Origin of the sequence: Suipraeoptans intestinalis, assembly GCF_034091795.1 — a bacterium.
Taxonomy (GTDB): Bacteria; Bacillota; Clostridia; order Lachnospirales; family Lachnospiraceae; genus Suipraeoptans; species Suipraeoptans intestinalis.
On sequence record NZ_JAXFXH010000020.1, the window covers coordinates 1 to 57671 of the forward strand.

Genomic DNA, 57671 nt, shown 5'->3' on the forward strand with positions numbered 1-57671 from the left:
TGAATGGCAGAAAGTGAGAAAACAGACATCAAAGAAAAACCGACAGAAGAACAACCCCAACACCGAAAGCCCGACGGTATTCTAACAAAAAAGATAAAAGGCAAGACCTTTGTAACGGAGATATATTTTGATAAAAACAGCAAGGAAACATTTCAAGATAAACTATTAAAAATATTACAATCGGAACAGAAAGAATAAAAGAAAAAGATAATTTTTATATCCAACTTTTCTGTTCTTTTTCCGTATGTTCTGATGAATGCTTGAGGGTAAGTAGGAAATCTGACAGTGGAAAAAAGCCATTGAAAATGGTATAATATTAATCAATATAGATAAACAAAATTAAATTTACAGGTGTGAAAAATGGACTTGATGAGATATTTAAAAGAAAATATGGTCTTAATTCTGGAAGGTCAGGAGCTAATCAGAGATTTTGTAGATCCGGTCAAGTGGTTAAGTTCGGATTACAAAATGTCTATTCCCGGAATAAAAAAAGAAAAAATTGTTAAACAGGAATTAGTGATGATTCAATCATTTTTATTGTTAAAAACACCTGTAACTAATGAACTATATAATTATGTAATGGATACTGACTACAATATTCAAATAAAAGATTTTCCGGTGGTAAATATCAGTTGGATAGATGCAATTAAATTTTGCAATCTGCTTTCTGAAAAACTTTCATTGGAAAAGTGCTATACATTGAATTCTGCTTCGGAAAAAATTATATTTGATCATTCCAAAAATGGATTTAGATTACCAAAAGATGCAGAATGGCAATATGCTTGTAGAGGAAATGCAGAAGGATATCGATATGATAATATTGAAGATATTGCTTGGTTTGAAGAAAATTCGGATGGAAGATTACATGAAGTAAGAACAAAAAAAGAAAATAATTTTGGACTTTTTGATATGATTGGAAATGTTTGGGAATGGTGTTTTGATTTGTATGATGAAGAACGATATGGAAACTATCGCATTTTCAGAGGTGGGAGCTTTGCAAGCGAAAAGAGAGCTTGTGGCGTTACTTCAAGGAGAAAGAGTTTTCCGGATTTTAGAATCGATGATTTGGGATTTAGAATAGCAAAAAATAATTTGGAGGGAATTAAGTGAAACATAAAATATTGGAATCAAAAGATAAAACCAAAGTTGTACGAATTGAAGATAAGTCGATTGTAATATCAGATGAACAGTCATTTTTAGATTTGTTTATGACAATCGCTTATGAAACGGGAGAAAATAAATTTATCATTAGCAAAGATAATCTTACAGAAGAGTTCTTTCATCTCAGCAATAAAATCGCAGGAAATATTTTGCAAAAATTAATAAACTATAAAATGAAATTAGCAATTATAGGCGATTTTTCTAATCATGAGAGTAATGCTCTAAATGCCTTTATTTATGAATGTAATCAAGGGAATGATATATTTTTTGTTGAAAGTGAAATTGAAGCTTTAAATAGATTAAGTAATAGTTAGAATGATAAAATTTCAGCTCACATAACTAAGAATTTCATAAAATCTAACACAGGAACAGTAAATCAAAAAAGGTTTACTGTTTTTTCTTTGTCCAAAAACAGAAGAAAGGAAAACAGAAAATGAAAAACATAGAAGAAAAAATTTTAATGGCAGAAGAAGAGATTAAGCAGTTACAAAATAAAAGAAAAAAACTCATTAGTCAGCAGAAACAGGAAGAAAGAAAAAAGAGAGATAGACGCCTTTATGAAAAAGGAGCAGTCTTTGAAAGTATCTTTTCCGCAAGCAAAGACTTCACCAAAGACGAATTTTATCAACTAATTACATTCCCGAATATAAAAGAATCAGTCTATCAAAAAATACTAAAAATCATAGCAAAGCGAGAACAAAGTGAAAATCAAAATACAGAAACACAAGAGGAAGTAACGGAAACAGAGGAATAGTCCCTTGTTTACAAGGGCGCACTTATACACCCTAAAGGGTGTGTGCGTTCTCCGAAGGCTCTTGCAGAGAGCATATCAGCTAAACGCTGATACAGGGGAGCTACACTCCCCTACGGAAATAAATTTCCTACCCCTTGTGTACTTCCCAAAAGAAATCGGATAAAAAGCAATCCGATTTTTTTAGGAAGTCTTATCCATCGCCACATCAAAGTATCAGAAAAAGAGAGGAGGTGTTCTCTTATGGCAATATATCATCTCAGTATCAAAATTATCTCAAGAGGCAAAGGTAAAAGTGCAGTGGCAGCTTCCGCCTATCGAAGTGGCGAAAAGATAAAAAACGAGTATGACGGCATAGTCCATGACTTTACAAGAAAAGGAGGAATCGCCCATACCGAAATTCTATTACCACAAAATGCACCACAGGAGTTTTCGGACAGGGGAACATTATGGAATAGCGTGGAGAAAATCGAAAAAAGTAAAAACTCACAGCTTGCAAGAGAAATAGAAATTGCATTGCCTAAAGAATTAGACAGGGAAAAACAGATAGAACTTGTTAGGGAGTATGTAAAAGAAAATTTTGTAAATGTCGGTATGTGTGCCGATATTGCCTTACACGATAAAAATGACGGAAACCCACACGCTCATATTTTACTTACCATGCGACCGTTCAACGAAGATAAGACATGGGGAGCAAAATCAAAAAAGGAATATATTCTTGATGAAAACGGAGAAAAAGTAAAACTCAAAAATGGAAATTATAAAACAAGAAAAATCAATACAACAGATTGGAACGAACAAGACAAAGCGGAAGAGTGGCGAAAAGCATGGGCAAATATTATAAACAAATGTCTTGAAGAAAACAACATACAGGAAAAAGTCGATCACCGTTCTTATCAAAGACAAGGAATAGAACAAATACCTACCATTCATTTAGGTGTATCAGCAAGTCAAATGGAGAAAAAAGGCATAACCACAGACAGAGGAAACATCAACCGAGAAATCAGACACCAAAACAAGATATTAAAAGAAATCTCAAGAAGAATAAAAGCTTTGTTAAATTGGATAAGGGGAATTGGAAAAGAGGAAAAAGTAGAAACTGATAATCTCAAATCCACCCTCCCACCTAAAGAAAATCTGCTATCCGTCTTTGAAAATCTTATCCATAAAAACGCAGATAACTATAATACAGATTTAGAACAATACATTGAAAGCTATCAGTACCTAAAAGAGAAAAACATCACCTCCCTATCGGAACTGAAAGAAAGCATAGTTACTTTAAGAGATAAGAATTACAAGACCACAAGAGCTATTAAAGATACCGAAAAGAAAATAGATGACAGAGTACAACTTATCGACCAAGCCGAGAAATATTTGAAACATAAAGATACCTACAAAGCCTATGCTAAATTAAAGAAACGCAAACAGGAAGATTTTTATAACGAGCATACCACAGAGATTATTTTATTTGAAAGTGCCAAGAGATTTTTGAAAGAGCATTTAGGCGGAAGCAAGACCTTAAATATATCCAACTGGAAATCGGAAGTAACAGCCTTGAAGAAAGAAAAAGATAGTCTGTATTCTCAAATCATAGACCTACGGAAAGAAGTGGAACAAGCTGAAAGTGTAAGAAGCTGTATAGAGAAGTTACAACAAGAAAACAGAGAACTATCACAGGTAAAGAAGCAAGAATTAGACCTGTAAAAAATGACTAAAAAATGGTATAATATTACAAACATCGAGTAAAACAAATTAGAATTTGCCCACCCGAAAGGATACCTAAAATGATTGGTTTAATTGATAGCTTTATCTTCAATATTCTTTTACTGATAACCATACTTGGTGAGTTTGTCCTCCCTTGGATTTTGAAACATTTTTATATAGGGTACAACAGCAAAACAATGGTTATGAGTGTTTTAGGAAGTCCCGAAAGCCCTGTAAGATGGATTTACAATGCTTGGCTTGTGTGGTTAGGTGCTTTTTTGCTGCTTGCTTCAGTTGTAATTTTTAAGAACAATATCACCGTTTCAAGTGTGTTGGCAGTATTAACATTTATCTCGATTTCCGCTTTTGCAGTAGGAGCAGGAATACTGTCGGGAATATTTAGCGTAAATGAGTCAAAAGAAAAGGTTACAATAGCCTCTAAAATTCATGGTGCAGGCTCTGCTATTGGGTTTATGACTTTATTATTTTTCCCTTTGCTACAGTGCATTTTAGCTTTTAAGAGTAATGATATTATACAAGGCACAGTTTGCGCAATTTCATTTGTGTTGGCAATGTTATTCTTTGTATTTTTTATCATGGGAGACAAAGACAATTTTAAAGACACAGCATTTTCATATGAAGGTCTATGGGAAAGGTTGAGTCTGTTTTTTATGTATGTTCCCTTTCTGTATATAGCAATAGATAATCTTTTTATAGTTTAGTAAATTCCAATATGTCGAACAGTTAGGAAAATTAGAATTTGATGAAGGAGGTGACAAATATGATAATGCCAGAAAAAATTGATATAAGTATGTTTGCTCCATGTGGAATGAATTGTAAAGTTTGTTATAAGCACTGTTACCATAAAAAACCTTGTGCCGGGTGCTTGAATAGTGATAAAGGAAAACCTGAACATTGTCGTAAATGCAAAATAAAGGATTGTATCAAAGCAAAAGCATTATCATATTGTTTTGAGTGTACGGAATATCCATGTAAGTGGATTAAAAATCTTGAAAAAAGTTATAACAAACGGTATCAAACAAGCCTTACAGAAAATAGCCGTTTTGTTCAAGCACAAGATTTGGAGCAGTTTATGGAACAACAGAAAATAAAATATACTTGTCCTAAATGTGGCGGAATTATTTCTATTCACGATAGAGAGTGTAGCGAGTGTCAAGAAAAAATGAGATAGCAAAATCCCAGTTTGTCTAATTGAATATAACAATTTGAGAAACAGTAAATCAAAAAGGTTTGCTGTTTTTTGTTGCTTAATTTTCCAAAAACGTCCATAAACATAAAAAGGCACTTGACAAAACGCTCTCTGGGGAATCTCTCATTACCGGACGCTTTGCCAGGATAGGAGATTCTTCCGGGATTCTAAAAGGATTGTGAAAAAAGCATGAAGAATCGTACAGTGTCGAAGATTTGTGGTAAAATGAGTTATGTCACACCATAAAGTTAGTATCAAGTAACCAATGGCAAAAGGAGAGTTTTTTATGATTCGGGTAAATATCATTTCAGGATTTTTGGGAGCAGGCAAGACCACCTTTATCAAACGGCTGATTCAGGAAGCCTTTCAGGGGGAAAAGCTGGTTTTGATCGAGAATGAATTTGGAGAGATCGGGATAGACGGAGAATTTTTAAAAGATGCGGGAATTGAGATCACGGAGATGAATTCTGGGTGCATCTGCTGTACATTGGTGGGTGATTTTGGAAAGGCGCTGCGGCAGGTGATGGATACCTATGCGCCGGACAGGATCCTGATCGAACCGTCCGGCGTGGGAAAATTGTCAGATGTAATAAAAGCGGTAAGGAATCTGCAGGAGGACGAGATTGTGATAGAGGGCGCTGTGGCGGTCGTAGACGGGAAAAAGGCAGAGCTGTATCTGGAAAATTTCGGAGAATTTTATGAGAATCAAGTGAGGCATGCAACAACAGTGGTACTGAGCCGTACACAGATGATGGAAGAGGAAGCTGTCAAAAGATGTGTATCTGTTCTGCGCCGCATCAACAGGGAGGCGCCCTTTGTTACCACAGAATGGAGCAAATTAGGAAAGGATGCACTGCTGGGGGCGCTGGAAGGGAATCGGGAGCCGGAAGGATTTCTGAGAGCAGAGGAGGCACATGCGCACGGAGAGTGCTGCAGCTACGGACACGAAGGGCATTTTCATGCAGAAGCATGTGGCCATGGACAGGGAGAAACGGGTACCTGCAAGGGAGAGCATGACTTGGAAGAGCACGGGAAAGGATGCTGTGGGCATGGGCACCATCACTCGGAAGGAGCATGCGGTCACAAACATCCGGAAGAGCAGAAAGGATGCTGTGGTCATGGGCACCATCACTCGGAAGGAGCATGCGATCACAAACATCCGGAAGAGCAGAAGGGATGCTGTGGGAATGGTCGCCATCACTCGGAAGGAGCATGTGATCACAAACATTCGGAAGAGCAGCAGGGGTGTTGTGGCCATGGACACCACCATCACCACCGTCATGCGCACGATCATCACCATCACCACCATCATCATGCAGATGAAGTGTTCACAAGCTGGGGGAAAGAGACGGTGCACAGATATACAGAGGCGGAACTGGAGTTTCTTTTGAAAGCGCTTTCGGAGGCGGAAGGATATGGGACGATCCTGCGGGCCAAGGGAATCTTGCAGATGGAAGACGGAGGGTGGAAGCAGTTTGACCTGATTCCGGGAGAATATGAAGTAAGAGAAGGAAAAGCAGACTATACGGGCAGATTCTGCGTGATCGGAACAGGATTGGCAGAAGAAGAACTGGGACGGCTGTTCTGTGTGTAGCGTAGAAGGAAGAGGAAACGATGAAAAAACCGGTATTTGTGTGTACAGGGTTTTTGGACAGCGGGAAGACGACGCTGATCAGAGAAACTCTGATGGAGCAGGAATGGATGGAAAAAGGCAGGACGCTTTTGATTCTCTGTGAAGAAGGAGAAGTGTCTTACCCGGAAGCGTACAAGAAGGAAAAAGAGATCACGCTGGTAAGAGTCAGGGATTTTTCGGAATTGACACCGGAGATGCTGAAAAAATGGGACAGAAAGCAGGAGCCGGTACAGGTGATTCTGGAGTTTAATGGAATGTGGAGTCTGAAAAATCTGACGGCTGTGCCATTTCCAGAGAACTGGGAACTGCAGGGAGTCTATTCAACAGTCAACGGTCAGACGCTGCAGCTGTATCTGGATAATATGCGGAATCTTCTAATGGAGCAGTTATTGCTGTCCGATCTGGTGGTGGTAAACCGGTGCGGAAAAGAGGTCAACCGTTCGGGCTTCCGCCGGGCTGTGAGGATCCAGAATCCTGCGACCCAGGTGATCTTTGAGGATCTTGACGGAAAGATCATTCAGGAAACAAAAGAAGATCTTCCTTACAGGACGGACGGGTCCAGGATCGTTGTGGAGGATGATGACTTTGGCATCTGGTATGCAGACGCCTATGATCATCCGGAGCGGTATCAGGATAAGGAAATCGAGTTTACAGCACAGAGCTTCCGAACGGAAAGAATGGCAGAGGGAATCTTTGCTCCTGTGCGTAAGATCATGACCTGCTGCGCGGCAGACGTGAGGTTTTATGGATATCCCTGCAGATACGACAGAAAGGTTTCCATAAAAAACGGAAAGTGGGTGCGGGTACGGGTAAGGTACGATTTCCAGCCGACGGGAGAAGGGGGCCAGTACCAGCCGATCCTGCATCTTTTACAGATAAAACCGGCAAGAAAACCAGAGCAGGAAGTGGTATACCTGGGATAGGGATGGCAGAAAAAGCGTGTGCGGCAGACCGGATCATACATCTGTAAAAAGCACAGACTGATTTTTTCATGGAAAAAATCTCCGGATAATGGTATAATGGCGTTTCAACAAAAGAAATTATAAGAGGACGGCGTAAAAGCCGGAGGAACAAAGGAGAGAAAATAGAAATGGATCAAATGATAGAACAAGGGAAGTCTTTGCTGTTTGAGCTGGTTCCGTCCAGCCGCAGCATAGGAGGAGCTTTCACACAGGTCGTACTGGCATCTGCAATCATAAGCATTGTAGTGGGATTGTTGTTGTGCTTTTTTGGATATAAGCTTTTCCGTATCTTTGCTGCTTTGTCGGGCCTGATTGCAGGAATGGCAGCAGGGAGCGCAGTTGTTTTGCTGATGAATCTGGAAGGGACCACAGCTACGGCAGTGATCCTGGGCAGCAGCGTACTGCTGTGCATACTTTGTGCAGTGTTTCGGAGGATCGGAGCCTTTGTCCTTACGGGCGTTTATGGAATGGCGACGGTAGCCGCCATACAGATGTTCTTCGGAAGGAGCGCTGAGATCGTCGTTTTGATCGGAGCGGGGATCATCACGGTGCTGGCTGTGCTGGCGGCAATCTTTCTGACACCTATGATCATGACGGTGACAGGTATTGCCGGCGGACTCATGACAGGCACTTCACTGGTGTTTTTGGCAGAACAGGTTTTGGACATCACTCTGCAGCCCATCGTAGGATATGCGGTAGGAGGGATTCTGGCAATTCTCGGAATCTGGATTCAATTTATCCTGCACTCCAGGAAAGTAGGACGGCACGAAAAAGTTTACGCCAGAAAGATCAAAGAGGAAGAATCCAGAGAGTCGGAAATTGAACAGGCAAGAAGGATCCTGGAGGAAGACGGCACAGAGGAGGAAAGCCTTGAAGATTCCCAGGAGATTCTCCTTCTGGAAGGGGAGGAGCTGGAACAAAAGACAGTATGGTCAGAAGAGGAAGCAGAGGAAAAAGAAGGGGTAGAAGGAGAAAAGAAGACCCGCAAGAAAAAGGCGGGGAAAGAAGAAGCGGGAGAGAAGGAGAGCCAGGAAGAAGAATTTGTCATTTTTGATCTGGATGACTAGAATACGCATGTCAGAAGAGGAAAGGGGGAACCGTTCATGAAAATAGATATGCATTGTCATGTAAAAGAAGGTTCCGTTGACAGCAAAGTTGGTCTGGAAGAATATATTTCCACATTGAAAGACTGTGGATTTGACGGGATGCTGATCACAGACCATGACACCTATAAAGGTTACCGTTATTGGAAGGAACATATAAAGGGGAAACGCCACAAAGATTTTGTGGTGTTAAAAGGGATTGAATACGACACCTGCGATGCGGGGCATATCTTATGCATCATGCCACAGGAGGTGAAGATGCGGATCCTGGAGCTGAGGGGGCTTCCAGTGTCTATTTTGATCGATATCGTACACAGGCACGGCGGTATTTTAGGACCGGCGCATCCCTGTGGAGAGAAGTATCTTAGCTTTGCCACGACCAAGAGGTATTTCAGGGCGCCGGAGATTGCCAAGCGGTTTGATTTCTTTGAAGTATTTAATGCCTGCGAATCAAAAGAATCCAACGAAGGAGCCTCCAGGCTTGCCAGTCGATACAAAAAGGTGGGCATCGGAGGAAGTGATTCACATCGGCCGGACTGTATCGGTACAGGTTATACCATACTGCCCCGGAGGGTGACCTGTGAAACCGAGCTGATCTCTTTGATCAGGGAAAAGGCGCCTGTTGAGGCAGGAGGCAGGCTGTACGGAAAAACGACAAAAGACAAGATGGGAAGGGCCAATAAGATCTTGGTTTATTCTTTTTGGATCTACAATAAAATGGGGGAAATCATTAAAAGGAGAAAAAGAAGGCAAAAAGGTGAGATAGAAAATCCGCTGAACGCCATCGATCCCATAGAGATCCCTCTTCTTGAAAATGGAAAACACAAGAAAGCGGAGTAGTTGTTCATGAGGGTATATGAGTTTATTTGGTATTTTTTTGCTTACGGGATCCTGGGGTGGTGTGTGGAGGTCATGTATGCCACAGTCGTACAGAAGACATTTGTCAATCGCGGATTTTTAAACGGCCCTATCTGTCCCATCTATGGAGTGGGGGTTGCGGTGGTGCTGCTGTTTTTAGAACCACTGCGGACGAATCTTTTACTTTTATACATAGTGGGGACGGTTCTGGTGACTGTCATTGAAGGGATCACGGGCTATGTGCTGGACAAGCTGTTCCATCACAAGTGGTGGGATTATTCCAATCGTCCCTTCAATATCGGCGGATATGTCTGCCTTTTGTTTTCCCTGATCTGGGGAGTAGCACTGGTGGCGATCGTCCTGCTGATCCATCCGGTGATACAAAAAGGCGTTCAGTTAATCCCCACCACAGTAGGGCTGGTGTTGCTGGTACTGTTAACAGGTGCGCTGTTAGCCGACCTGTATGTGACGGTGGCGGGCATCCTGAAGCTGAATAAAAAGCTGGAAGCCATGGAAAAGATCGCGGCAGAATTGAAGGTGCTGTCCAATAAAGTAGGAGAAAGTCTTTCGGAAAATGTTCTGGATACGCTGGAAGTGCAAAAGGAAGGGAAGAAGAGACTGGAGGATGTGCAGGCTGAAGGAAGAAAGAAACTGGAAGAAATGCAGCTGGAGGGCAGAAAGAAGCTGGAGGATGCGCAGGCCGAGCTGCGGAAGCGCTACCAGGAGATGATGGATTACAGAAGCAAGGTGGGGAACCGTCTGCTGAAAGCTTTTCCGAAGATGCAGTCCAGAGAGCATCAGAGTATGTTGAACGAATTAAAAGAGTATGCCAGAAACAGGAAGTGGCATCGGTAGGAGCGGGATAGGCGAGATCTACAAAAACGGATTGAAATATGGGTTGTGGTGTGGCTTCTATGGCTGTATTTTGCTCGCATTTTTTTCCAAAGAAAAGATTTATAAGTATGCGGCTATCATTATGAATCTGACTGTCATTCTGCTTTGTACAGTCGGAGCTTTGATGGGTGGGATATACGGACTAGGGATCATTCTGCTTCATATGCTGATTCCGTTTTATTCAGCGATATTCTAACGCTGATCATACAAACAACCGCAAGTTTACCATGTCCGGAATAAATGAAACAGCAAATCATAATGGTTTGTTGTTTTTTTATTACTCGGAATGGAAATGAATAGAAGAGAAGAATAAGGGGGAAAAGCGTCAATCAATCAAAAAAGATATTTTACAAAACGTTTCCTGGGACACCTGTTGGGGCATTTCAAAAAAGAACAACCCCACATATAGAAAATACAAATAAATAAGCTGATATACAAAAAAAACCAATAAGCAAATGCATTGAAACGGTGGAGAGGGGTCAAAGAATCCAGTATAATGGAAGAAGTTCTCAGAGCGAGAAATTCAAGAAGACAAAACAGGAGGAGAGAGAATGAAAAAGAAGATCATCAGTCTGCTGCTGGCAGGAGCCCTTGTGTTTTCACAGGGAAGTCTGGTATTTGCAGCAGGAGGGGACGATACACCCCCGGAGAATGCAGGAGAGGTGCGTGCGATCGCCAGTCTTACGGATGTGCAGGAAAAGGAGCGAACGACGCTGTCTGATGAAAGAGTACAGGTGGTGTACACGGTTACCGGAACAAATCTTGGAGCCATCGGTGTAAAAGCAAGGATCAGTGCCAACGGCAGAGAGTTTACGCCGGAAGAATGCTCTATCCAGCAGACCGGAAGTGACACGGAGAAGACGGTGACGGTGGTGGTGCCTGAGAACACAGACATTTATGCGGCAAATTATGCCGTGCAGTTCTGGCCGACAGAGGACACCAGCGGGTACCGGGCGTTTCAGAAAACGATCAACTTGCCTGCGCCGTCGGTGGATGACAAGACCAAAGTAACGACCATTACCAGCGGCCTTCCGGTAGTTCCCAGTGCGGGAGGTAATGTGGATATTACCATCACGGGAGAAAAGCTAAAAGAAGGAACGGGAGTAGCTTTTGAGGCGCCGGACAAACTGGATATTACGGCGGATTCTCAGGAAGTTACCTTCTCTGCGTGGGAGGTGCGTCCCTCAAAAGTGGTGTTTACGGCGAAGCTTCCGGCCAATACAGAAGAGGCGGATAAAGTGTATACCATTACGGCAACGCCAAAGGATGGGGGAGAAGCAAAATCCGTTCAAATCACAGTAAAAGGTACAAATTCTGCCGTAGAAATCCCTAAATCCGTATTAACCGGTTTCGTGGATGTAGGTACCGGTAAAGAGACGGTGGAGATCACACATGAAGGCGGCCTTAGAAATCTGAGATTAAGAGGAGCAGATCTGGATAACAGTAACAACGGTCTGATGACCAGTGAGGCGCCCAACGGCGTTCAGATTTCTGCATCGGATGAGGCGGTGGAGCTGAGTGGATGGATGACGTCTGCAAAGTATGTAATGTTTGATGCTGTCTTTCCGGAAAACAAGACGGATCAGGACAAAACCTATATCATTACGGCAACGCCAAAGGCGGGGGGAGAGTCCAAGACGGTGACGGTGATAGTGAAAAAGGCGGAAAACGTGACACCGGAGCCGGTACTACTTCCGGTAATCACGAAGGTGGAGGTGGATCCGGCCAACGTAGAAGCAAAAGGAGGGCCGGTAGACTTTACGGTAACGGGAGAAAATCTGACGAAGGACAACTACACAGCGGCAGTGAAGGTATTTGAAGATGGAGCAGAAACTTCCGCAGTGGTAGTAAGCCCTATCAAGATCAACGTTGAAAATAACGGGACGAAGGGGAACGGAGTAATGGCGATTCCCGAAAATAAGACCAATAAGGAAAGGGAATATCGTCTGACCGTAACACCGACGATAGAAGGAGCGTCAGGGCAGACAGCAGTTGTCAAGCAGGCCAAAGGGGAAGGGACGGAGGAACCCATACCGGAACCGGCCAAGGCTGAGATTCAGAGAATGCAGGTAAAATCCGGCGCAGAGCTTCCGGCAGAGGGCGGATCGGCTGTTGTCAATATTTTGGGAACCGACCTGGACAGCCGGGAAGAAGAACATACCAATGAACCGGATGGAATTACAGTATCAGTGGATCCATCTGCAGAGATTGCCTATACGACAAAACAGACGAAGGTAGTGGCCACGTTGAGATTGCCTGCAAACGAGGCGAAAGAAGATAAGACCTATACCGTTACGGCAGTACCCAAAACAGGCGGAGAATCCAAACAGGTTACCATTGTAGTAAAAGGGAAGGAAGAGGTTACGCCTCAGCCGGTCGATGCTGTGATCACAAAAGTAACGGCAGACAAAACCCGTGTAAGTGCAAAGGGAGAGCGTGTAGACTTTACAGTGGAAGGAGAAAACCTGACAACGGAGAACTACACAAGGGAAGTGAAGGTCTTTGAGGACGGAGTAGAGAAAAAAGATCTGACAGCAAAGACAATCATGATTTCCGCTACAGAAGGCATGATAGCGATTCCTGAAAACAGGACAGAGAAAGAAAGAGAATATCGTCTGATCGTAACATCTGTGAAAGAAGGCGCAGAAGCAAAGACGGTATCTATCCTGCAGGATGGGTATGTAGAAGAAGTGACTACAGTAACGGGTGTAACGGTAAAATCCGGTGCAGAGCTTCCGGCAGAGGGCGGACAGGCAGTCCTGGAGATAGAAGGAACCGCTTTGGACAGCCTCGGGATCAGTCACTTCGATATGCCGGACAATATTACCATTAAGGCAGATCCCTCCGGAGAGCTGATACCTGACTTTATGACAACGGCCCAGAAGGTGACCATTACATTTGAATGCCCGAAAAATGATACGAAAGAAGATAAAACCTACACGATCACTGTGGCACCGAAAACAGGCGGGGAATCCAAACAGGCAACTATCGTGGTGAAGGCGAAAGAGGAAGCACAGGTTCCGGTGATCCGTGACGTAAAGACCTGCTGCAAAGAGGTAAAAGCAGAAGAAGACTTTATCATTGTGACGGCAGTGGGCGATCATCTGACAAAGGATAACTGGGACGCAGTGGTGGAAGTTTATGAGAAAGATACCGAAAATAAGGTGGACGGCGTTTCTGTAAAAGTAGAAAGACACGAGAAACCGGAGAAGGTGATCGTGCGTGTTCCGGCAAATACAACCGGAAAGGAACTGGAATATCGTATTACCGTAGCATTAAAGGCAGAGGGGGCGCAGACTTTCCTGCGTAAAGTGACACAGCCGAAAAAAGAAGAAGAAAAGGCCGGCTGGAGAGAAGACAGCGTTGGAAAATGGTACCGGTATGCGGATGGGACTTATCCAAAGGCGCAGATCGCGGAGATTGAAGGAGAAATGTACTACTTTAATGCCCAGGGATATCTGGAGTGCTGCCGCTGGGTACAGGCAGATGGCAACTGGTATTATCTGACTTCTGAAAGCAAGGCGCAGAAGGGCTGGGCAGGAATCGGAGGAAGCTGGTATTTCTTCGATAAAAAGACTGCTAAGATGCAGACCGGCTGGGTACAGGATGGAGATACCTGGTACTTCCTGGATGGAAGCGGAGCTATGAGGACCGGCTGGGTACAGACAGGAGGAAGCTGGTACTTCCTGGACGGAAGCGGAGCCATGAAGACCGGCTGGCTGCAGGACGGCGGAAAGTGGTATCTGCTGGCAGAAAACGGAGCGATGCGGATCGGCTGGGCCAAAGACGGAGATACCTGGTACTTCCTGGATGGAAGCGGAGCCATGCAGACCGGCTGGGTACAGGACAGTGGCAACTGGTATTTCCTAAACGGAAGCGGAGCCATGCAGACCGGTTGGGTACAGACGGGAGGAAGCTGGTATTTCCTGAATGAAAGCGGAGCCATGCAGACCGGCTGGCTGCAGCAGGGAAATACCTGGTACTATCTGAAAGCAGACGGCTCTATGGCAGCCGGCACCGTGATCAATGTAGGTGGGACCAACTATCGCTTTGCCGGAAGCGGAGCATGGATCGGATAAGGATTGAATAAGGATCCGATGATTCCCCGAAACTGACACGAAACTGATATAAAACATCAAAGAGACTTCTAAGGGCAGGTGGGAGCTTGCTTTTGGGAGTCTCTTTTGCATAATTTAATCAACCTTTGATGAGAAAAGGCTGTTTGGCATTCTTCCTTGCGTGAATTTGTGGATCTATGTTAGAATACTAGCCAAAGCTTTAGGACAGGAGGAAGTTGGAATGGGAATGACGATGACACAGAAAATCCTGGCAGCTCATGCGAGATTGGATCAGGTAGAAGCAGGTCAGTTGATAGAGGCAGAACTGGATGTGGTCATGGCCAATGATATCACGGGGCCAATGGCACTTCCGATTTTTAAGGAAATGGCACAGAAGGTATTTGACAAAGATAAGGTGGTAATGGTTCCGGATCATTTCACACCCAATAAAGATATTAAATCTGCAGAGAATTCCAAGGCTATCAGGGAGTTTGCAAGGCAGCAGGAACTGAAGTGGTTTTTTGAGCAGGGGAAATCAGGGGTAGAGCATGCGGTACTTCCGGAAGCAGGAGTGGTCACGGCGGGAGAGTGCATTATAGGAGCAGACTCACATACCTGTACCTATGGAGCGCTGGGGGCGTTTTCTACAGGCGTGGGAACGACAGATATCGCTACCGGTATGGCAACCGGAAGGCTTTGGTTCAAGGTGCCGTCGGCCATCCGGTGCGTTCTGACAGGGACGCTTCCCCCCTATGTCAGCGGGAAGGATGTGATCCTGCATCTCATTGGGAAAATAGGAGTGGACGGAGCGCTTTACAAGTCCATTGAGTTTGTGGGAGAGGGAGTCTCCCAGCTTTCCATGGCAGACCGGTTTACCATTGCTAACATGGCCATTGAGGCGGGGGCAAAAAACGGGATCTTTCCGGTAGACCGGGAGACGGAAGCGTATATGGCGGAGCATTCCAAGAAAGCGTACACCGTTTATGAGGCGGATGAGGACGCCGTTTATGACGAAGTGGTAGAAGTCTGTCTGGATCAGGTGCGTCCGACGGTGGCATTTCCACATCTGCCGGAAAATGCCAGAACGATTGACGAGGTAGAGGCGATGGATCCCATCTACATCCAGCAGGTGGTGATCGGCTCCTGTACCAATGGCAGGATCGAAGATATGAGGAAAGCAGCGGCGATCTTGAAGGGACGGACGGTACATCAGGATGTGAGAGTCATGGTCATTCCGGCTACCCAGAAGATCTACAAGCAGTGCATTCAGGAGGGACTGATGGATATTTTTGTAGATGCAGGCTGTGCAGTCAATACCCCCAGCTGCGGCCCCTGTATGGGCGGTCACATGGGGGTCATGGCGGCGGGAGAGCGCTGTGTTTCCACCACTAATCGGAACTTTGTGGGACGGATGGGACATGTGGAGTCCCTGATCTATCTGGCGTCGCCGGAAGTGGCGGCAGCCAGCGCAGTGTTTGGTTACATTGCAAATCCAGAGAAAGTAGGTGTATAACATGAAAGCGGCAGGACGTATTTTCAAATATGGAGACAACGTAGATACGGATGTGATCATTCCGGCAAGATATCTGAATTCCTTCGATGCGCAGGAGCTGGCAAGTCATGCCATGGCAGATATCGATCCGGAATTTGCGGGAAGCGTAAGGCCGGGAGATATGATCGTGGCCAACAAGAACTTTGGCTGCGGCTCTTCCAGGGAACACGCGCCTCTTTGCCTGAAAACAGCCGGAGTCAGCTGCATCATTGCGGAGACCTTTGCGCGGATTTTTTATAGAAACGCCATCAATATCGGACTCCCCATCATTGAGTGTCCGGAGGCGGCAAGAGGGATTGAAGCAGGAGATGAGGTAGAGGTAGACTTTGACAGTGGAAAGATCTATAATCGAACCAAGGGAACCAGCTTTCAGGGACAGCCGTTTCCTGCGTTTATGCAGAAGCTGATCCAGGCTGGCGGATTGGTGAACTACACCAACGGCAGGAAGCAGGAGATAAAGGAAGGACAGGATGGAAGAAAATAAGAAACAATTGTATTATAAAAGTACGAGAGGGGACAGAGAGAAGGTAACGGCGTCTCAGGCGATCCTGAGAGGACTGGCTCCGGACGGCGGCCTGTATGTTCCGGAAGAGATCCCGCCCCTCCCATACACCATGGAACAATTTGGAAAAATGGATTATCAGGAGACTGCCTATGCGGTCCTGAGAGCTTTTCTGACAGATTTTACGGAGGAAGAGCTAAGAGGCTGTGTGGAAAAAGCCTATGATGACAAATTTGATACTTCGCAGATCGCTCCTCTGGTCAAGATAGGAAAGGAGTATTACCTGGAACTGTTCCACGGAGCAACGATCGCATTCAAAGATATGGCTCTGTCGATCCTTCCGCATTTGATGACAGTGTCGGCGGAAAAACAGCAGGTGGAAGAAGAGATCCTGATCCTGGCGGCAACCTCAGGAGATACCGGAAAAGCTGCCATGGCTGGCTTTGCAGACGTGGAAGGGACGCGGATCATCGTGTTTTACCCCAAAAACGGAGTCAGCAAAGTGCAGGAGCTGCAGATGGTCACGCAGAAGGGTGCAAATGTGGATGTAGTGGCGCTTCACGGGAATTTTGACCATGCACAAAGCGGAGTCAAGGCACTGTTTGAGGATCGGAGAATGGCGGAAGAACTAAAGAAAAAGGGGTACCGTTTTTCTTCGGCCAACTCCATCAATATCGGAAGACTGCTTCCTCAGGTAGTATACTATGTGTACGCCTGTGCGAAGCTGTTGGAAAATCAGGAGATACAACCCGGGGAGACGTTGGATGTGGTAGTTCCCACAGGGAACTTCGGGAATATCCTGGCAGCCTACTATGCGAAGTGGATGGGAGCGCCGATTGGCAGACTGATCTGTGCTTCTAATGAAAATAAGGTGCTGTATGATTTCTTTGAAACCGGCTGCTATGATAAAAACAGGGAGTTTATCCTGACGACCTCGCCTTCTATGGACATCCTGATCTCCAGCAATCTGGAAAGGCTGCTGTATCATGCTTCTTTGGAAGATGCAGAGGCGGTGAGGGCGTGTATGGAGGAGCTGAAAGAAAAGGGTTCCTATAGGATCTCGGATACGATGCGCAAAAACCTGCGGGAGTTTCAGGGCGGGTATGCCACAGAAGAGGAAACCGCCGCGGAGATCCGCAGAGTGTATGAGGCGACAGGCTATGTTATGGATACCCATACGGCTGTTGCTTCCGCTGTATGTGGACGGTATCGGGAAGAGGAACAAAGCCCCTGCCTGATCGCATCGACTGCCAGCCCGTATAAATTTGTAAAAAGTGTCCTGGCGGCATTGGGAAAAGAGGAGAAGGGGGATGAACTGTCTCTGCTGCACCAGCTGGAGAAGGTTTCAAGGACGGCCATGCCGAAGGCGGTCAAGGAGATTCTGGAGGCAACGGTGCTGCATACGATGGAATGTGACCGGGATGAAATGAAAGAAACGGTAAGAAAGATCCTGGAAGCGTAGGGATCGGCTAAAATGAGAGGATGGAAAGCAGAAAGATGAAAGAATTGTACGGAATATTGGCGGTAGCCTGCAGCGCTTACTGGATGGTCAGCTTTTACAATATGAAATTTAAGGGAAGGATCAGCCACAGTATCCTGCTGCCCAAAGGCACAAATCCTGACAATTGCAGAAACAAAGAGCAGTACATCAAGGAAATGCTGCTGCCCATGGGAGGGATGGGAGTGCTTTTACTGGTGTATGGGGCAGTGGAACTGTTTCACGCATTTACAGGGCAGGGAGGCAGGCTTTTAGGAGTCATGCTGGTCCTTTGCATGGTGGGCCTTGGAGCGTTTACCATCTGCCTGGGAAAAACGAACCGAAAATATTTTTAGACGGATCCGGGGAGATGACGAAGCAAAGAAGTTTTACGGCGGGAAATGACAGGGTCGGACGAGCGTATAGAAAAGAATAAACATAAAAATGCAGGATTGGAATGAAAATCCTGCATTTTTTATGTTTTAGAGGAAAAACGAAACGCAGAAACTGAATAATAGAAGAGAAAAACCTTCAAAAATATTGTTAAATTTTTGATAAATCGTTGACTTTTCCGGAGAAAAGTGGCATAATGAAAAAAATTTTGAACTTTGAAGGAGGAAGGTCTATGGCTACAAAAGCGTATTATCCAATCAGCGAGATCGGTGCGGGGAAGACTGGGTTTTCCAAAACCCGTTCTATCATCGAGGCTGCGTTTTATGGAAACAATGTGGTGAAAGTGGAGACACTGAAGGAGGCATATGAGCTGGCGAAAAATTCGCCGGGTACGATCGTTACGGATATGCCGGTATATAGAGGAGAAGAGTTCGGTCTGGATCGGGACGCCAAGGTATTGTTGTTTAACGACGGCGCTATTACCGGCCGTTATGCTGCGGCAAGAAGGATCGCAGGAGAACCGGGAGTGGACTGCGAGGCGTTGGACAAAGTGGCAATGGATGCGATCTATACCTCCCGCTGGAAGACGATGTACCATGCAACGGTATACGCAGGCCTGGATCCCGAATTTATGGTAAGAGTTCATCTTCTGATCCCGGAGGGAGAAGAAAACATCATGTATTCCTGGATGCTGAACTTCCAGTATATGTCCGATGAGTACGTGAAGATGTACAAAGAATCCAAGCTGATCGGAGATGGAAAAGAGCCGGATATTTATATTTTCTCAGACCCGCAGTGGACGCCGGAGGAGAATCCGGGAGTGAGCTTTGACTGTTTGAGCGACCCCAAGACCCTGTGCTACTTTAACACGGATCAAAACTGTGCATGTATCCTGGGAATGCGTTACTTTGGAGAGCACAAGAAGGGAACCCTTACCATGGTATGGGCCATCGCCAACAGAAACGGATATGCTTCCTGTCACGGCGGACAGAAAGAGTATCTGCTGGCAGACGGATCCAAGTTTGTAGCTTCTGTTTACGGACTGTCCGGATCCGGAAAATCCACTCTGACCCATGCAAAGCACGGTGGAAAATATGAGATCAAGGTGCTGCATGACGATGCATTTATCATCAATACAGATACCTGTGCTTCCATCGCCATTGAGCCGACCTACTTTGACAAAACCTCCGACTATCCTACGGGATGCCCGGATAATCAATACCTTCTGACTGCGCAGAACTGTTCGGCAACGCTGGACGAGGACGGAAAGGTGCAGCTGGTTACAGAAGATATCCGTAACGGAAACGGACGTGCCATCAAGTCCAAGCTGTGGTCTCCGAACCGTGTGGACAAGATCGAAGCTCCGGTCAATGCGATCTTCTGGATCATGAAGGATCCTACGATCCCGCCGGTAGTGAAATTAAAAGGAGCAGCGCTGGCGTCTGTCATGGGAGCAACACTGGCAACCAAGCGTTCTTCCGCAGAGCGTCTGGCGCCGGGAGTAGATCCCAATAAGCTGGTGGTGGTGCCTTATGCGAATCCTTTCCGGACATATCCGCTGGTCAATGACTATGAGAAATTTAAAAAACTGGTAGAGGAAAAGCAGGTAGACTGCTACATTATCAATACAGGAGACTTCATGGGCAAAAAGGTAAAACCGGCAGACACGCTGGGAATCCTGGAGGCGATCGTGGAAAAGAAGGCAGAGTTCAAACAGTGGGGCCCCTTCTCCGACATTGAGATCATGGACTGGGAAGGATTTGTTCCGGATCTGAAAGATGCATCCTACAAGGAGCAGTTGAAAGCGCGGATGCAGGATCGTGTCAATGAAGTAGAGCGTTTTGCAGAAGCAAAAGGCGGCTATGACAAGCTCCCGCAGGAAGCAGTGGAGGCACTGAAAAAACTGGTGGAAGAACTGGCTTAATTTGACCTGCCGGTGGCCGACCTGTAAAAGGCTTGTCAAATTTGTAAAAATATTATATACTGAGAGTACGAACCTGGGGTGCGCGATACTCCTGTTATTTTGAACCTACATTACTTTAAACGGGACTCTTATATCTCTGTAATATGTCAGGCCTCCGATTTTGCAGTGGAAGACAGAAAATCAGATGCGGACACCCACCTGGCGCCAGCTAGGAGTCAAAATACAGGAACCGGCATTTCGGGATACAAACAAGAAAAAGACAGTCGTTTGGCTGTCTTTTCCTATGAGGAGAAGACGGGAGAGGAGAACAGACATGAAGGTATGGAACAGGCTGCTGGAAAAGTTGGATGGGATCGCCCGGGAAATTGCAGACAATCATGTGGGAGCTTATGCCGCGCAGTCTGCCTATTTTTTTATGCTGTGTCTGATCCCTATTTTACTGCTGATGATCACGATGGTGCAGTATACGCCGGTAACTAAAGCGGACGTGATGACGGCGGCCATGCAGGTGTTTCCCAGCTCCGTCCACACGATGATCACTTCTATCATCAATCAGGTATACAACCGTTCCAGAGCCATCATCCCTTTGACGGTGCTGGTAGCGTTGTGGTCGGCGGGCAAGGGAGTCATGGCCATGGCAACAGGGCTGAACGGGGTCTATCGGTGCCGGGAAACCAGGAATTATGTGGTGATCCGGATCCGCTCTACCATCTATACGATTTTTTTCCTGCTGGTCATTATCTCCCTTCTGGTACTGGGAGTATTTGGAAATCTTTTGCAGATGGTGGTACAGGAGCATGTACCGGTCATGGAACGGATGGCAACGAAGTGGATCCAACTGAGAGAAGTGATTACATTTCCGGTGCTGATCCTGTTTATTCTTATGATCTACAAATTTTTACCCAATAAAAAGCACAGGATCCGGGAACAGATCGTAGGAGCCTTTGCGGCAGCCACAGGCTGGATGGCAGTGTCCTGGGTGTTTTCCATGTATCTGGACATTTTTAAAGGGTTTTCAGATATGTACGGAAGCCTGGCAACGATCGTTCTGATCATGCTCTGGATGTATTTCTGTATGTATTGCGTGTTGCTGGGCGGAAATCTGAACCGGGTGCTGCAGGAGAGAAAGGGAAAAGAGAAGGACGCTTCCGCCCAGGGGGAATAAAACGCTCATGTAGCAGAGGAAACCTGTCCGGAGAGGGAATGACTTCTTCGAAAAAAAGGGAAAATGAGTACCCGAAAGAGAGTCCCGAAGGAGAGGAAAATCCGGCTTGACAGAAAAAGACTTTGTGGTACAATGAGTAGGAATCATAAAAGGCAAAGACGGTGTTAGTAGAGAATCATTTTCCGACAGAGAGAAGGAACCATTGGCTGGAAGTTCCTTTCGGTTCAGATGATGATCCAAGTTCCCACCTGAGCCGCATCTCCGAACCGATACAGTAAGAGATGACGCAGACTGCACGTTACGCAGATTGGAGTGTCCGCAGATAGTTGCGGGAATCAGGGTGGTATCGCGGGTGAGCCTCGTCCCTTTTCAGGGATGGGGATTTTTTGTTTTATAGAAAAGTACATCCTGTGAAATAAAGACTGATAGCAAGGAAAATGGGAGAAAACGGGGAGAACCCTAATTCATGGAAAGTGGAAGGAAGGAAACATTATGAAAGAAATGCTGGAACAGATCAGAGAGGATGCAATGAGGATGATCGAGGCGGCGGATGTGCCGGGTACCTTAAATGACGCCAAGGTAAGATTTTTGGGAAAAAAGGGAAAATTGACGACGGTGCTGAAAGGCATGAAGGACGTGCCGCCGGAGGAGAGACCGCAGGTGGGTCAGATGATCAACGAAGTGCGGGAGGAGATCGAGGCATTTCTGGAAGAAACAAAGAAAAAAATGGATAAGGTTATGCTGGAGGAGAAGCTGAGACAGGAAGTGATCGACGTTACCCTGCCGTCCAAAAAGCAGCAGATCGGCCACCGTCATCCCAACATGATCGCCTTGGAAGAGGTGGAGCGGATCTTTGTGGGAATGGGCTATGAAGTGGTAGAAGGCCCGGAAATAGAGTATGACCTGTACAATTTTGAAAAGCTGAATATTGAGGCAGATCATCCGGCAAAGGATGAGCAGGACACCTTTTATATCACAAAGGATATCGTTTTGCGAACCCAGACTTCTCCGGTACAGGCTCGCGTGATGGAAAAAGAGAAGCCGCCGATTCGTATTATCGCACCGGGAAGAGTGTTCCGCTCCGATGAGGTGGACGCTACCCATTCTCCTTCCTTCCATCAGATCGAAGGACTGGTGATCGACAAACAGATCTCCTTTTCCGATCTCAAGGGAACGCTGGAAGTCTTTGCAAAAGAGCTGTTTGGGGAGGACACAAAGACCAAATTCCGCCCCCACCATTTCCCGTTTACAGAGCCAAGCGCAGAGGTGGACGTGACCTGCTTCAAATGTAAGGGGAAGGGGTGCCGCTTCTGTAAAGGGACAGGCTGGATTGAAATTTTAGGGTGTGGAATGGTACACCCCAGAGTGCTGGAAATGTGCGGAATTGATCCGGAGGAATATACAGGATTTGCTTTTGGTGTGGGGCTGGAGCGGATCGCACTGTTGAAATATGAGATTGATGATATGCGTCTGCTCTATGAAAATGACGTAAGATTTTTGAAGCAGTTTTAAACAGGACAGCCGGCCGGGCAGGGAAACAGGGTTGCCGTCAGACAAAAGGCGGCTCCCGGCCGACCGGGCCAAAAAGTAAAGAAACAGACCAGAAAAGAGGAGGATCAAAATGAATACATCATTATCATGGATAAAAGCATATGTGCCGGACCTTGCTGTAACGGCACAGGAATATACGGATGCAATGACACTTTCAGGGACAAAGGTAGAAGGATACCGGCAGATGGATGCGCATCTGGAGAAGATCGTAGTAGGAGAGATTCTGTCTATTGAAAAACATCCCGACGCCGACAAGCTGATAGTATGTCAGGTCAATGTGGGAGAGCAGACCGTCCAGATCGTAACAGGGGCGGACAACGTGAGAGAAGGCCATAAGGTTCCGGTAGTTCTGGACGGAGGTTCAGTGGCGGCAGGACATCAAAAAGGGGCGGAATCAAATGGAATCCGGATCAAAAAAGGAAAACTGAGAGGCGTAGAAAGCTTCGGGATGATGTGCTCCATCGAGGAGCTGGGAGCAACCAGGGAAATGTATCCGGAAGCTCCGGAAAACGGGATCTATATTTTCCCGGAGGATGCCAAAGCGGGAGAGGACGCAGTGGAGCTGCTGGGCCTTCGGGACGTGGTGTTTGAGTATGAAGTGACTTCCAACCGTGTGGATTGCTTCAGTGTGACCGGGATCGCAAGAGAGGCGGCGGCTACTTTTGGATGCAGCTTTTGTCCGCCGCAGGTGACGCCCACCGGAAATGAAGAAGATGCAAACGAGTATATTACGGTGGAGGTCAGGGAAGAGGAGCTGTGTCCCAGATATTGCGCCAGAGTGGTAAAGAATGTAAAAATAGGGCCTTCTCCGGTTTGGATGCAAAGAAGGCTGGCGTCAGTGGGGATCCGCCCCATCAACAATCTGGTGGATGTTACCAATTACGTGATGGAAGAGTACGGACAGCCGATGCATTCCTATGATCTGGATACCATTGCAGGAAGAAGGATCGTGGTAAGAAGGGCAGAGGAAGGAGAAACGTTTGTGACCCTGGACGGGCAGGAAAGAAAGTTGGATCCTTCCGTTCTGATGATCTGTGACGGAGAAAAATCCATTGGGATCGCAGGGATCATGGGAGGGGAAAATTCCATGATCACGGAGAACGTACAGACTGTTCTGCTGGAGGCAGCCAATTTTAATGGAACCAATATCCGGAAATCCGGAAAAAAAGTAGGACTTCGGACAGATGCGTCCGGAAAATTTGAAAAGGGATTGGATCCCAATAACGCCATGGCAGCCATGGATCGTGCCTGCCAGCTTCTGGAAGAGATGGGAGCAGGAGAAGTGGTGGGAGGCGCCGTGGATGTTTATCCCCGGAAAAGAGAAGAAGTCCGGGTTCCTTTCCGGCCTGACAGCATTAACCGGCTGCTGGGAACTTCCCTGACCAGGGAAGAAATGCTGGCTTATCTGGAAAGAGTGGAACTGCGCCTGGATTCGGAAACGGAAGAGATCGTAGCGCCTACCTTCCGCCAGGATATCCTGCGCAGCGCCGATGTGGCAGAGGAGGTAGCAAGGTTCTTTGGGTATGACAATATTCCCATCACCCTCCCAAGAGGAGAGGCGACGACAGGCAAGCTTCCGTTTAAGCTGCGGATCGAGCAGATTGCACGGGATATGGCAGAGTACTGCGGCTTCCATCAGGGAATGTGCTATTCTTTTGAAAGTCCCAAGGTATTTGACCGGTTAAGGCTGGAAAAGGATGATGCGGGGAGAAGAGCAGTGGAGATCTTAAATCCGCTGGGAGAGGATTACAGCATTATGAGAACCCTTCCGCTAAATGGGATGCTGACCTCTCTGGCAACCAATTATAACCGCAGAAACAAGGATGTTCGCCTGTATGAACTGGGAAATATCTATCTGCCGAAAGAACTTCCCCTGACAGAACTGCCGGAGGAACGGATGCAGTTTACCCTGGGTATGTACGGGGAGGGAGATTTTTACACGATGAAAGGTGTGGTGGAAGAATTTTTGGAGAAGGTGGGATTGGATCAAAAGCTTTCCTTCCAGCCGGAGGCCGGAAAACCCTTCCTTCATCCGGGACGGCAGGCAAAGCTGCTATACCGGGAAAGAGAACTGGGATATCTGGGAGAGGTACATCCGGAGGTGGCAGAAACCTATGGCATCGGGACGAGAGCGTATGTGGCGGTCCTGGATATGCCAGAGGTGGTAAAAGAGGCAACCTTTGAGCGAAAATATACCGGTATTGCAAGATTTCCGGCGATGACCAGGGATATCAGTATCCTGGTACCCAAGAAGATACTGGCAGGAGAGATCGAAGAGATCATAGAAAAGCAGGGAGGAAGGTACCTGGAGAGCTACCACCTGTTTGACCTGTATGAGGGATCTCAGATCAAGCCGGGCTGCAAGTCTCTGGCCTACTCCATTACCTTCCGGGCAAAGGATAAGACACTGGAAGAGGCGGAAGTATCGGCAGCAATGGAGAAGATCCTGAGACGGCTGGAAGAAATTGGCGTGGAACTGCGAAAATAGCTGCTGCAAAGCGGCAGAAGAGACGGCCAAAAGCGACGTCAAAGCCGCCTGAGAAGGCTTGCAGCGCTTGCGACAAAGCGGCGCAGAGAATCGCTGTCAAGCTGCAGGAAACCGGTGAGAGAAGAGATGGCGTCGATGTAAAAAGAAGAAAGAAAAATAAGCAGGAGAAACAATACAGATCAAAGAGGAGGCTCTATGAAGCGTCAGGACTTTTATTATGAATTACCGGAACGGCTTATTGCACAGGATCCCCTGAAGAACCGCTCGGATTCCAGGCTTTTGGTGCTGGACAAAAAGACGGGGGAGACTTCTCACAAAAAATTTCCGGATCTTTTATCCTATCTGGAGGCAGGCGACTGTCTGGTGATCAACGATACGAAGGTGATTCCGGCAAGGCTGCTGGGACAGAAAAAAGGGACAGGAGGGCACGTAGAGGTTCTGCTGTTAAAAAGAAAATCCAAAGACGTCTGGGAGGTTCTGGTAAAACCGGGGAAAAAGGCCAGACCGGGAGCAGTGATCGAGTTTGGCGGAAATCTGTTGACGGGAGAGATCATCGACGTGGCAGAAGAGGGCAACCGGCTGATCCGATTTTCCTTTGAGGGGATTTTTGAGGAAGTGCTGGATCAGCTGGGAGAAATGCCCCTGCCGCCCTATATCACGCACAAGCTGGAGGACAAAAACCGCTATCAGACGGTATATGCCAGACATACCGGTTCGGCAGCCGCACCTACGGCGGGTCTGCATTTTACTCCTGAGCTTTTGGAAAAAATCAGGGAAAAGAACGTAACCATTGCCAGGGTAACGCTTCATGTGGGACTGGGAACCTTCCGGCCGGTAAAAGTAGACAATATTCTGGAACATCACATGCATGCGGAAACATATGAGATCAGCCGGGAGGCTGCACAGGCCATCAACGAAGCCAAGGAAAGAGGCGGCAGGGTGATCTGTGTGGGAACCACCAGCTGCAGGACCATAGAATCGGCGGCAGAAGGAGGAAAGGTCCGACCGGGAAAGGGAGAGACAGATATTTTCATTTATCCCGGATACACCTTTCAGGTATTGGATGGGCTGGTGACAAATTTTCATCTGCCGGAATCCACTTTGATCATGCTGATCTCGGCGCTGGCAGGAAAAGACCAGGTACTTCGGGCGTATCAGGAGGCTGTCAGGGAGGAATATCGGTTCTTTTCCTTTGGAGACGCCATGCTGATCGTTTAGGAAAAAAGTACAAGAGAAATGAAAAAGACGGCAGATTGACAAAAATCTGCTGTTTTTTTGTCAATTTCCTGTGAAATTTTCTTCTCAAAAAGCGGGAGTATGGTATAATGGACGAAGAAAATGTAAAAGCAGGGGACGATAAAGGAAAACCTCTGCAGGAAGTCAGGGAGGAGACAAAATGAGTGTGGAAACAAAAGACTTAATGTGGGCGCTGGTGAAAGAAAAATCAGAAAAGGGCCTTTGGATGAAACAGGTTCCGGTGCCGGAAGTCAAGGAAAACGACGTCAAGATCAAGATCAGAAAAACGGCTATCTGTGGGACGGACGTACATATTTATGAGTGGAATGAGTGGGCGCAGAATACCATCCCCATCGGAATGACAGTCGGTCATGAGTATGTGGGAGAAGTGGTGGAAGTAGGAAGCGCAGTCAGAGGATTTAAACCGGGAGATCTGGTATCGGGAGAAGGACATATCACCTGTGGCAAATGTCGGAACTGCCTGGAGGGGCACAAGGAAAACTGCCGCAGCGCAAAGGGAGTGGGAGTCAACCGGAACGGGGCTTTTGCGGAATATCTGGTGATTCCGTCCTGTAACGTCTGGCCGTGCAACCCCAACGTTCCGGAGGAAATGTATGCGATTTTCGATCCCTTCGGCAATGCCACCCATACGGCGCTGTCCTATGATATGCTGGGAGAAGACGTACTTGTGGCCGGAGCGGGTCCCATTGGCTGTATGGCGGCTGCTATTGCAAAGTTTTCCGGAGCAAGGCATGTCGTGGTAACAGATCTGAATCCTTACCGTCTGGATCTGGCTAAGAAGCTGGGCGCTACCAGAACGGTAAATCTGAAAGAAGAAAAGCTGCAGGACGTTATGAAAGAGATCGGTATGCAGGAAGGGTTTGATGTGGGATTGGAAATGTCCGGATCCCAGGCAGGATTAAACGACATGATCCACAACATGAAGCATGGCGGAAACATTGCACTTCTGGGATTGCAGCGGACAGATGCAGTGGTGGATCTGGAGACGGTGATCTTTAACGGACTGAATATCCGCGGAATCTATGGAAGAAAGGTGTGGGATACCTGGTACAAGATGTCTACGATGATCCAGGCAGGACTGGATATACACGAGATCATTACCCACAGATTTGACGTGCGGGACTATGAAAAAGGATTTGCAGCAATGATCTCCGGACAGTCCGGGAAGGTAGTGCTGGACTGGACACATCTGCATGACTAAGGAGAAAGAAAAGAGAGGAAGACAAATCATGGCAAATAAGGCAGAAATATTAAATCTTTATGCAAAGACGGTAGAAGAGATCAAAGAAGCAGGACTGTTTAAGGGAGAGGCGCCTTTTGTATCTCCGCAGGGCTCCCGCGTACGGATGGAGGACGGAAGGGAACTGCTTTGTATGTGCGCCAACAATTATCTGGGACTGGGGAACAATGCCAGACTGATCGAGGCGGCGAAGCGTACCTATGACGAGAAGGGGTACGGCGTAGCTTCCGTGCGCTTTATCTGTGGGACACAGGATATCCACAAGACACTGGAAAGACGGATGTCAGAGTTTTTGGGAACAGAAGATACCATCTTGTATTCTTCCTGTTTTGACGCAAACGGAGGTCTGTTTGAAACCCTTCTGACGGCGGAGGATGCGGTGATCAGCGACGAGCTGAACCATGCTTCCATCATTGACGGGGTCCGTCTGTGCAAGGCAAAGCGTTTTCGCTATAAGAACAACGACATGGCAGATCTGGAAGAGAAGCTGAAGGAAGCAGATGCGGCAGGGGCAAGGATCAAGCTGATCGCTACCGACGGAGTCTTCTCCATGGACGGGATCATCTGTAACCTGAAAGGAGTCTGCGACCTGGCGGATAAGTATGACGCGCTGGTGATGGTAGACGACAGCCACGCGGTAGGATTTGTAGGAAAGACGGGTAGAGGAACGCCGGAATACTGCGGCGTGCAGGACAGAGTGGATATTATTACCGGAACCCTTGGGAAAGCGCTGGGAGGAGCGTCAGGCGGATATACGTCAGGCAGGAAGGAGATCATTGATCTTCTCCGCCAGAGAAGCCGTCCATATCTATTCTCCAATTCTTTGGCTCCGGCCATTGCGGGAGCCAGCATTGAGCTTCTGGATATGCTGGAAGAAAGCACCTCTCTCAGGGATCATCTGGAAGAGGTTACAAAATATTACAGAGAGGAACTGGAAAAGAACGGGTTCGATATTATCAAGGGAACGCACCCCTGTGTGCCTGTCATGATTTATGATGAAAAGACGGCGGCAGAATTTGCTAAACGAATGATGGAAAAGGGAGTGTATGTAGTGGCATTCTCATATCCGGTCGTTCCGAAGGGGAAGGCAAGGATCCGTACCCAGGTGTGCGCAAGCCACACGAAGGAGGACATCGACTTTATCCTGAAGTGCTTTATGGAGGTTTGGGAAGAGATGAAGGCAGCTTCCCTGTAATGGCAGACGTTGCATCTGCCCTCTCATGCAGGACAGAGGGAGAGATCGGCGCTGCAGTCGGGAACGCAGAAATAAGAGGATAGAAACGGACTTAAAATCAGGGATTCCCAGTGAATAGACCAGAATTGGCAATTCGCAGGAGTCCCTTTTTTGCTCTGCCAAAGAAAAGTCAAAAGATTGACAAAAAATAATTATATATTTTAATCAATGAAGAACACAGCAAAGTTGAAGCTTGAAATGGAAGAGAAGTTAGCCGGAAAATGTATCCCTACTACTTATTACTGAGTAGAGAAAGGAAAAAAGGAGGAAGAAGCAAGTGGGAAAGAGATGTATGCATGCAGGGCTGATTTTGATGCTTGTGGTGTTTTTGGCAGGCAATAGCTCTGCATCGGAAGAAGAGATTTACGAAAGTAGAATATTGCCACAAGGTTTTGATGAGACGGTTACGTTTGGAGAAGTTGAGGCAGAGATATTACAGTTGATTCAGGAGAGACATTTAAATATTCCGCTACATTCCAAAGCGTATGTAGATTTTATGTATGCTATTTTGTATAACGAAGTGCCGGCCATTTCCGATGAAGTTTCTGAATATTTCGCGGCATATGCAGCGGTGTATGTGACAGAATACCAGCGGAGAGAAGTAGAAAGCCCGGGAGAGACAGGAGATACAGAAAGTATAGGAATGGATCTGGATGGTACCATACAGGAAGAAAGACTGAGAAACCAGGAGAAGTTTCGAAAATTAGAAGAAGGAGCAAATCAGAACAGCATATTACGGGCAGAGGGGTATAATGTGTCTGCAGCGCAGGATTATGCAAAAGATTTGCGTTAACGAGAAATCTGGCTTATTTTGCTTATGAGTACGATTGTACAAATTTTGCATCACAGATTGTTCATTGGGCAGGAATGACTCCGATTAGAACTCAATGGCAATGGAATGGAACGGAGCAGGCACGTAGATGTTGGAATGTAGCACATGATTTTATAGAGTATTGGACACTGGAAAGAGGATATAATGGGGGAGCTTACCTAACGAAAGCGGATGCGAAAAGACACGCATTGCCGGGAGATCTTATAGGCTACATGGATAAAAAGGACTATAAGATTTGGCATGTGACTTTTGCACAGAGTAAATCAAACGGAAAAATTTATGTTTCACAGCATACGGGGGATCGATACAACGAAGACTGGGATGGTATTGATATTAATAATAGTACCTGCATTATTGTTCGATTTTAAGAGGAGATATGGAGAAAAAATTAAAAAGAATGCTACTGCTTTTTTCTGTTTTGGCGATATTGGTATGGTTGGGAGTGAAGCTGTCAAAGCCAATCGCCTTTACCGAAAAAAGCGGGTTTGTGGACATCCAAAAAGTAAAGATATTTGATGGACACTATGATCTAAGCAACACCAAGCATCGGCATGGTGGAGAGGCGAAATACCTTTACCTTTTATACTTGGGAAACCAGGAAGTAAAAATCAGTCGTAATGGACAAAAGATCCTCTTGGAAAAGAAGCTGGGCCATCTTTACAAATGGAGAGCGAAAGAGAGGGATTATGAGCTGGAGATCGGGGAAGACAAATATTATATCCTCTATGTCTGCAATTAGAAAAATAAAAGGAAATTCCGGCTTGCCACTGCCGGAAAAAGTCCCTCGGATATCCTTTTGGGAGGCGGTCCGGGGGACTTTTATGTATTCTGCCGAAAAGCTTGACGAAAATAGGCAAAAACAGTAAAATGTTATGTGCAACTTAGAAAATTTTGTTTAGGAGGTCATGAAACATGGCAAAATGGGTGTATATGTTTACAGAAGGTGACGCAACAATGAGGAACCTTCTTGGCGGAAAGGGTGCGAACCTTGCGGAAATGACAAAGCTTGGTCTTCCGGTGCCTCAGGGATTTACTGTGACAACAGAAGCTTGTACACAGTACTATGAGGACGGTCGCATGATCAATCAGGAGATCATGGATCAGATCATGGAAGCGATCGTGAAGATGGAAGCTATCACAGAGAAGAAGTTCGGGGATAAAGAAAATCCGCTTCTTGTATCTGTTCGTTCCGGAGCAAGAGCTTCCATGCCTGGTATGATGGATACGATTTTGAACCTGGGACTCAACGAGGAAGTGGTAAAGGTACTGGCTGAGAAGTCCGGTAATCCGCGTTGGGCATGGGATTGCTACAGAAGATTTATTCAGATGTACTCCGACGTTGTTATGGAAGTCGGCAAAAAATACTTTGAAGAACTCATCGATGAGATGAAGGAGAAAAAAGGCGTAAAAGAGGACGTGGATCTGACCGCAGAAGATCTGCAGGTACTGGCAGAGCAGTTCAAGGCAGAATACAAGTCCAAGATCGGTTCTGATTTCCCGACAGATCCCAAGGAGCAGCTGATGGGAGCGATCCAGGCAGTATTCCGTTCCTGGGACAATCCGAGAGCAAACATCTACCGTCGTGACAATGATATCCCGTACTCCTGGGGAACGGCGGTAAACGTTCAGATGATGGCATTTGGTAACATGGGAGATACTTCCGGTACCGGTGTTGCATTCACACGTGATCCTGCTACCGGAGAGAAGGCGCTGATGGGCGAGTTCCTGATGAACGCACAGGGAGAAGACGTGGTTGCCGGTGTTCGTACTCCACAGAAGATCGCAGGTCTCAAGGAGATCATGCCGGAAGTATACGAGCAGTTTATCGGTATCTGCAACAAGCTGGAAGATCACTACAGAGATATGCAGGATATGGAGTTTACCATCGAAGATAAAAAGCTTTACATGCTACAGACACGTAATGGTAAGAGAACGGCTCAGGCTGCTTTGAAGATCGCGTGTGACCTGGTAGACGAAGGTATGATCACAGAGGAAAAAGCGGTAGCCATGATCGAGCCGAGAAACCTGGATACACTGCTGCATCCGCAGTTTGACGCAGCAGAGCTGAAAAAAGCAACTCCGATCGGAAAGGCGCTGGGAGCATCTCCGGGAGCTGCTTGCGGTAAGGTGGTATTTACAGCAGACGACGCCAAAGAGTGGGATCTGAAGGGCGAGAAGGTGATCCTGGTTCGTCTGGAGACATCTCCGGAAGACATCGAAGGAATGAAGGCAGCTCAGGGTATCCTGACAGTCCGCGGTGGTATGACTTCTCATGCAGCCGTAGTGGCACGTGGAATGGGAACCTGCTGTGTGTCCGGATGCGGAGATATCGTGATGGACGAGGCAAACAAGAAGTTCACACTGGGCGGCAAAGAATACAAAGAGGGAGACTTTATCTCTCTGGATGGTTCTACCGGAAATATCTATGAGGGCATCATTGCTACAGTAGACGCACAGATCGCAGGCGAGTTCGGACGTATCATGACATGGGCAGACAAGTACAGAACCATGAAAGTTCGTACAAATGCAGATACTCCGGAGGACGCAAGAAAGGCAAGAGAGTTGGGAGCAGAAGGAATCGGACTTTGCCGTACAGAGCATATGTTCTTTGAGGGCAACAGAATCGACGCATTCCGTGAGATGATCTGTTCTGAGACACTGGAAGAAAGAGAAGCAGCGCTGGAGAAGATCCTTCCGGAGCAGCAGGGAGACTTTGAAGCACTTTACGAGGCACTGGAAGGCAATCCGGTAACCATCCGTTTCCTGGATCCTCCGCTTCATGAGTTCGTACCGACTTCTGAGGAAGATATCAAGAAGCTGGCTGATGCACAGGGCAAGACTGTTGCACAGATCAAGGCGATCATTGACTCTCTCCATGAGTTCAACCCGATGATGGGACATCGTGGATGCCGTCTGGCAGTTACCTATCCGGAAATCGCAAAAATGCAGACAAAAGCAGTGATCCGTGCAGCGATCAATGTGAAAAAGGCTCATCCGGAATGGAATATCTGCCCGGAGATCATGATCCCGTTGGTAGGAGAAGTGAAAGAGCTGAAATATGTGAAGAAATTTGTGGTAGAGACAGCAGACGCTGAGATCGCAGCGGCAGGCGTAGAGCTGAAGTACGAAGTGGGAACCATGATCGAGATCCCAAGAGCTGCCCTGACAGCAGATGAGATCGCAAAAGAAGCAGACTTCTTCTGCTTCGGTACAAACGACCTGACACAGATGACGTTTGGATTCTCACGTGACGACGCAGGAAAGTTCCTGGATGCATACTATGATGCAAAGATCTTTGAAAATGATCCGTTTGCAAAATTAGATCAGACAGGCGTTGGAAAGCTGATGGAAATGTCCATTCAGCTGGGCAAGCCGGCAAACAGCAAGCTTCATGTAGGTATCTGCGGAGAGCACGGAGGAGATCCGACTTCCGTAGAGTTCTGCAACACGCTGGGACTGGATTATGTATCCTGCTCACCGTTCCGTGTTCCGATCGCAAGACTGGCAGCCGCACAGGCAGCTATCAAGGCAGGCAAATAGTCTTTGCCTGAAACAGAGTGAAATAAGGCATAGCCGTAGAGGCATCCGGAAAGTCAGAAACTGGCTGAAGGGTGCCTCTTTTTTCTTGCGCTCATTTTTCGGTTTGCTTCTGTTTTGGAAGGCACCGGAAAGGGTGCGGATTATGAAGAAGGATCTGCTGATTATATATTAAACGGTGATGCACCGGATAATCTTGATCCTATTGTGAATGAAGCAATAGAGATTCTCAATAATCTGAAAACTGATAAGGCAAAGAAGTCTGCACTTGCTATGCTGAAGCAGATTCAGATTCTTGAGGACTAAGGTTCAATGTTTAATAGTATCAAAACAACTGAGGTGAACGAAACTGCGGATTCCGCAAAAATGTCGATTAAAGTATTGATTAGGGCTTTATTGTGATGTATAATTCTATTGAACAAAAGTGCGGATTCCGCAATTTTGTTCAATAATCAATGAGGTGATACATTATGGAGATACGTAGAGACATATATCTGAATAAGCTTATTTCAAAAAGGCATAACGGATTAATTAAGGTTGTGACAGGTATGCGAAGATGTGGAAAATCATATCTTTTGTTTAATCTTTTTAAAGAGTATCTGACAAACGAAGGGGTTTCTGAAAATCATATTATTGAGATTGCATTCGACTCTTTTGAGAATAAAAAGCATCGAGATCCAGAGGTTTTATTTCCACATCTAATGGAAAAAATATCTGATGATGGAATGTATTATGTTCTATTAGATGAAGTTCAGATGCTTGATGATTTTGAATCAGTTCTTAATAGCCTTGGCAGAAAGAAAAATGTAGATGTATATGTAACGGGAAGTAATGCAAAATTTCTGTCAAAGGATATTGTTACGGAATTTCGTGGACGTGGGGATGAAGTTCATATGTATCCGCTAACATTTAGCGAGTTTATGAGCGTATATGAGGGTGATAGACAACAAGGATGGAGAGATTACGTACTGTTTGGTGGAATACCGCTTGTACTGAGCTTTGAAACTGCTGATCAGAAATCCGATTTTTTAAAATCTCTGTTTGAGGAAACCTATATTTCTGATATTACAGGAAGAAATAACATACGTAATAAGACTGAATTAGAAGAGCTTCTAAATATTTTATCTTCGGCTATTGGTTCCTTAACAAACCCAAGCAAACTATCAGCGACATTTAAAAGTGTTAAGAACAAGACCATTAGCAAAGATACAATAATCAAATATATAGATTATCTTAAAGACTCATTTCTTGTCGATAGTGCAATTCGATATGATATCAAAGGTAAAAAGTACATTAATACTCCATCAAAGTACTACTTTACCGATCTTGGACTTAGAAATGCGAGACTTAATTTTAGGCAGATGGAGGAGACTCACGCTATGGAAAACATTATATTCAACGAATTGAAAGTTCGTGGATATAATGTGGACGTAGGCGTTGTTGTTATGAATGAAGTAGATAAGAATGGTAAGAAAATCAGAAAACAGCTGGAAGTGGATTTTGTTTGCAATAAGGGATCAAAGAGATTTTATATTCAATCCGCCTATGCGCTACCTGATCAAGAAAAGATGGAACAGGAGCAACGCTCATTGGTAAGGACAGGAGATGGATTTAAAAAAATTATTATTACAAAGGATGCTGTGGCACCACTTTATAATGAAGACGGCATATTGGTAATGAGTATTTATGATTTTCTTCTTAATCCGGAAAGTATGGAGATTTAAATAAATATTGAGACTTAAAAAACACATTTTTACAATTTCTATTTCTAATAATGCCATATAAAAAGATGTTTCTTTATAGCAAACTGCCCACTTATTTGCTTCTGAGTGGGCAGTTTACTATTGACTTTCTATATGAAAATCGCACATAATATAGTAAAGTACCCAATCAATGAATGAATTTGAGGCAATGAAACAGAGGTGGAGAAATGCTTCGTGAAAACGATATTAAAAGTGTGAGAAAGCTGTTCAATCGGCATCACTATGTTATGACTACTGCCGAACTTCTTGAAGCCAAGCTATACTATGCAGACATTAAACAACTTTTAGAGGAAGGTTTTATTGAAAGAATACGACGAGGGTATTATCACTGGATTGAAAACTGCGAAGTCAAAGAAATCGTTATCATTAATAGCTTGTTTCCCGATGCGGTTCTTTGTATGGAAACTGCACTATTCTATTATGCATACAGCGATAGGAACCCCACTGAGTGGAATTTTGCCATAGACAGGAATGTTTCAAAATTACGAACCAACATAGAGTACCCATTCATTAAAGCATATCGCCTTGAGTCCGATTTGGTTACGCTTGGTGAAGCAACAGGGGAGATTGATTTCACAAAAGTGCGAATTTATGACCGTGACCGAACAATTTGTGATGTTCTGAAAAATATGAGCAAAATGGATAAAGAAATTTTCAATAAAGCAATACGAGGGTATGTGAATGACCCGAGAAAGAATATACCAAACCTTATGAGGTATGCAAAAAAACTGCGTGTGCAGAAAAAGGCGGAAGAATTGATTGGAGTGTGGTTGTAATGGCAGATATTGTGGCTTCCGTTTTGGCAAAGCTGAGAAATAAAGCAAAAGCTTCCGGTATCAATTACCAGCAATGTTTGCAGCTTTTTGTGCAAGAAGAATTTTTGAGAAAGCTATCAAAAGCTGGATGTGAGGATACGCTCATACACAAAGGGGGATTGTTCATTTATACTTTAACGAATTTTGAAAGCCGAGCAACAATTGATGTCGATTTCCTGCTCCGTGGATACTTAAACTTCCACTCGTCATGGAAGAAATCCAGACATTCCTTGAGTCTGTGTTTGATGCGATAGTGAATGAGAAAGAGTGGAAAAACAGATGGGATACGAAAGTAAAAGGATGGTGATATCGTGAAAATCATAGGAATTGACATAGGAACGACCAGTATCAGCATGGTACTGATAGACTGGGAAAAAAGGGAGTTACTTGCAAGCAGGACGATCCATCATCAGTCCTTTTTGGAGGGAAAAGAACCAGGAGAAAAAATACAGGATCCGGAAAAGATCTGGCGTCTGGTAAAAGAAACGCTGGATGAGCTGATCTGTCAACAGGGGCAGCCGGAGGCGATAGGGCTGACAGGACAAATGCATGGAATCCTCTATGTGGATGGCAGAGGAGAAGCGGTCACTCCCTTGTATACCTGGCAGGATGAGAGGGGACTTAGGCCCCTGGAAGAAGGAAAAAGCAGCGTGGATATCCTGCGGGAGGCAACAGGGTCGGCAGCGGCCGGCTATGGACTGGTCACCCACCTGTATCTGCAAAAGACGGGGCAGATCCCCGGACAGGCGAAAAGGATCGCCGGAATCAGCGACTATGTGGCCATGAAGCTTTGCGGTCTGACAGAACCTGCCATTGGGATGGATATGGCGGCAAGTTGGGGAGGCTTTCAGCTGGAAGCAGGAGAGTTTTGCAGGGAGAAACTGACACAGACAGGCATGGATCTGAGCTACCTTCCCCGGGTAGAAAAAGAGCAGTTCCTTGTGGGAAAAACCAGGGAAGGGATTCCTGTGATGGGAGCCATCGGGGATAATCAGGCAAGCTTTCTAGGAGCGGTAGAGGATGTTTACGATACTGTTTTGATCAACGTGGGAACAGGCAGTCAGATCTCCTTTGTTTCCAGGAACTATGTGGAGGGAGACGGGACAATAGAGCTTCGTCCCTGCATGAAAGATGGGTATCTCCTGGCAGGATCCTCCTTATGTGGGGGACGGGCTTACGCATTGCTGGAGCAGTTTTATCGGGAAGTGACAGGCAATCGGCAGGAAAGCTGCTATGAAACCATGTACCGGGATGCTGAAACGTTTCTTCAGGAACAGGGGATGGAACAGGCCTGGAAGGTGCGGACGACTTTTTCCGGAACCCGAAAGGATCCCGGACAGACGGGAGAAATCAGCGGGATCACCGTCAAAAACTTCCATCCGGGCGCTATGACGGTAGGAGTGATCCGGGGGATTTTAGAGGAACTTTATCAGCAGTATGAGAGTATGTGTCGGCTGACAGGAAGAAGGGCCGGCCGATTGGCAGGCTCCGGCAATGGTCTCCGGCAAAATCCGTTGATGCAGAAAATGGCGGAAGAACTGTTTCAGCTAAAGCTGGAGATCCCACGGTATCGGGAAGAAGCGGCCTGCGGGGCAGCCTTTTGTGCAGGAAAGCTGCTGTAGGCACAGAAAGGACGGGCAAAAGCCGCTGTCCTTATGCTCTGTGAGTGACAGGAACTACGGAGAAGTGAAGGAATCTGCCTAAAAATAAGAAAGGAAAGCCTCCATCGCCTTGGAAGAAGGCATCTGGCTGTTTTGGGCGATCACCAGGCTGCGCATGGGAAGCACCTCTTTTGTGGGAACGACAAACAGATCCTTCTGGTCTTTCGGAAGACTGTAATCCGGAAGAAAAGCGATCCCCAGTCCGATCCGAGCAAGGTCGATGAGAAGGTCGTTGCTGCTTAGCTCGATCTCCGGAACCAGATCCAGCTGATGCTGCTGAAACAGGGAATGAAGAAATTCACTGGTGGTGCTTTTTTTGTCCAGCATCAAAAGCGGATAGTCCAACAGCTGTTTCAGGGAAAGCGGTTTTTCTTTTAAATGAGAAAAAGAAGACCCGCCGACGAATACATCCCGGAAACTGTGGATCTTCTTGGTGGTCACAACATTTCCCAGGTGGGCGTTGGGTGTATTTACTACGATGAAATCCACCACTCCGCTTTCCAGCAGCTCTACGCAGTGGATGGAGGTGGCGTTGGTAACCTTGATATGTACCCTGGGAAATTCCCGGTGGAACTTTTCCAGATAAGGAACCAGAAAATAGCGGCAGATGGTATCGCTGGCTCCGATGCGGATCTGCCCACGGTTGGCTCCGGTATCCAGAAGCTGGGATTCTCCCCGCTGGATCAGATTCATGGCAGGCTCCACGTGGCGCAGCAGGATCTCCCCTTCCGAGGTCAGGCGTACTTTCTTGGTGCTTCGGATGAACAAAGTCTGATCCAGCTTTTTTTCCAGGGTTTTTATAGACTGGCTGACGGCAGACTGGGAGATGAACAGCTGCTTGGAAGCCTCGGAAAAGCTCAGGGTGGAAGCGACGTGATAAAAGACCTTATATAATTCGTAATTAATATCCATGATAAGTCCTCCTTATAAAACTAATATGCATTATAAGGGAAAAATCGGGGAATTACAACCGGGTTTGTGATAAAATGGTAGCCGAAAAAAGTGTGGAAAAGCATTCGGGAGTCTTAAAAGGACAAAAGGAAGCAGAAGAGAGAAAGGGGAAGCAATGAAACTACTATCAAAAAGCGTTGCAGCAGGAAGCATGGTCCTGGTGATTTTTGCCATGCTTCTTACCAGCTTTCAGATCGCCATGTACGGAGATGGGGGATATGGGTTTTTTAAAAAAGAATACAGGAAATATCAGGTGGCAGATCAATTGGATATGAGGGAAGAAGACCTGGAAAAAGTGACGGTCTACATGATGGACTATCTCATAGGCAAAGAGGAAAAGCTGTCCATTGAGACGACAGTAGACGGAAAGCGGCAGGATTTTTTTAATGACCAGGACCGGCTCCACATGGAAGACGTACAAAGACTGTTTCTGGGAGGGCTGAGGCTTCGGAACATCTGCCTGATCCTTGCGCTTCTGGGATGCCTGTGGATCAGGTTCCAAGAAAGGGAGTGGAAGAGGCGGATAGCAGTGGGGTATCGAAATGCAGCCTGGCTGCTGGGAGGCGCAGCGATAATTCTTGCCGTCTGGTGTGCCGTCGATTTCAGCCGGGTGTTTGTGATCTTTCACAAGCTGTTTTTCCGGAACGATCTGTGGCTGTTTGACCCGGAAACCGATTACATGATCCAAATGCTGCCGGAAGGTTTCTTTTTTGACATGGTAAAACGGATCGGAGGAATCTTTTTCCTGTTCTTTGGAGGCGGCTATCTGGCAGCCTGGCTGTACAGACAGAAAGAAGGAAAAATCTGGCAAAGGGCACAGAGGGGAGCTGCAGAAAAACCGCAAAAGGTGCAGGGAAATAAATAAGTATAAGTTATAAAAATATTAAGTTATATTAACTTTAATAATAAAATGCCTTATGCTACAATGAAGACAGATGCGGTGGTTTAGAAGTGGAGGAACAAAATGAGTCAGGTAAAGCGAATCTATGTGGAAAAGAAACCGGAGTTTGCCGTTCGGGCAAAGGAACTGAAACATGAAATCAGAAATTATCTGGGAATCAAACAGGTTACCTCTGTTCGGGTACTGATCCGATACGATGTGGAACATGTCACAGAAGAGGTGTTTGAAAAGGCCTGCTGCGGGGTGTTTGCGGAACCTCCGGTGGATACGGTCTATCGGGAGAAGTTTCCGATGGAGGAGAAAGAAAAGGCGTTTTCCGTAGAGTTTTTGCCGGGGCAGTTTGATCAGAGGGCAGATTCGGCAGTACAGTGTATACAGTTTATCAAGGAAGAGGAAACGCCGGTGATCCAGACGGCAGTGACCTACGTCATCGGCGGAGACGTGTCCGAGGCGGATATGGACGCCATCCGTGGACATTGTATCAATCCGGTGGATTCCAGGCAGACGGAGGAGACCAAACCGGAAACGCTGGTCACGGTGTTTGAAGAGCCGGAGGACGTGAGCATTCTGGAGGGCTTCTGCAAACGAGATCCGGAAGAGTTAAAGGAGTTGTATCAGTCCTTGGGACTGGCCATGACTTTGAAGGATTTTGCACATATTCAGACCTATTTTGCTGCCGAAGAAAAGAGAGATCCGTCTATGACGGAAATCCGTGTGCTGGATACTTACTGGTCCGACCATTGCCGTCACACCACCTTTTCCACGGAACTGACGGAGGTTTGTTTTGAAAAAGGGGACTACCGGGAAGTGATGGAGGGTACCTACCGGAAGTATCTGACGGACAGGGAAGAACTTTTTGGGGGACGAAAGGATAAATTTGTCTGCCTGATGGACCTGGCGCTGATGGCTATGCGGAAGCTGAAAAAAGAAGGGAAGCTTTCCGACCAGGAAGAATCAGAAGAGATCAACGCGTGCAGCATTGTAGTGCCGGTGGAGGTAGATGGGGAGAAAGAGGAGTGGCTAGTGAATTTCAAGAATGAGACCCACAACCATCCTACGGAGATCGAGCCGTTTGGCGGGGCCGCCACCTGTCTTGGAGGAGCCATCCGGGATCCCCTGTCCGGACGTACTTACGTGTATCAGGCAATGCGTGTGACGGGGGCGGCAGACCCCACCGTTTCCGTAAAAGAGACAAGAAAAGGCAAGCTGCCTCAAAAAAAGCTGGTGAGGGAGGCGGCTGCTGGATACAGCTCCTATGGCAATCAGATCGGTCTGGCCACCGGACTGGTAAAAGAGATCTACCATCCGGACTATGTGGCAAAGAGAATGGAGATCGGAGCAGTGCTGGGAGCAGCCCCAAGAAGGGCCGTGATCCGGGAAACATCGGATCCGGGGGATGTGATCATCCTGTTGGGCGGACGTACAGGAAGAGACGGGTGCGGCGGAGCAACCGGATCCTCCAAGGTTCATACGGAAGAGTCTACCCGGGTCTGCGGCGCAGAGGTGCAAAAGGGCAATCCACCTACGGAACGCAAGATCCAGCGCCTGTTCCGCCGGGAGGAAGTCAGCAGGCTGATCAAGAAGTGTAATGACTTCGGAGCAGGCGGAGTATCGGTGGCGATCGGAGAGCTGGCAGACGGCCTGCGGATCGATCTGGATCAGGTGCCGAAGAAATATGCGGGACTGGATGGAACAGAGATCGCCATTTCAGAATCCCAGGAGCGTATGGCGGTAGTAGTAGATCCGGCACAGGCAGAGGCGTTTATGCAGTATGCGGCACAAGAGAATCTGGAGGCTACCAAAGTGGCGGTGGTTACGGAGGAGCCGAGGCTGGTACTTCTCTGGAGAGGAAAGGAGATCGTCAACCTGTCCAGAAGATTCCTGGATACCAATGGAGCCCATCAGGAAACGAAGGTGATCGTGGAGGCGCCCAAAAGGCAGGACAGCCTTTTCCGGGAAAGACCGGAAGGAGCAGTGAAGGACAGGTGGCTGAAAACACTGGCAGATTTAAATGTCTGCTCCCAGAAGGGACTGGTGGAACGGTTCGACGGTTCTATCGGCGCAGGAACGGTACTGATGCCCCACGGAGGAAGATTTCAGAAGACGGAAGTGCAGGCGATGGCGGCAAAGCTTCCCGTGCAGAAGGGCGACTGCGATACGGTTACTTTGATGAGTTATGGATTTGATCCCTATCTGTCCAGCTGGAGCCCATACCATGGAGCTGTCTATGCCGTGACGGAGTCGGTAGCCAAGATCGTGGCGGCAGGGGGAGATCCGGAAAACATCCGGTTCACCTTCCAGGAATATTTCCGCAGGATGACGGAAGATCCCAGAAGGTGGAGCCAGCCGGTGGCGGCTCTTTTGGGAGCCTATGCGGCGCAGCTGGGATTCGGACTTCCCTCCATCGGAGGCAAAGACAGCATGTCGGGCACCTTTGAAGAGATCGACGTTCCCCCCACACTGGTTTCCTTTGCGGTAGATGTGGCGAGGGAAGGGGAGATCATTACGCCGGAATTGAAGGAGGCGGGAAATGAGCTGCTTTGGATCCGGATCGCAAGAGATGAGAACGACCTGCCCGTTTATGAAAAGGTAAAAGAGGCATATCGTAGGGTGACGGAAGACATTCGGGCAAACAGAGTCATATCTGCCTATGCCGTGGATCGTCACGGAATCGTGGCAGCTATCAGTAAAATGGCTTTTGGAAATGCGAAGGGCGTGCGCTTAGACGACGAGCTGGAAACGGGAGAACTGTTTGCACCCGCCTTTGGAGATCTGATCCTGGAAGTTTCACAGGGAGCCGGGGAAAAGCTGTGCTCCAGAGGAAGAAGGATCGGACAGGTTACGGAGGCGCCGGAGTTTCTCTATAGAAAAGAGAGGATTTCCCTGGAAGAGGCAGAGGCTTTTTGGACGGGGACTCTGGAACGGGTATTTCCTACTGCGTCAGAGGAAGCGCCGAAGCAGGAAGTGCCGGAGCTGGTTCCCTATCACACAAAAGATGTTTATGTATGCAGACACAGGGTGGCAGTGCCGGAAGTATTTATTCCGGTATTTCCGGGAACCAACTGTGAATACGACAGCGCGGCAGCCTTTGAGCGTGCCGGGGCAAAGACCAACGTCAAGGTCTTTAAGAATCTGAGCGCCCAGGACATCAAGGATTCCGTTGCCGTATTTGAAAAAAGCATCAGAGAGGCTCAGATCGTCATGTTTCCGGGAGGCTTCAGCGCGGGAGATGAGCCGGACGGATCCGCCAAATTTTTTGCAACGGCATTTCAGCATGCAAAACTGAAAGAGGCGCTGGAAGATCTTCTGGCGAAGAGAGACGGACTGATCCTTGGAATCTGTAACGGTTTTCAGGCACTGATCAAACTGGGGCTGGTTCCCGATGGAAAAGTGACGGGACAGACGGAGGAATCGCCTACGCTGACCTACAATTCCATAGGGCGACACGTTTCCAAGATGGTCTATACGAAGGTGATGAGTAACAAATCTCCCTGGCTGGCGGGGGCAGAGCTGGGAGGGGTCTATACCAATCCGGCTTCCCACGGAGAGGGGCGTTTTGTAGCGTCCGAAGCGTGTCTGAAGGAACTGATAGAGTGCGGACAGGTTGCTACGGCTTACTGCAATACAGAAGGCGTTCTGTCTATGGAGGAAGAGTGGAATGTAAACGGATCTTACTGCGGGATCGAAGGGATCACCAGTCCGGATGGAAGAGTGCTGGGCAAGATGGCGCATTCGGAAAGAAGAGGCCGGTCCGTGGCAAAAAATATTTACGGAGAACAGGATCTTAAGATATTTGAGTCGGGCGTTTTGTACTTTAAGTAGGTAGAGCGAAAAAGAAAACGAAACATAAAAATAAAAATGTTTCAATAATGACCTAAAAACTGTAAAAAACAACCAAAAAAACAGGTAAAATGAAAGAATGACAGGTGCGTGTTGCAGAAAAATGTGTTTTTTGAAGGAAATTCGTTGTGTTTTTCACAGGAATCCTTTACAATAAGGCACAGAAAAACAGCATGCACCTTGTTTTTTGCAAAATACATACTTTAGGAGGATACAGTTATGTCTTATGTGGATGAAGTCTTGGAAAGAGTGGTAGAGAAAAATCCTGCGGAGCCGGAATTTCATCAGGCGGTAAAAGAGGTATTGGAATCTCTTCGCGTGGTGGTAGAAGAACGGGAAGAAGAGTTCCGAAGAGAAGGCCTGCTGGAGAGACTGGTAGAGCCGGAGAGACAGTTCAAATTCAGGGTACCCTGGGTGGATGACAAGGGAAACGTACAGGTAAATACAGGATACCGGGTACAGTTTAACAGCGCTATCGGACCCTACAAGGGAGGGCTGCGTCTGCATCCTTCCGTGAATCTGGGGATCATCAAGTTCCTGGGATTTGAGCAGATCTTTAAAAATTCTCTGACAGGACTTCCCATCGGCGGAGGAAAGGGCGGATCGGATTTTGATCCAAAGGGAAAATCAGACAGAGAAGTGATGGCGTTTTGCCAGAGCTTTATGACAGAACTGTGTAAATACATCGGAGCGGATACAGACGTTCCGGCAGGAGATATTGGAACAGGTGCAAGAGAGATCGGATATATGTTCGGGCAGTACAAAAGGATCCGCGGAGTATACGAGGGAGTACTGACAGGAAAGGGACTGAGCTACGGAGGCTCCCTGGCAAGAAAGGAAGCGACCGGCTACGGACTGCTGTATCTGACGGAAGAAATGCTGAAGTTAAACGGACAGGAAATGGCGGGAAAGACGGTATCCATTTCCGGATCGGGAAATGTGGCTATCTATGCGGCAGAGAAAGCGACGCAGATGGGAGCAAAGGTTGTGACGGTCAGTGATTCCACCGGCTGGGTATATGACGCAGAAGGGATTGACGTGGAGGCGCTGAAGGAGATCAAAGAGGTGAAGCGGGCAAGACTGACAGAGTACCAGAATTACCGTCCCAATGCAGAATATCATCCGGGAAAGGGCGTATGGTCCGTGAAGGTGGATATTGCATTGCCTTGCGCAACTCAGAACGAATTGGATCTGGAGGATGCAAAGCAGCTGGTAGCAAACGGATGCCTGGCGGTAGCAGAAGGAGCCAACATGCCTACCACACTGGAGGCTACCGAGTATCTGCAGGCCAATCAGGTGCTGTTTGCCCCGGGAAAGGCTGCCAATGCCGGCGGAGTCGCAACATCTGCTTTGGAAATGTCGCAAAACAGTGAGAGACTGAGTTGGACATTTGAGGAAGTAGACAGTAAGCTGAAGAAGATCATGGTAGATATCTGTCACAACATGGCAGATGCCGCCAAGCGTTACGGAGTAGAAGGAAACTACGTGGTAGGAGCAAATATCGCAGGATTCGAGAAGGTAACGGACGCGATGCTGGCGCAGGGAATCTGCTAGTGGAAAGCTTTTGACAGAAGAATGACAGAAGAAAGTCCTGTAAATCCGGTGTTTGCGGGGCTTTTTCTTTGTAGAGCAAAAAACGCCTTTTCCTATGCGGGCTGTAGGTGAAAGAAACCCACTTTTTCAAGTTGAAAAATCCAGACCTTTAAAAAATCTAAGGAAATCTCAAATCTCAAGAAGACAGAAAGAAAGTGCGCATTAACACTTGACAGTTTAAAAATCTCAGGAATGAAAAAAAGGGATTGACAAAAAGAAAGTCTCCATAGTATAATTACGAAGTCGGTTCGGAGACGGACTGTGTATATGGGATCATAGCTCAGCTGGGAGAGCATCTGCCTTACAAGCAGAGGGTCATAGGTTCGAGCCCTATTGGTCCCATATCTTTTCAATATGGCGGGATAGCTCAGTTGGCTAGAGCATACGGTTCATACCCGTAGTGTCGCTGGTTCAAATCCAGTTCCCGCTACTTTCGGAGAAACGGTATCGTTTCTCTTATTTTTTTGCGTGCCTGAATCCTTTTTTTCGGCAACAGGAGAAGCGATTGCAAAAACAGGAAGAAACAGATAGAATGGGGAAAGAAGAAAGAAGAAAGAAGAAAGAAGAAAGAGGAGATATTATGCCAAATAAGGGAAGAGAATTACTTAGGATACTGGCAGGAGGATATTTGATTTTTACAGGGGTTCAGTTGGCCAGAAAGGTATTGGCCAGCCATCCGGCACACAGCACGTTCTTTTTGATCGCCAGCGGGGTCTGCGTGGCGGTGGGGATCTGGGCCATAGGGATCTCTGTGAAAGACCTGATTTCCAGAAAAGATGAGGACTGATGACGAAACCTGCGGGAAAATCTGCCGGAAAAGAAGGAGATGGAAGGCGCAGAAAGTCTATGGGAAATCATTACAACAGAGCCTTGGAGATAGAAAAGGAGGAAGAAGATGCGGATAGGAATGGGCTATGACGTTCATCGTCTGGTGGAAGGCAGACCTCTGATACTGGGGGGAGTGACGATCCCCTGGGAAAAAGGTCTTTTGGGACACTCGGACGCAGACGTACTGGTACATGCAGTGATGGACGCCCTGCTGGGAGCGGCGGCGCTGGGAGATATCGGGACACACTTTCCCGATACGGATCCGGCCTATAAGGGAATATCCAGTCTGATGCTGTTAAAGCATGTCAGAGAGCTGCTGGATCAAAATCTGTATATCATTGGCAATATTGACGCAACCATTATTGCGCAGAAGCCAAAGGTAAAACCATATGTACAGGCAATGCGGGAAACCATGGCAGAAGCTTTGGAGATCCAGATCTCCCAGATCAATATTAAGGCGACCACGGAAGAGGGGTTGGGATTTACCGGGGCAGAAGAAGGCATCTCCGCTCAGGCAATAGCAGGTCTGGAGACTGTGGAAAATTATAGCTATGCGGTGGATCCCCGGCAGGCATGCGGCGGCTGTACAGGATGCGGCTGTCCAAAACGGTAAAAAAGGTGTAGCAGGAAACGACAGGAAGAGTGGGAGAAGAAGGATGCGGCTGCGCAGATTAGAAAAAGAAGAGCATGGAACAACCAGGAAACTGTATGAAACAGTCTTTTCAGAGGACAGTAGTTCTTTTGTGGACTATTATTACAAGGAAAAGACAAAGGAGAACCAGATGTATGTGCTGGAAGAAGACGGAGGAATCCGGACGATGCTGCATTTAAATCCTTATCGTATGCAGGTGGGTCCCAGACAGGAGATACTTCACTATATCGTGGCGGTTGCTACGGAAAAGGCGTACCGAAAAAGGGGCTATATGGGCATGGTTTTGAAAAAGGCAATGGAGGAGATGCATCAATCCGGGGAATCCTTTACGTTTTTGATGCCGGCTTCGGAAAAGATCTATGTTCCCTATGGATTTCGTACCGTATATCAGCAATGTAAAAAATATGTGACAGAGGAGGAGGCAAAAGCCGGGGAGGTTGCGGAAGAAAAGGACTGCCGAGAAATGGCAGAAAGGGTGAATGCCTGCCTGGAAGAACGGTATCAGATATATGCCAGACGGGATGAAGGATATTACCGGAGACTTCTGCAGGAATATAAAAGCGACGGAGCTGCGCTGATTTTGTACAGGAAACATGGAATTCTGGAAGACTATGGGATCCTTCTTCCCAAAACAGAGCCTGTGCCATTGAAGAAGCCAAAGATTATGATCCGGATCATACATCTTCTCCGCTTTTTGGAGACCCTGTATCTGAGGCAGGACGTAGACTTTGCTTTGGAAATAGAGGATCCCTGGATCGAGGCAAACTGCGGAAGCGTGTATTTGTCCGGGAAAAAAGGAGGGCTGCTGCAGGTCAAACCAGGTGACAAGGCCGGGAAAGACAGAGTGAAAATCGAGGAGCTGGGAGCCTATCTGTTTGGAGCAATGTCCCTGGAAAGCTGGGCAGGGGAGGCAGGATTTACGCAGGAAACCATAGACGGGCTACAAAGCATTGTGCCGGTTTCCCGGATATTTCTGAATGAAACGGTATAGGGATATAAAAAAGGAAAAAAGCAGATTGTCAGGAGAAACCACACTGGCAGATGGAAACAGAAGTGGTAGATGGCGACAGGAGTTTGGATCGATCAAAAGGCGGCAGGGAGAATTCTCTGCCGTTTCGTTATTTGATCTGCAAGGACTTTGCAGGAAAGGAAGGGGAATCCGCCTGGAAAAAAGAGGGAAAAACAGAAAAAAAGTAGACGGTGGTTAGATGGAGGACAGCCGGCTTTGATAGAATAGGCTCCATAGAAAAATGGCCGGAAGGGAAAAGGATTCCGGAAATCAAAGGAATACGGCAGAGAAGAGGCCAAAATCAGAAAAGCAGCGGAGCCGATCAGAAGGAGAGGAGTCGAAAAAAGAAATGAAACGGGAACAACTGACAACCTTACGTTGGTTTGACATTTTGATCGTGACGATCATCATGTTTGGAGAGGGAATTTATAATTCCACCATACAGTATTTTGCACTGGCAGACCAGACAACAACGCTGGAAGAAAATGTAAGCTTTTCTACCATGCAAAATTATCAGGCGTTGGCCATGCAATCTCTCTGGCTGTTTCTTGCCGTGATGTATCTGCTTTTCAGAAATGTGGACTTTTCGATCTTTCGGGAAAAGATCCGGCTGACTCCCTGGCTCCCTCTGCAGGTTATAGGACTTTTTGCGGTGTCTGCACTGGCGATGGACCTGTATTACCTTGCCAGTCTCAGCCTGGCGGTACCGGTCACACCAAGCATGGAACAACTGCTTGCGGTGCCGGATCTGTCGTTACTCCTATATTCTTTGCTAAATGGTTTTTATGAAGAAATCTTCTTTTTGGGAATCTGTCTGGCGGTGAAGCCCCAGTACACAAAATGGGCGTTTTTGTATTCACTGGTGATCCGCTGCAGCTTCCATACGTATCAGGGACTGGGGAACGGGATCGCGCTTGGGATTCTCCTGGGATGCATTTTCTATGTGCTGTACCGGAAGATGAAACCGGCAAATCTGCTGCCGTTTTTCCTGGCGCATGCCATCGCAGACATGGTGGGACTTTCGATCATTTTCTATTTCTGGAGATAAAAAGACGTATGCTGTGAGAGAAGAAGCGGCAGAATGGAGAAAATTATGGAGTTTACAAGGATAAAAGAAAAAAAGTATCATAAACTGGGGTTTTTATATTTGCCGCTGCTGGGAGGAGTCCTGCTGTTTTTGGCGGAAATCGTCACCGTCGTCTACAGTATGGCTCTGCTGTATCTGCTGCCGGCATCTGACTGGATCCTAACGCTCGTTGAATTGTCCGGGTTTTTGTTCATTACGATGGCAGTGCTTTTATGGGCGCGAAAAGTGGAGAAAATTTCTTGGGAAGAGCTGGGATTTGTAAAAAAGTCAAGTCTGAAACATTTTTTGCTGGGATGGGCGGCAGGAGCTGCGGTTCTGACCGGTTGTGTTCTGCTGATGATATTGCTGGGAGGCGTCAGGATCACCGGCATACAGATCTCACCTCGAATGGTGCTGCAGCTTATGCCTCTTTTGGTAGCTTGGTCCATTCAGGGAAACGCAGAGGAGGTACTGGCAAGAGGATGGCTGCTTTCTTCCGTGGCCAGAAAAAACGGGATATGGTTGGCGATCCTGGTCTCGGCAGTGTTTTTTACGGTCCTTCATTTGGGCAATGACGGAATTTCCTTCTTGCCTCTGTTAGATCTGTTCCTGTTTGGTGTTTTTGCTGCGCTGTACCGGATGAAAACAGGAGACATCTGGGGGATCAGCGGCTTTCACGCGGCATGGAACTGCTTCCAGGGAAACGTTTTTGCCTTTCCGGTCAGCGGGACGGCAGTGGGAGAAGCCTTTATCAAAGTGACTCCCGGCGGAAACTCCTGGATATCGGGAGGCAGCTTTGGGGTAGAGGGAAGCCTGATCAGCATTCTGGTGCAAAGTGTTTTGATCGTGTGGCTGATTTATTCTCTATTTTTCAAACGGAAGAAAGAGAACAATTCAAACACAAGAATTGACAAAAGCAGCGCTTTACCGTATGATGTTGAAAATGGGAAAGGCGTTGAACGGAAAGAGTAGCAGCGTGAAATCTGACAGAGAGGAAGTGCCGCCGGCTGAGAGCATCTCCAAGAGGAAACCTGTGAAGTGCCTCCGCAAGCTGATCTGATGAAAGGGATGGATTTCTGAGTAGTTGGATACGGGTTACACACGTTACGTGTCTTAAGGTGGAGAATGTCAGATTCTCTAAAAGAGTGGAACCGCGGGAACCCCGTCTCTTCAGGCAAGAGGCGGGATTTTTTTGTTTTATGGAACTTTTAAGAAGTCCTGTGCGAAAGAAGTGACAGTGCGGATTCCGAGACTAGAATGTTTGGGACAGAGGAGAGAAGAAAATGGGAGTGCTTTCTTACATCAGAGATGAAATCCAGGTGATCCGGGAGCGGGATCCTGCCATCAAGTCCAATTGGGAAGTGATCTTATATCCTAGCTTTAAAGCGATCCTGCACTACAGAGTGGCACATTGGCTGTATAAAAGAAAGAGATACTTTTGGGCCCGCTGGGTCTCCCAAAGAGGCGTCCGCAAGACGGGGATCGAAATACATCCGGGAGCAACCATAGGAAAAGGGCTGTTTATCGATCATGGAAGCGGAGTGATCATCGGAGAGACGGCAGAACTGGGAGACAATATCACCCTATATCAGGGAGTGACGCTGGGAGGAACGGGAAAAGAAAAGGGAAAACGCCACCCTACCCTCCGGGATAATGTGATGGTCAGTGCAGGCGCAAAGGTACTGGGTTCTTTTACTATCGGAGAAAATTCCAAGATCGGAGCGGGGGCAGTGGTACTGGAGGAAGTTCCGCCAGATTGCACGGTGGTGGGAGTGCCCGGAAGGATCGTCCGGAGGAAAGACAAGAAGATCCCCCGGATGGAGATGGATCAGATCCACCTGCCCGATCCTATTGCAAGTGATATCGACCATCTGAGAAAATCCAATCAGACTTTGTGTATGCGGGTAAGAGAGCTGGAAAGTCAGTTGAAAGAAGAGAAACGGCGTGCCACAGAAAGCACCGGACTTCCCAAGGAAGAATAGGCCGGGGGAAAACCCGGAGAAGAAAAGAGCAGAAAAAGAAACGGCAGAAAGAAATGACAGAAAAGAGCGTCAGGAACAGATGCCGGTAAAACAGGAGGAAATGATGAAAATATACAATACATTATCTAAGCAAAAAGAAGAGTTTATCCCGTTAGAGGAAGGAAAGGTAAAGATGTATGTCTGCGGACCCACTGTATACAATTTTATTCATATTGGGAATGCCAGACCGATGATCGTGTTTGACACGGTAAGAAGATATTTTGAATACAAAGGCTACGAGGTCAACTACGTTTCCAATTTCACGGACGTGGATGATAAGATCATTCGGAAGGCCAACGAGGAAGGAGTATCCTGTGACGAGATTTCCGAACGCTATATTGCAGAATGTAAAAAAGACATGGAAGGCATGAACATCAAACCAGCCACCAAGCATCCCCGGGCAACGGAAGAGATCGGCGGAATGCTGTCTATGATAGGAAATCTGATAGATAAAGGATACGCCTATGAAAAGAATGGGACAGTGTACTACAGGACCAGAAAATTTTTAGAATACGGGAAGCTTTCCCACAAAAACCTGGATGATCTAAGAAGCGGAGAACGTTCCCTTCTGGTAAGCGGCCAGGATGAGAAGGAAGATACCCTGGATTTTGTACTGTGGAAGCCGAAAAAGGAAGGAGAGCCTTTCTGGACCTCCCCCTGGAGCGACGGACGCCCGGGCTGGCACATTGAGTGTTCGGAAATGTCGAAAAAATACCTGGGAGAGGAGATCGATATTCATGCCGGAGGGGAAGACCTGGTATTTCCTCATCACGAGAATGAGATCGCGCAGAGCGAGGCGGCAAACGGAAAGACCTTTGCCAGATATTGGATGCACAATGCCTTCCTGAATATTGACAATCGTAAAATGAGCAAATCACTGGGGAATTTCAGAACGGTACGGGAGATCAGCCGGCAGTATGACCTTCAGGTGCTGCGGTTTTTTATGCTGAACGCTCACTATAGAAGTCCGCTGAATTTCAGCGCAGATCTGATGGAAGCGTCAGGAAACGGTCTGGAGCGGATCAAAAATGCTGTGAGCAATCTGGAATTTTCGGCAAAGCATGCAAAGAAGGAAGGACTGACGGAGGAAGAAGGAAAGCTACTGGAAACGGCAAGGGGATACAGCGCAGGATTTGAGGCGGCAATGGAAGACGATTTTAATACGGCGGACGCCATTGCTTCTGTGTTTGAGCTGGTGAAGCATGCCAATACTACCGTGACGGAAGACAGCACCGCTTCCTATATCCGGGAGATCCTGGAACAGATCCTGAAACTGACAGATGTTCTGGGGCTGATCGTGGTACAGGAAGAAGAGATTCTGGCAGAGGAGATCGAGGCGCTGATCGAGGAACGGCAGCAGGCGCGTAAAAACAGAGACTTTGCAAAAGCAGACGGGATCCGGGATCAGCTACTGGAAAAAGGGATCATCCTGGAGGATACCAGAGAGGGTGTAAAATGGAAAAAAGCGTAGAGTGGCAGCTGGAGGACTGCATGAAGGAGATGTTTTCCCTGGAAGACAGGGATATCCGGGAATACTCTCCTTTGGCTCTGGCCTACATTGGAGACAGCGTATATGACCTTATCATTAAATCTCTGGTATTGAACCGGGGAGGAAGGCAGGTAGGGAAGCTGCATCAGGATACCAGCCGTCTGGTACAGGCGTCTGCCCAGTCCAAGATGATGCGGATCCTGCAGGAAGAGCTGACGGAAGAAGAAAGAGGAGTATACAAGCGGGGAAGAAATACCCGCAGCGTTTCCACGGCAAAAAATCAGTCTGTGACAGATTACAGGAGAGCCACAGGCTTTGAAGCCCTGATAGGCTATCTCTATCTGAAAAGAGAGTGGAAAAGGCTGCTGCTGCTGATCAAACAGGGATTAGACTTTTTGGAGGAAGAAGGATAGAAATGGAAAAACAAAGAGAACAGAAAGAACCCCTTCCGGTTCAGGAAAACCTGATAGAGGGGCGAAACGTGGTCCTGGAGGCGCTTCGCTCCGGTCAGAGTGTGGACAAGCTCTATGTTCTGGAAGGGTGCAAGGACGGTCCGGTTATGACGATCCTGCGGGAAGCAAAGAAGCAGCAGGTACCGCTGCAGCAGGTATCCAGGCAGAGACTGGATCAGCTGTCTGAAACGGGAAGGCACCAGGGCGTTTTAGGCTATGTATCGGCCTACCCCTATAAAGAGGTGGAGGAGATGCTGGAAGCGGCAAGAGAAAAAGGGGAGGATCCTTTTTTGATCTTTCTGGATGGCGTAGAAGATCCTCATAATCTGGGGGCGATCATCCGAACGGCAAATCTGGCGGGAGCACATGGAGTCGTGATACCGAAAAGAAGGGCGGCGGGGCTGACGGCAGCGGCGGCAAGAGCTTCGGCGGGCGCAGTCTGCTATACGCCGGTGGCAAGAGTGACCAACCTGAAAAAAACCATGGAAGAGCTGAAGGAGAAAGGACTCTGGTTTGTATGTGCGGACATGGAAGGAGATTCCATGTACCGGGTGGATCTAAAAGGACCGTTGGGACTGGTACTGGGAAACGAGGGAGAAGGGGTCAGCCGGCTGGTAAGAGAAACCTGCGACTTTAAGGCTTCTATCCCCATGAAGGGAAATATCGATTCTCTCAACGTATCTGTGGCGGCAGGCGTGCTGGCCTTTGAAATTTTACACCAAAGAAATAAGTAATATTCCCTTTTTCTTTTCCGTATGGTATACTCTGTTACAGATAAAATGAAAAAAAGACCAAGGAGTAGGACGATGAAGAGAGTATTACTGAAACTCAGCGGGGAAGCGCTTGCCGGAGAAAAGAAGACAGGGTTTGACGAGAAGACCTGTCTGGAAGTGGCACGGCAGGTAAAGGAGTTGACAGATCAGGGAATCCAGGTGGCGATCGTGACCGGAGGGGGGAACTTCTGGCGCGGACGTACCAGCGAGACTATCGACCGGGTAAAGGCAGACCAGATCGGAATGCTGGCAACGGTCATGAACTGTATTTATGTTTCGGATATATTCAGATTTGCAGGAATGAAGACGGAGGTATTCACTCCCTTCGTATGCGGGGCGTTTACCACTTTGTTTTCCAAAGACCGAGCAGTAGAGGCTCTGGAGAGCGGAAAGGTCATCTTTTTTGCAGGAGGGACCGGGCATCCGTACTTCTCTACAGATACAGGAGCCGTTTTGCGCGCGATCGAGATAGAAGCGGATGCCATGCTTCTGGCAAAAGCTATCGACGGGATCTATGACAGTGATCCCAAGGTCAATCCGGATGCAAAGAAATACGAGGAGATCTCCATACAGGAGGTACTGGACAAGCAGTTGATGGCGGTAGATCTGACTGCATCGATTCTTTGTATGGAGCAGAAGATGCCCATGCTGGTATTTGGACTGAATGAGCCTGACAGTATTACGGAAACGATGACGGGAAAGTTTTCCGGGACGAAGGTGACTGTATAGGCAGACGAGGAAGGAGAGCGGACAATGAACGAGAAATTGCAGGTATATGAGGAAAAGATGAAAAAAACCATGGGGAATCTGGAAGGAGAGCTGGCGGCTATCAGAGCCGGACGCGCCAATCCCCATGTACTGGATAAGATCGTAGTGGACTATTACGGAAGTCCGACGCCCATTCAGCAGGTGGCTAACGTATCGGTTCCGGAGGCAAGAATGATCCAGATCCAGCCATGGGACAAGAGCATGGTAAAAGCCATTGAAAAGGCGATCCAGGTTTCGGATCTGGGGATCAATCCTACCAACGACGGGACGATGATCCGTCTGGTGTTTCCGGAGCTGACAGAGGAAAGAAGAAAAGAACTGGTAAAGGATGTAAAGAAAAAAGGGGAGGCTGCCAAGGTGGCGATCCGCAACATCCGCAGAGATGGCAACGACCATCTGAAAAAACTGAAAGGCTCGGACGTATCAGAAGATGAGATCAAGGATATGGAAGACGAACTGCAGAAAGTGACGGACAAGTTTGTAAAGAACGTAGACAAGGCTGTAGAAGAGAAGTCAAAGGAAGTCATGACTGTATAGGGAAGAGGATGGAGGACAGGACAGTGTGCGGCACTGTCCTCGTTTTTGCAATCACCTCCGGCAATGAAAAAGATGGGAGAGGCATATGAGTATACCGCAGCATGTGGCGATTATTTTAGATGGCAACGGAAGATGGGCAAAGCAAAAAGGAATGCCGAGAAACTACGGACACGCCCAGGGAAGTAAAAATGTGGAAAAAATCTGTGAGGAAGCATACCGCATGGGGATCGAATATCTGACGGTATATGCATTTTCCACAGAGAACTGGAGCCGCCCCAAAGAAGAGGTGGACGCCCTTATGAAGCTTCTCAGAGGGTATATGAAGACCTGCCTGAAGACGGCAGAAAAAAATCGCATGAAGATCCGTGTGATCGGGGATATCAGCAGACTGGATGAAGATATCCGGGAACGGATTCGGGAATTGGAAGAGGCAACGAAAGAAAATACAGGACTGAAATTCCAGATCGCCATCAACTACGGAAGCCGTGATGAGATCGTGCGGGCTGTCAGAAAAATAGCAGCAGATTGTGCGACGGGAAATCTGAAGGCAGAGGAGATTACGGAAGAGACGGTATCTTCCTGTCTGGATACCAGGGGGATCCCGGATCCGGATCTTTTGATCCGGACCAGCGGAGAATTACGTTTGTCCAATTATCTGCTGTGGCAGCTGGCTTACACAGAATTCTATTTTACCCAGGTTCCGTGGCCGGCGTTTTCCAAAGAGGAGCTACAGAAGGCTGTCCGGGCTTATGAAGAAAGAAGCAGACGCTACGGCGGGGTGAAGGAGGAAGAATAGGAGATGTTTAAAACAAGACTGCTAAGCGGGATCGTGCTGGTGCTGCTTTTGATCGGAGTGGTAGGATACGGGGGGAATATTTTATTCGGGACCCTTCTTGTGATCAGTCTCACGGGGATGTGGGAGCTGTATCGTGTGGCGGACATGGAGCGAAGCCTTCTGTCCTGTGCAGGATACGCATCGGCGCTTTTGTATTATGGAATGCTGTATCGCTTTGGAACCAGGTTTATGGCATTTTTTCTGGTGCTTTCCCTGGTAATGATACTGGGTGTTTATGTTTTTTCTTTCCCGAAATTCCGGGCGGATCAGGTGACAATGGCCTTTTTTGGAGTGTTCTATGTGGCGGTGCTGCTTTCCTTTGTATACCAGACACGAATGTTCCCGCATATGGGAAAAGCGATGGTATGGCTGATCTTTCTGAGCTCCTGGGGATGTGACACCTGTGCATACTGTGTGGGCGTACTGTTTGGAAAGCACAAAATGGCGCCCAAACTCAGTCCAAAAAAATCTGTGGAAGGCGGGATCGGCGGTGTGGCAGGAGCTGCGCTTCTGGGACTTTTGTACGGGTATGTGACTATCAGGCTGGGGGTATCCAGGGTAGATCCTCTCCACTGTGCGTTCATCTGCGGGGTAGGCGGCATGATCTCCCAGATTGGAGACCTGGCGGCGTCTGCCATTAAAAGAAATTATGAAAAAAAGGACTATGGCACACTGATCCCGGGACATGGAGGCATTCTGGACCGGTTTGACAGCGTGATTTTTGTGGCACCGGTTATTTTTTACCTGCTGGTCATCCTGACAAGATAGGGGAAAGACAGAAGCGGATGTATCAGAAGAAAGAACTTTCCAATGTCCGAAAAGGAGGAGACGGAAGACGGCTTCCGGAAACAAAAACAAGGCGGGACAGATAAAGGAGAAGCAATGAAACAGATAGGGATTTTAGGCTCTACCGGTTCCATAGGGACGCAGACCTTGGAAGTGGTACGCAGCAGAAACGATATCCGGGTATGGGGACTTGCGGCGCGGGGCAATATCAGGCTGCTGGAGCAGCAGATCAGAGAATTTCGTCCCAGGCTGGTGGCAGTCTGGGAGGAAGAAAAGGCGAAAGATCTCAGAGAGCGGACGGCTGATCTGGATGTGGAGATCCAAAGTGGAATGGAAGGGCTTTGCGCCGTTGCAGTGATGCCCGAGATACAGCTTTTGTTCACGGCAGTCGTGGGAATGATCGGGATCCGTCCCACCATTGCAGCCATAGAAGCCGGAAAGGATATCGGACTGGCCAACAAGGAGACGCTGGTTGCGGCAGGTCATATCATTATGCCCCTGGCAAAAGAAAAACAGGTTTCCATCCTTCCGGTGGACAGTGAGCACAGCGCTATTTTCCAGGCACTGCAGGGAAATGAAAAAGAGGAGGTGAAAAAGATCCTCCTGACAGCGTCGGGCGGACCTTTTCGCGGGAAAAAAAGAGAGGAACTGAGACATATTCAGGTGGAAGATGCTCTTCGCCACCCCAACTGGGAGATGGGCAGGAAGATTACCATAGACTCTTCTACCATGATCAATAAAGGTCTGGAGGTGATAGAGGCAAGATGGCTGTTTGACGTCCTGCCGGAAAACATACAGGTAGTGGTCCAGCCGCAGAGCGTGATCCATTCCATGGTAGAATACAGGGACGGCTCTGTGATGGCGCAGCTTGGTACGCCGGATATGAGACTTCCCATCCAGTACGCCCTTTCTTATCCTCACAGGTGGGAGCTTTCAGGAGAGAGATTGGATTTCTGGACGCTTTCCCGACTGGATTTTGAAAAACCGGATCTGGAGACCTTTCAGGGACTGAGGCTGGCATACGAGGCCGGAAGAAGAGGAGGAAGCCTTCCTACCGTGCTGAATGCGGCGAACGAGCTGGCGGTTGCACGGTTTTTGGAGAAAAAGATAGGGTATCTGGACATTGCGGATCTGATCGAAGGCTGTATGGCATGTCACAGATTCATAGAAGATCCGGATCTTGCACAGATTTTGGAAACAGAAAAATGGGCGCACGAAGAGGTGGAAAGACGGATCGGAAGATAGAAGGAGGACAGAGCGTTTGGGAATCATCTTGGCAATTTTAATCTTTAGCTTTATTATATTGTTTCATGAGCTGGGACACTTTCTGGCGGCCAAAAAGCAGGGGATCCAAGTGTTTGAATTTTCTCTGGGACTGGGCCCTACCTTGCTTTCCAAAGAATACAAGGGGACAAAGTACTGTCTGAAGGCGCTGCCCTTTGGAG

At 47.3% G+C, this 57671-nt stretch carries 52 protein-coding genes, 2 tRNA genes, 1 other RNA gene, 1 pseudogene and 2 other annotated features (1 of these 58 running past the window's edge); of the genes and pseudogenes, 55 read left to right on the forward strand and 1 reads right to left on the reverse strand.

The features are described 5' to 3' along the window. Positions 1-3 precede the first annotated feature (3 nt). From SOW26_RS09715 to SOW26_RS07460, 34 genes and pseudogenes are all read left to right on the forward strand, one after another. Positions 4-198: a transposon-encoded TnpW family protein gene (locus SOW26_RS09715; RefSeq protein ID WP_320652173.1), complete on the forward strand. Its 195-nt coding sequence runs from the start codon at positions 4-6 to the stop codon at positions 196-198. Positions 199-360: 162 nt separating this feature from the next. Continuing rightward, positions 361-1110: a formylglycine-generating enzyme family protein gene (locus tag SOW26_RS07305; protein WP_320652161.1), complete on the forward strand. Its 750-nt coding sequence runs from the start codon at positions 361-363 to the stop codon at positions 1108-1110. After that, positions 1107-1475, forward strand: coding sequence for a DUF4180 domain-containing protein (locus SOW26_RS07310; protein ID WP_270471548.1), 369 nt, complete (start codon positions 1107-1109; stop codon positions 1473-1475). Before SOW26_RS07305 ends, SOW26_RS07310 begins: the two co-directional genes overlap by 4 nt. 119 nt (positions 1476-1594) lie before the next feature. Then, on the forward strand, positions 1595-1915 hold the full coding sequence (locus SOW26_RS07315; protein ID WP_320652162.1) for a DUF3847 domain-containing protein: 321 nt from the start codon (positions 1595-1597) through the stop codon (positions 1913-1915). Between the two features lie 240 nt (positions 1916-2155). Beyond that, positions 2156-3616 carry a MobQ family relaxase gene (gene mobQ, locus SOW26_RS07320; RefSeq protein WP_320652163.1) on the forward strand — a complete coding sequence of 487 codons (1461 nt, stop codon included), beginning with the start codon at positions 2156-2158 and terminating at the stop codon, positions 3614-3616. 80 nt (positions 3617-3696) lie between these two features. Further along, on the forward strand, positions 3697-4338 hold the full coding sequence (locus SOW26_RS07325; RefSeq protein WP_276959844.1) for a DUF998 domain-containing protein: 642 nt from the start codon (positions 3697-3699) through the stop codon (positions 4336-4338). Positions 4339-4397: 59 nt separating this feature from the next. Continuing rightward, positions 4398-4808, forward strand: coding sequence for a DUF3795 domain-containing protein (locus SOW26_RS07330; protein ID WP_276959843.1), 411 nt, complete (start codon positions 4398-4400; stop codon positions 4806-4808). Positions 4809-5112: 304 nt separating this feature from the next. Beyond that, positions 5113-6420, forward strand: coding sequence for a CobW family GTP-binding protein (locus SOW26_RS07335; protein WP_320652164.1), 1308 nt, complete (start codon positions 5113-5115; stop codon positions 6418-6420). 20 nt (positions 6421-6440) lie between these two features. Further along, positions 6441-7382, forward strand: a complete 942-nt coding sequence (locus SOW26_RS07340) for a TIGR03943 family putative permease subunit (RefSeq protein WP_320652165.1) — start codon at positions 6441-6443, stop codon at positions 7380-7382. Between the two features lie 167 nt (positions 7383-7549). Further along, positions 7550-8488: a hypothetical protein gene (locus SOW26_RS07345; RefSeq protein WP_320652166.1), complete on the forward strand. Its 939-nt coding sequence runs from the start codon at positions 7550-7552 to the stop codon at positions 8486-8488. 36 nt (positions 8489-8524) lie between these two features. Beyond that, positions 8525-9364, forward strand: coding sequence for a PHP domain-containing protein (locus SOW26_RS07350; protein ID WP_154476029.1), 840 nt, complete (start codon positions 8525-8527; stop codon positions 9362-9364). 6 nt (positions 9365-9370) lie between these two features. After that, a complete protein-coding gene (locus SOW26_RS07355) occupies positions 9371-10237 on the forward strand; it encodes a putative ABC transporter permease (RefSeq protein ID WP_154476027.1) in 867 nt (288 codons plus the stop codon). Continuing rightward, positions 10209-10472 (forward strand): hypothetical protein, encoded by a 264-nt coding sequence (locus SOW26_RS07360; protein WP_154476025.1) that lies wholly within the window; start codon positions 10209-10211, stop codon positions 10470-10472. Before SOW26_RS07355 ends, SOW26_RS07360 begins: the two co-directional genes overlap by 29 nt. Before the next feature lie 355 nt (positions 10473-10827). Further along, on the forward strand, positions 10828-14355 hold the full coding sequence (locus SOW26_RS07365) for an N-acetylmuramoyl-L-alanine amidase family protein (RefSeq protein ID WP_276959839.1): 3528 nt from the start codon (positions 10828-10830) through the stop codon (positions 14353-14355). Positions 14356-14575: 220 nt separating this feature from the next. Continuing rightward, the gene (gene leuC, locus SOW26_RS07370; protein ID WP_154476021.1) at positions 14576-15847 is read left to right on the forward strand and encodes a 3-isopropylmalate dehydratase large subunit; all 1272 of its coding nucleotides are present in this window, start codon (positions 14576-14578) and stop codon (positions 15845-15847) included. A 1-nt stretch (position 15848) separates the two neighbouring features. Further along, positions 15849-16370, forward strand: coding sequence for a 3-isopropylmalate dehydratase small subunit (locus SOW26_RS07375; protein ID WP_276959837.1), 522 nt, complete (start codon positions 15849-15851; stop codon positions 16368-16370). Further along, on the forward strand, positions 16357-17850 hold the full coding sequence (gene thrC, locus SOW26_RS07380) for a threonine synthase (RefSeq protein ID WP_320652167.1): 1494 nt from the start codon (positions 16357-16359) through the stop codon (positions 17848-17850). Before SOW26_RS07375 ends, thrC begins: the two co-directional genes overlap by 14 nt. A 35-nt stretch (positions 17851-17885) precedes the next feature. Beyond that, positions 17886-18221 carry a hypothetical protein gene (locus SOW26_RS07385; RefSeq protein ID WP_154476017.1) on the forward strand — a complete coding sequence of 112 codons (336 nt, stop codon included), beginning with the start codon at positions 17886-17888 and terminating at the stop codon, positions 18219-18221. A gap of 269 nt (positions 18222-18490) precedes the next feature. Beyond that, positions 18491-20182 (forward strand): phosphoenolpyruvate carboxykinase (ATP), encoded by a 1692-nt coding sequence (locus SOW26_RS07390; RefSeq protein WP_276959835.1) that lies wholly within the window; start codon positions 18491-18493, stop codon positions 20180-20182. Positions 20183-20249: 67 nt separating this feature from the next. Then, positions 20250-20430: non-coding RNA, 6S RNA (gene ssrS, locus SOW26_RS07395), on the forward strand. 65 nt (positions 20431-20495) lie between these two features. Then, positions 20496-21347 carry a YihY/virulence factor BrkB family protein gene (locus SOW26_RS07400; protein ID WP_154476013.1) on the forward strand — a complete coding sequence of 284 codons (852 nt, stop codon included), beginning with the start codon at positions 20496-20498 and terminating at the stop codon, positions 21345-21347. Between the two features lie 146 nt (positions 21348-21493). Then, positions 21494-21717, forward strand: a binding site (T-box leader). Positions 21718-21839: 122 nt separating this feature from the next. Then, positions 21840-22859, forward strand: a complete 1020-nt coding sequence (pheS, locus tag SOW26_RS07405; RefSeq protein WP_154476011.1) for a phenylalanine--tRNA ligase subunit alpha — start codon at positions 21840-21842, stop codon at positions 22857-22859. A 109-nt stretch (positions 22860-22968) separates the two neighbouring features. Continuing rightward, entirely contained in the window at positions 22969-25386 is a 2418-nt protein-coding gene (pheT, locus tag SOW26_RS07410; RefSeq protein WP_276959834.1) for a phenylalanine--tRNA ligase subunit beta, read from the forward strand. A gap of 195 nt (positions 25387-25581) precedes the next feature. Next, complete coding sequence (gene queA / locus SOW26_RS07415; RefSeq protein ID WP_154476007.1) at positions 25582-26604, forward strand: tRNA preQ1(34) S-adenosylmethionine ribosyltransferase-isomerase QueA; 1023 nt, start codon at positions 25582-25584, stop codon at positions 26602-26604. A 178-nt stretch (positions 26605-26782) separates the two neighbouring features. After that, positions 26783-27844 carry an L-threonine 3-dehydrogenase gene (gene tdh, locus SOW26_RS07420; protein ID WP_154476005.1) on the forward strand — a complete coding sequence of 354 codons (1062 nt, stop codon included), beginning with the start codon at positions 26783-26785 and terminating at the stop codon, positions 27842-27844. Between the two features lie 28 nt (positions 27845-27872). Next, positions 27873-29078: a glycine C-acetyltransferase gene (locus tag SOW26_RS07425; RefSeq protein ID WP_276959833.1), complete on the forward strand. Its 1206-nt coding sequence runs from the start codon at positions 27873-27875 to the stop codon at positions 29076-29078. Positions 29079-29394: 316 nt separating this feature from the next. Continuing rightward, complete coding sequence (locus tag SOW26_RS07430) at positions 29395-29910, forward strand: hypothetical protein (RefSeq protein WP_154476001.1); 516 nt, start codon at positions 29395-29397, stop codon at positions 29908-29910. Between the two features lie 8 nt (positions 29911-29918). Then, on the forward strand, positions 29919-30317 hold the full coding sequence (locus SOW26_RS09730) for an amidase domain-containing protein (protein WP_418896397.1): 399 nt from the start codon (positions 29919-29921) through the stop codon (positions 30315-30317). Between the two features lie 8 nt (positions 30318-30325). Then, positions 30326-30688 carry a hypothetical protein gene (locus SOW26_RS07435; RefSeq protein ID WP_154475999.1) on the forward strand — a complete coding sequence of 121 codons (363 nt, stop codon included), beginning with the start codon at positions 30326-30328 and terminating at the stop codon, positions 30686-30688. A 173-nt stretch (positions 30689-30861) separates the two neighbouring features. Beyond that, positions 30862-33489 carry a pyruvate, phosphate dikinase gene (ppdK, locus tag SOW26_RS07440; RefSeq protein WP_154475997.1) on the forward strand — a complete coding sequence of 876 codons (2628 nt, stop codon included), beginning with the start codon at positions 30862-30864 and terminating at the stop codon, positions 33487-33489. Positions 33490-33956: 467 nt separating this feature from the next. Next, a complete protein-coding gene (locus SOW26_RS07445; RefSeq protein WP_154475993.1) occupies positions 33957-35210 on the forward strand; it encodes an ATP-binding protein in 1254 nt (417 codons plus the stop codon). A 206-nt stretch (positions 35211-35416) separates the two neighbouring features. After that, complete coding sequence (locus tag SOW26_RS07450; protein WP_154475991.1) at positions 35417-36025, forward strand: type IV toxin-antitoxin system AbiEi family antitoxin domain-containing protein; 609 nt, start codon at positions 35417-35419, stop codon at positions 36023-36025. Continuing rightward, a pseudogene (locus SOW26_RS07455) lies at positions 36025-36261 on the forward strand (nucleotidyl transferase AbiEii/AbiGii toxin family protein); the annotation flags it as partial. The gene SOW26_RS07450 and the pseudogene SOW26_RS07455, both read left to right, overlap by 1 nt. 114 nt (positions 36262-36375) lie before the next feature. Further along, positions 36376-37686: a sedoheptulokinase gene (locus SOW26_RS07460; protein ID WP_154475989.1), complete on the forward strand. Its 1311-nt coding sequence runs from the start codon at positions 36376-36378 to the stop codon at positions 37684-37686. A 78-nt stretch (positions 37687-37764) separates the two neighbouring features. On the opposite strand, the gene SOW26_RS07465 is transcribed toward SOW26_RS07460, so the two are convergent. Continuing rightward, complete coding sequence (locus SOW26_RS07465) at positions 37765-38637, reverse strand: LysR family transcriptional regulator (protein ID WP_154475987.1); 873 nt, start codon at positions 38635-38637, stop codon at positions 37765-37767. A gap of 154 nt (positions 38638-38791) precedes the next feature. On the opposite strand from SOW26_RS07465, the gene SOW26_RS07470 reads away from it, so the two are divergent. The 21 genes from SOW26_RS07470 to SOW26_RS07570 all read left to right on the forward strand — a co-directional run. Continuing rightward, positions 38792-39541 carry a TIGR01906 family membrane protein gene (locus SOW26_RS07470; protein ID WP_276959828.1) on the forward strand — a complete coding sequence of 250 codons (750 nt, stop codon included), beginning with the start codon at positions 38792-38794 and terminating at the stop codon, positions 39539-39541. Between the two features lie 99 nt (positions 39542-39640). Then, positions 39641-43399, forward strand: coding sequence for a phosphoribosylformylglycinamidine synthase (locus SOW26_RS07475; RefSeq protein WP_276959827.1), 3759 nt, complete (start codon positions 39641-39643; stop codon positions 43397-43399). Positions 43400-43636: 237 nt separating this feature from the next. Then, positions 43637-44971 carry an NADP-specific glutamate dehydrogenase gene (gene gdhA, locus SOW26_RS07480; protein ID WP_276959826.1) on the forward strand — a complete coding sequence of 445 codons (1335 nt, stop codon included), beginning with the start codon at positions 43637-43639 and terminating at the stop codon, positions 44969-44971. A 308-nt stretch (positions 44972-45279) separates the two neighbouring features. Next, positions 45280-45352: transfer RNA gene (locus tag SOW26_RS07485), tRNA-Val, on the forward strand. A 14-nt stretch (positions 45353-45366) separates the two neighbouring features. Continuing rightward, positions 45367-45440 (forward strand) — tRNA-Met (locus tag SOW26_RS07490). 102 nt (positions 45441-45542) lie between these two features. Next, positions 45543-45797, forward strand: coding sequence for a hypothetical protein (locus tag SOW26_RS07495; protein WP_320652168.1), 255 nt, complete (start codon positions 45543-45545; stop codon positions 45795-45797). Positions 45798-45905: 108 nt separating this feature from the next. Then, positions 45906-46451 carry a 2-C-methyl-D-erythritol 2,4-cyclodiphosphate synthase gene (gene ispF / locus SOW26_RS07500; protein ID WP_154475977.1) on the forward strand — a complete coding sequence of 182 codons (546 nt, stop codon included), beginning with the start codon at positions 45906-45908 and terminating at the stop codon, positions 46449-46451. After that, complete coding sequence (locus SOW26_RS07505; RefSeq protein ID WP_320652169.1) at positions 46390-47481, forward strand: GNAT family N-acetyltransferase; 1092 nt, start codon at positions 46390-46392, stop codon at positions 47479-47481. The genes ispF and SOW26_RS07505 overlap by 62 nt, the downstream gene beginning before the upstream one ends. Positions 47482-47531: 50 nt before the next feature. Then, positions 47532-47687 (forward strand): hypothetical protein, encoded by a 156-nt coding sequence (locus tag SOW26_RS07510; RefSeq protein ID WP_276959823.1) that lies wholly within the window; start codon positions 47532-47534, stop codon positions 47685-47687. Positions 47688-47848: 161 nt separating this feature from the next. Further along, the gene (locus tag SOW26_RS07515) at positions 47849-48547 is read left to right on the forward strand and encodes a CPBP family glutamic-type intramembrane protease (protein ID WP_276959822.1); all 699 of its coding nucleotides are present in this window, start codon (positions 47849-47851) and stop codon (positions 48545-48547) included. A gap of 33 nt (positions 48548-48580) precedes the next feature. After that, positions 48581-49537 carry a CPBP family intramembrane glutamic endopeptidase gene (locus SOW26_RS07520; protein ID WP_320652170.1) on the forward strand — a complete coding sequence of 319 codons (957 nt, stop codon included), beginning with the start codon at positions 48581-48583 and terminating at the stop codon, positions 49535-49537. Continuing rightward, positions 49512-49738 (forward strand) — a binding site (T-box leader). It overlaps the preceding gene by 26 nt. 110 nt (positions 49739-49848) lie before the next feature. Then, positions 49849-50547, forward strand: coding sequence for a serine O-acetyltransferase EpsC (gene epsC, locus SOW26_RS07525; RefSeq protein ID WP_154475969.1), 699 nt, complete (start codon positions 49849-49851; stop codon positions 50545-50547). Between the two features lie 103 nt (positions 50548-50650). Next, positions 50651-52057 (forward strand): cysteine--tRNA ligase, encoded by a 1407-nt coding sequence (gene cysS, locus SOW26_RS07530; protein WP_154478783.1) that lies wholly within the window; start codon positions 50651-50653, stop codon positions 52055-52057. Beyond that, positions 52042-52488 (forward strand): Mini-ribonuclease 3, encoded by a 447-nt coding sequence (locus SOW26_RS07535; protein ID WP_276959819.1) that lies wholly within the window; start codon positions 52042-52044, stop codon positions 52486-52488. The genes cysS and SOW26_RS07535 overlap by 16 nt, the downstream gene beginning before the upstream one ends. Before the next feature lie 2 nt (positions 52489-52490). Continuing rightward, a complete protein-coding gene (gene rlmB, locus SOW26_RS07540; RefSeq protein ID WP_154475965.1) occupies positions 52491-53261 on the forward strand; it encodes a 23S rRNA (guanosine(2251)-2'-O)-methyltransferase RlmB in 771 nt (256 codons plus the stop codon). 72 nt (positions 53262-53333) lie between these two features. Next, positions 53334-54029: a UMP kinase gene (gene pyrH, locus SOW26_RS07545; RefSeq protein ID WP_154475963.1), complete on the forward strand. Its 696-nt coding sequence runs from the start codon at positions 53334-53336 to the stop codon at positions 54027-54029. Between the two features lie 24 nt (positions 54030-54053). Then, on the forward strand, positions 54054-54605 hold the full coding sequence (gene frr / locus SOW26_RS07550) for a ribosome recycling factor (protein ID WP_154475961.1): 552 nt from the start codon (positions 54054-54056) through the stop codon (positions 54603-54605). An 85-nt stretch (positions 54606-54690) separates the two neighbouring features. Further along, positions 54691-55401 (forward strand): isoprenyl transferase, encoded by a 711-nt coding sequence (locus SOW26_RS07555; protein WP_154475959.1) that lies wholly within the window; start codon positions 54691-54693, stop codon positions 55399-55401. Between the two features lie 3 nt (positions 55402-55404). Then, a complete protein-coding gene (locus tag SOW26_RS07560) occupies positions 55405-56208 on the forward strand; it encodes a phosphatidate cytidylyltransferase (protein ID WP_276959818.1) in 804 nt (267 codons plus the stop codon). A 114-nt stretch (positions 56209-56322) separates the two neighbouring features. Beyond that, entirely contained in the window at positions 56323-57471 is a 1149-nt protein-coding gene (locus tag SOW26_RS07565) for a 1-deoxy-D-xylulose-5-phosphate reductoisomerase (RefSeq protein WP_320652171.1), read from the forward strand. Positions 57472-57487: 16 nt separating this feature from the next. Continuing rightward, on the forward strand, positions 57488-57671 hold the 5' portion of the coding sequence (locus SOW26_RS07570) for a M50 family metallopeptidase (RefSeq protein ID WP_154475953.1). The gene runs 848 nt beyond the window's last position; the window shows 184 of its 1032 coding nt (coding positions 1-184); it begins with the start codon at positions 57488-57490; its stop codon lies off the right edge, out of view.

What these genes read in the sequence shown, in the direction of transcription:
- SOW26_RS09715 (WP_320652173.1), top strand. Translation starts at nt 4, where the DNA reads ATGGCAGAAAGTGAGAAAACAGACATCAAAGAAAAACCGACAGAAGAA.
- SOW26_RS07305 (WP_320652161.1), top strand. Translation starts at nt 361, where the DNA reads ATGGACTTGATGAGATATTTAAAAGAAAATATGGTCTTAATTCTGGAA.
- SOW26_RS07315 (WP_320652162.1), top strand. Translation starts at nt 1,595, where the DNA reads ATGAAAAACATAGAAGAAAAAATTTTAATGGCAGAAGAAGAGATTAAG.
- mobQ (WP_320652163.1), top strand. Translation starts at nt 2,156, where the DNA reads ATGGCAATATATCATCTCAGTATCAAAATTATCTCAAGAGGCAAAGGT.
- SOW26_RS07325 (WP_276959844.1), top strand. Translation starts at nt 3,697, where the DNA reads ATGATTGGTTTAATTGATAGCTTTATCTTCAATATTCTTTTACTGATA.
- SOW26_RS07330 (WP_276959843.1), top strand. Translation starts at nt 4,398, where the DNA reads ATGATAATGCCAGAAAAAATTGATATAAGTATGTTTGCTCCATGTGGA.
- SOW26_RS07335 (WP_320652164.1), top strand. Translation starts at nt 5,113, where the DNA reads ATGATTCGGGTAAATATCATTTCAGGATTTTTGGGAGCAGGCAAGACC.
- SOW26_RS07340 (WP_320652165.1), top strand. Translation starts at nt 6,441, where the DNA reads ATGAAAAAACCGGTATTTGTGTGTACAGGGTTTTTGGACAGCGGGAAG.
- SOW26_RS07345 (WP_320652166.1), top strand. Translation starts at nt 7,550, where the DNA reads ATGGATCAAATGATAGAACAAGGGAAGTCTTTGCTGTTTGAGCTGGTT.
- SOW26_RS07350 (WP_154476029.1), top strand. Translation starts at nt 8,525, where the DNA reads ATGAAAATAGATATGCATTGTCATGTAAAAGAAGGTTCCGTTGACAGC.
- SOW26_RS07355 (WP_154476027.1), top strand. Translation starts at nt 9,371, where the DNA reads ATGAGGGTATATGAGTTTATTTGGTATTTTTTTGCTTACGGGATCCTG.
- SOW26_RS07360 (WP_154476025.1), top strand. Translation starts at nt 10,209, where the DNA reads ATGCCAGAAACAGGAAGTGGCATCGGTAGGAGCGGGATAGGCGAGATC.
- SOW26_RS07365 (WP_276959839.1), top strand. Translation starts at nt 10,828, where the DNA reads ATGAAAAAGAAGATCATCAGTCTGCTGCTGGCAGGAGCCCTTGTGTTT.
- leuC (WP_154476021.1), top strand. Translation starts at nt 14,576, where the DNA reads ATGGGAATGACGATGACACAGAAAATCCTGGCAGCTCATGCGAGATTG.
- SOW26_RS07375 (WP_276959837.1), top strand. Translation starts at nt 15,849, where the DNA reads ATGAAAGCGGCAGGACGTATTTTCAAATATGGAGACAACGTAGATACG.
- thrC (WP_320652167.1), top strand. Translation starts at nt 16,357, where the DNA reads ATGGAAGAAAATAAGAAACAATTGTATTATAAAAGTACGAGAGGGGAC.
- SOW26_RS07385 (WP_154476017.1), top strand. Translation starts at nt 17,886, where the DNA reads ATGAAAGAATTGTACGGAATATTGGCGGTAGCCTGCAGCGCTTACTGG.
- SOW26_RS07390 (WP_276959835.1), top strand. Translation starts at nt 18,491, where the DNA reads ATGGCTACAAAAGCGTATTATCCAATCAGCGAGATCGGTGCGGGGAAG.
- SOW26_RS07400 (WP_154476013.1), top strand. Translation starts at nt 20,496, where the DNA reads ATGAAGGTATGGAACAGGCTGCTGGAAAAGTTGGATGGGATCGCCCGG.
- pheS (WP_154476011.1), top strand. Translation starts at nt 21,840, where the DNA reads ATGAAAGAAATGCTGGAACAGATCAGAGAGGATGCAATGAGGATGATC.
- pheT (WP_276959834.1), top strand. Translation starts at nt 22,969, where the DNA reads ATGAATACATCATTATCATGGATAAAAGCATATGTGCCGGACCTTGCT.
- queA (WP_154476007.1), top strand. Translation starts at nt 25,582, where the DNA reads ATGAAGCGTCAGGACTTTTATTATGAATTACCGGAACGGCTTATTGCA.
- tdh (WP_154476005.1), top strand. Translation starts at nt 26,783, where the DNA reads ATGAGTGTGGAAACAAAAGACTTAATGTGGGCGCTGGTGAAAGAAAAA.
- SOW26_RS07425 (WP_276959833.1), top strand. Translation starts at nt 27,873, where the DNA reads ATGGCAAATAAGGCAGAAATATTAAATCTTTATGCAAAGACGGTAGAA.
- SOW26_RS07435 (WP_154475999.1), top strand. Translation starts at nt 30,326, where the DNA reads ATGGAGAAAAAATTAAAAAGAATGCTACTGCTTTTTTCTGTTTTGGCG.
- ppdK (WP_154475997.1), top strand. Translation starts at nt 30,862, where the DNA reads ATGGCAAAATGGGTGTATATGTTTACAGAAGGTGACGCAACAATGAGG.
- SOW26_RS07445 (WP_154475993.1), top strand. Translation starts at nt 33,957, where the DNA reads ATGGAGATACGTAGAGACATATATCTGAATAAGCTTATTTCAAAAAGG.
- SOW26_RS07450 (WP_154475991.1), top strand. Translation starts at nt 35,417, where the DNA reads ATGCTTCGTGAAAACGATATTAAAAGTGTGAGAAAGCTGTTCAATCGG.
- SOW26_RS07465 (WP_154475987.1), bottom strand. Translation starts at nt 38,637, where the DNA reads ATGGATATTAATTACGAATTATATAAGGTCTTTTATCACGTCGCTTCC.
- SOW26_RS07470 (WP_276959828.1), top strand. Translation starts at nt 38,792, where the DNA reads ATGAAACTACTATCAAAAAGCGTTGCAGCAGGAAGCATGGTCCTGGTG.
- SOW26_RS07475 (WP_276959827.1), top strand. Translation starts at nt 39,641, where the DNA reads ATGAGTCAGGTAAAGCGAATCTATGTGGAAAAGAAACCGGAGTTTGCC.
- gdhA (WP_276959826.1), top strand. Translation starts at nt 43,637, where the DNA reads ATGTCTTATGTGGATGAAGTCTTGGAAAGAGTGGTAGAGAAAAATCCT.
- SOW26_RS07495 (WP_320652168.1), top strand. Translation starts at nt 45,543, where the DNA reads ATGGGGAAAGAAGAAAGAAGAAAGAAGAAAGAAGAAAGAGGAGATATT.
- ispF (WP_154475977.1), top strand. Translation starts at nt 45,906, where the DNA reads ATGCGGATAGGAATGGGCTATGACGTTCATCGTCTGGTGGAAGGCAGA.
- SOW26_RS07505 (WP_320652169.1), top strand. Translation starts at nt 46,390, where the DNA reads ATGCGGTGGATCCCCGGCAGGCATGCGGCGGCTGTACAGGATGCGGCT.
- SOW26_RS07510 (WP_276959823.1), top strand. Translation starts at nt 47,532, where the DNA reads ATGGAAACAGAAGTGGTAGATGGCGACAGGAGTTTGGATCGATCAAAA.
- SOW26_RS07515 (WP_276959822.1), top strand. Translation starts at nt 47,849, where the DNA reads ATGAAACGGGAACAACTGACAACCTTACGTTGGTTTGACATTTTGATC.
- SOW26_RS07520 (WP_320652170.1), top strand. Translation starts at nt 48,581, where the DNA reads ATGGAGAAAATTATGGAGTTTACAAGGATAAAAGAAAAAAAGTATCAT.
- epsC (WP_154475969.1), top strand. Translation starts at nt 49,849, where the DNA reads ATGGGAGTGCTTTCTTACATCAGAGATGAAATCCAGGTGATCCGGGAG.
- cysS (WP_154478783.1), top strand. Translation starts at nt 50,651, where the DNA reads ATGAAAATATACAATACATTATCTAAGCAAAAAGAAGAGTTTATCCCG.
- SOW26_RS07535 (WP_276959819.1), top strand. Translation starts at nt 52,042, where the DNA reads ATGGAAAAAAGCGTAGAGTGGCAGCTGGAGGACTGCATGAAGGAGATG.
- rlmB (WP_154475965.1), top strand. Translation starts at nt 52,491, where the DNA reads ATGGAAAAACAAAGAGAACAGAAAGAACCCCTTCCGGTTCAGGAAAAC.
- pyrH (WP_154475963.1), top strand. Translation starts at nt 53,334, where the DNA reads ATGAAGAGAGTATTACTGAAACTCAGCGGGGAAGCGCTTGCCGGAGAA.
- frr (WP_154475961.1), top strand. Translation starts at nt 54,054, where the DNA reads ATGAACGAGAAATTGCAGGTATATGAGGAAAAGATGAAAAAAACCATG.
- SOW26_RS07555 (WP_154475959.1), top strand. Translation starts at nt 54,691, where the DNA reads ATGAGTATACCGCAGCATGTGGCGATTATTTTAGATGGCAACGGAAGA.
- SOW26_RS07560 (WP_276959818.1), top strand. Translation starts at nt 55,405, where the DNA reads ATGTTTAAAACAAGACTGCTAAGCGGGATCGTGCTGGTGCTGCTTTTG.
- SOW26_RS07565 (WP_320652171.1), top strand. Translation starts at nt 56,323, where the DNA reads ATGAAACAGATAGGGATTTTAGGCTCTACCGGTTCCATAGGGACGCAG.